Source organism: Lentzea sp. NPDC055074 (assembly GCF_053608005.1).
Genome location: NZ_JBSGUQ010000019.1, coordinates 124,476 through 180,015 on the forward strand (window position 1 = coordinate 124,476; position 55,540 = coordinate 180,015).

Annotated in this window: 55 protein-coding genes, 1 tRNA gene and 2 riboswitches (1 of these 58 running past the window's edge); of the genes, 34 read left to right on the forward strand and 22 right to left on the reverse strand. The window is 69.1% G+C overall.

Annotated elements, in window-relative coordinates; all coding sequences use genetic code 11:
- Positions 1–265: 265 nt before the first annotated feature.
- Complete coding sequence (locus ACWF7A_RS34230) at positions 266–667, forward strand: hypothetical protein (RefSeq protein WP_452254646.1); 402 nt, start codon at positions 266–268, stop codon at positions 665–667.
- Between the two features lie 123 nt (positions 668–790).
- Here the strand turns inward: ACWF7A_RS34230 and ACWF7A_RS34235 are convergent, their stop codons facing one another.
- Positions 791–1,141, reverse strand: coding sequence for a hypothetical protein (locus ACWF7A_RS34235; protein ID WP_382439938.1), 351 nt, complete (start codon positions 1,139–1,141; stop codon positions 791–793).
- Between the two features lie 62 nt (positions 1,142–1,203).
- On the opposite strand from ACWF7A_RS34235, the gene ACWF7A_RS34240 reads away from it, so the two are divergent.
- Both ACWF7A_RS34240 and ACWF7A_RS34245 read left to right on the forward strand, forming a co-directional pair.
- Positions 1,204–1,752: a DM13 domain-containing protein gene (locus ACWF7A_RS34240; protein ID WP_452254647.1), complete on the forward strand. Its 549-nt coding sequence runs from the start codon at positions 1,204–1,206 to the stop codon at positions 1,750–1,752.
- 214 nt (positions 1,753–1,966) lie between these two features.
- Positions 1,967–2,917: an AraC family transcriptional regulator gene (locus ACWF7A_RS34245; protein WP_452254648.1), complete on the forward strand. Its 951-nt coding sequence runs from the start codon at positions 1,967–1,969 to the stop codon at positions 2,915–2,917.
- Here the strand turns inward: ACWF7A_RS34245 and ACWF7A_RS34250 are convergent.
- Genes ACWF7A_RS34250 through ACWF7A_RS34260 form a run of 3 tightly spaced genes read right to left on the reverse strand, consistent with a single transcriptional unit; the run spans position 2,914 to position 6,637 of the window.
- Positions 2,914–4,941, reverse strand: coding sequence for a 3-hydroxyacyl-CoA dehydrogenase NAD-binding domain-containing protein (locus tag ACWF7A_RS34250; protein ID WP_452254649.1), 2,028 nt, complete (start codon positions 4,939–4,941; stop codon positions 2,914–2,916). The genes ACWF7A_RS34245 and ACWF7A_RS34250 overlap by 4 nt on opposite strands.
- Before the next feature lie 3 nt (positions 4,942–4,944).
- Positions 4,945–6,147 (reverse strand): acetyl-CoA C-acetyltransferase, encoded by a 1,203-nt coding sequence (locus ACWF7A_RS34255; RefSeq protein ID WP_452254650.1) that lies wholly within the window; start codon positions 6,145–6,147, stop codon positions 4,945–4,947.
- A 55-nt stretch (positions 6,148–6,202) separates the two neighbouring features.
- Positions 6,203–6,637, reverse strand: a complete 435-nt coding sequence (locus tag ACWF7A_RS34260) for a GNAT family N-acetyltransferase (RefSeq protein ID WP_452254651.1) — start codon at positions 6,635–6,637, stop codon at positions 6,203–6,205.
- Positions 6,638–6,743: 106 nt separating this feature from the next.
- Between ACWF7A_RS34260 and ACWF7A_RS34265 the strand changes: the two genes are divergently transcribed.
- From ACWF7A_RS34265 to glyA, 8 genes are all read left to right on the forward strand, one after another.
- Positions 6,744–7,880: an acyl-CoA dehydrogenase family protein gene (locus ACWF7A_RS34265; protein ID WP_452254652.1), complete on the forward strand. Its 1,137-nt coding sequence runs from the start codon at positions 6,744–6,746 to the stop codon at positions 7,878–7,880.
- Complete coding sequence (locus ACWF7A_RS34270; RefSeq protein WP_452254653.1) at positions 7,877–9,001, forward strand: CaiB/BaiF CoA transferase family protein; 1,125 nt, start codon at positions 7,877–7,879, stop codon at positions 8,999–9,001. Before ACWF7A_RS34265 ends, ACWF7A_RS34270 begins: the two co-directional genes overlap by 4 nt.
- Positions 9,002–9,338: 337 nt before the next feature.
- Positions 9,339–9,518, forward strand: coding sequence for a hypothetical protein (locus ACWF7A_RS34275; RefSeq protein WP_030476968.1), 180 nt, complete (start codon positions 9,339–9,341; stop codon positions 9,516–9,518).
- 164 nt (positions 9,519–9,682) lie between these two features.
- The gene (locus tag ACWF7A_RS34280; RefSeq protein WP_090012227.1) at positions 9,683–10,174 is read left to right on the forward strand and encodes a transcriptional regulator; all 492 of its coding nucleotides are present in this window, start codon (positions 9,683–9,685) and stop codon (positions 10,172–10,174) included.
- 167 nt (positions 10,175–10,341) lie between these two features.
- Positions 10,342–10,710, forward strand: coding sequence for a hypothetical protein (locus tag ACWF7A_RS34285; RefSeq protein WP_452254654.1), 369 nt, complete (start codon positions 10,342–10,344; stop codon positions 10,708–10,710).
- Between the two features lie 14 nt (positions 10,711–10,724).
- Positions 10,725–11,027: a DUF3817 domain-containing protein gene (locus tag ACWF7A_RS34290; RefSeq protein ID WP_266041676.1), complete on the forward strand. Its 303-nt coding sequence runs from the start codon at positions 10,725–10,727 to the stop codon at positions 11,025–11,027.
- Between the two features lie 45 nt (positions 11,028–11,072).
- A riboswitch (glycine riboswitch) is annotated at positions 11,073–11,163 on the forward strand.
- 1 nt (position 11,164) lies between these two features.
- A riboswitch (glycine riboswitch) is annotated at positions 11,165–11,255 on the forward strand.
- Positions 11,256–11,354: 99 nt separating this feature from the next.
- Entirely contained in the window at positions 11,355–12,449 is a 1,095-nt protein-coding gene (gene gcvT / locus ACWF7A_RS34295) for a glycine cleavage system aminomethyltransferase GcvT (RefSeq protein WP_452254655.1), read from the forward strand.
- A gap of 13 nt (positions 12,450–12,462) precedes the next feature.
- On the forward strand, positions 12,463–13,728 hold the full coding sequence (gene glyA / locus ACWF7A_RS34300; RefSeq protein WP_452254656.1) for a serine hydroxymethyltransferase: 1,266 nt from the start codon (positions 12,463–12,465) through the stop codon (positions 13,726–13,728).
- Between the two features lie 165 nt (positions 13,729–13,893).
- Here the strand turns inward: glyA and ACWF7A_RS34305 are convergent, their stop codons facing one another.
- Positions 13,894–14,565 carry a COG4315 family predicted lipoprotein gene (locus ACWF7A_RS34305; protein WP_452254657.1) on the reverse strand — a complete coding sequence of 224 codons (672 nt, stop codon included), beginning with the start codon at positions 14,563–14,565 and terminating at the stop codon, positions 13,894–13,896.
- Between the two features lie 160 nt (positions 14,566–14,725).
- Between ACWF7A_RS34305 and ACWF7A_RS34310 the strand changes: the two genes are divergently transcribed.
- The 3 genes from ACWF7A_RS34310 to ACWF7A_RS34320 all read left to right on the forward strand — a co-directional run bounded on the left by ACWF7A_RS34310 (position 14,726) and on the right by ACWF7A_RS34320 (position 18,920).
- Positions 14,726–15,952 carry a class I SAM-dependent methyltransferase gene (locus tag ACWF7A_RS34310; RefSeq protein WP_452254720.1) on the forward strand — a complete coding sequence of 409 codons (1,227 nt, stop codon included), beginning with the start codon at positions 14,726–14,728 and terminating at the stop codon, positions 15,950–15,952.
- Positions 15,949–16,719: a DUF1295 domain-containing protein gene (locus ACWF7A_RS34315; RefSeq protein ID WP_452254658.1), complete on the forward strand. Its 771-nt coding sequence runs from the start codon at positions 15,949–15,951 to the stop codon at positions 16,717–16,719. Before ACWF7A_RS34310 ends, ACWF7A_RS34315 begins: the two co-directional genes overlap by 4 nt.
- Before the next feature lie 152 nt (positions 16,720–16,871).
- Entirely contained in the window at positions 16,872–18,920 is a 2,049-nt protein-coding gene (locus ACWF7A_RS34320) for a prolyl oligopeptidase family serine peptidase (protein WP_452254659.1), read from the forward strand.
- A gap of 52 nt (positions 18,921–18,972) precedes the next feature.
- Here ACWF7A_RS34320 and ACWF7A_RS34325 read toward each other — a convergent pair whose 3' ends face one another.
- From ACWF7A_RS34325 to ACWF7A_RS34340, 4 genes are all read right to left on the reverse strand, one after another.
- A complete protein-coding gene (locus ACWF7A_RS34325) occupies positions 18,973–19,788 on the reverse strand; it encodes a spermidine synthase (protein WP_452254721.1) in 816 nt (271 codons plus the stop codon).
- Between the two features lie 29 nt (positions 19,789–19,817).
- Positions 19,818–20,213 carry an adenosylmethionine decarboxylase gene (speD, locus tag ACWF7A_RS34330; protein WP_452254660.1) on the reverse strand — a complete coding sequence of 132 codons (396 nt, stop codon included), beginning with the start codon at positions 20,211–20,213 and terminating at the stop codon, positions 19,818–19,820.
- Positions 20,214–20,247: 34 nt separating this feature from the next.
- On the reverse strand, positions 20,248–21,414 hold the full coding sequence (locus ACWF7A_RS34335) for a type III PLP-dependent enzyme (protein ID WP_452254661.1): 1,167 nt from the start codon (positions 21,412–21,414) through the stop codon (positions 20,248–20,250).
- Between the two features lie 108 nt (positions 21,415–21,522).
- A complete protein-coding gene (locus ACWF7A_RS34340; protein WP_452254662.1) occupies positions 21,523–22,707 on the reverse strand; it encodes a metallophosphoesterase in 1,185 nt (394 codons plus the stop codon).
- An 88-nt stretch (positions 22,708–22,795) separates the two neighbouring features.
- Here ACWF7A_RS34340 and ACWF7A_RS34345 point away from each other — a divergent pair, with 88 nt between their 5' ends.
- The 3 genes from ACWF7A_RS34345 (at position 22,796) to pabB (ending at position 26,221) form a co-directional block, all read left to right on the forward strand.
- Positions 22,796–23,293 carry a SigE family RNA polymerase sigma factor gene (locus tag ACWF7A_RS34345; protein ID WP_452254663.1) on the forward strand — a complete coding sequence of 166 codons (498 nt, stop codon included), beginning with the start codon at positions 22,796–22,798 and terminating at the stop codon, positions 23,291–23,293.
- Positions 23,290–24,141, forward strand: coding sequence for a hypothetical protein (locus ACWF7A_RS34350; RefSeq protein WP_452254664.1), 852 nt, complete (start codon positions 23,290–23,292; stop codon positions 24,139–24,141). Before ACWF7A_RS34345 ends, ACWF7A_RS34350 begins: the two co-directional genes overlap by 4 nt.
- 94 nt (positions 24,142–24,235) lie before the next feature.
- Positions 24,236–26,221: an aminodeoxychorismate synthase component I gene (pabB, locus tag ACWF7A_RS34355; RefSeq protein ID WP_452254665.1), complete on the forward strand. Its 1,986-nt coding sequence runs from the start codon at positions 24,236–24,238 to the stop codon at positions 26,219–26,221.
- Positions 26,222–26,320: 99 nt separating this feature from the next.
- Here pabB and ACWF7A_RS34360 read toward each other — a convergent pair whose 3' ends face one another.
- Positions 26,321–26,662, reverse strand: a complete 342-nt coding sequence (locus tag ACWF7A_RS34360) for a histone-like nucleoid-structuring protein Lsr2 (protein WP_030476951.1) — start codon at positions 26,660–26,662, stop codon at positions 26,321–26,323.
- A 324-nt stretch (positions 26,663–26,986) separates the two neighbouring features.
- Here ACWF7A_RS34360 and ACWF7A_RS34365 point away from each other — a divergent pair, with 324 nt between their 5' ends.
- From ACWF7A_RS34365 to ACWF7A_RS34400, 8 genes are all read left to right on the forward strand, one after another.
- Positions 26,987–27,268, forward strand: coding sequence for a metal-sensitive transcriptional regulator (locus tag ACWF7A_RS34365; protein WP_045314461.1), 282 nt, complete (start codon positions 26,987–26,989; stop codon positions 27,266–27,268).
- 48 nt (positions 27,269–27,316) lie between these two features.
- Positions 27,317–27,390: transfer RNA gene (locus tag ACWF7A_RS34370), tRNA-Leu, on the forward strand.
- Positions 27,391–27,941: 551 nt separating this feature from the next.
- Positions 27,942–28,823, forward strand: a complete 882-nt coding sequence (locus tag ACWF7A_RS34375) for a cellulose binding domain-containing protein (protein ID WP_452254666.1) — start codon at positions 27,942–27,944, stop codon at positions 28,821–28,823.
- 75 nt (positions 28,824–28,898) lie between these two features.
- Positions 28,899–29,666, forward strand: a complete 768-nt coding sequence (locus ACWF7A_RS34380; RefSeq protein ID WP_452254667.1) for a hypothetical protein — start codon at positions 28,899–28,901, stop codon at positions 29,664–29,666.
- Entirely contained in the window at positions 29,663–29,905 is a 243-nt protein-coding gene (locus ACWF7A_RS34385) for a hypothetical protein (protein ID WP_452254668.1), read from the forward strand. Before ACWF7A_RS34380 ends, ACWF7A_RS34385 begins: the two co-directional genes overlap by 4 nt.
- Positions 29,902–30,732: an SMP-30/gluconolactonase/LRE family protein gene (locus ACWF7A_RS34390; protein WP_452254669.1), complete on the forward strand. Its 831-nt coding sequence runs from the start codon at positions 29,902–29,904 to the stop codon at positions 30,730–30,732. The genes ACWF7A_RS34385 and ACWF7A_RS34390 overlap by 4 nt, the downstream gene beginning before the upstream one ends.
- A 57-nt stretch (positions 30,733–30,789) precedes the next feature.
- On the forward strand, positions 30,790–31,404 hold the full coding sequence (locus tag ACWF7A_RS34395) for a ClpP family protease (protein ID WP_452254670.1): 615 nt from the start codon (positions 30,790–30,792) through the stop codon (positions 31,402–31,404).
- Entirely contained in the window at positions 31,401–31,991 is a 591-nt protein-coding gene (locus ACWF7A_RS34400) for a ClpP family protease (protein ID WP_452254671.1), read from the forward strand. Before ACWF7A_RS34395 ends, ACWF7A_RS34400 begins: the two co-directional genes overlap by 4 nt.
- 160 nt (positions 31,992–32,151) lie before the next feature.
- Here ACWF7A_RS34400 and ACWF7A_RS34405 read toward each other — a convergent pair whose 3' ends face one another.
- Positions 32,152–32,499: a helix-turn-helix domain-containing protein gene (locus tag ACWF7A_RS34405; protein WP_452254672.1), complete on the reverse strand. Its 348-nt coding sequence runs from the start codon at positions 32,497–32,499 to the stop codon at positions 32,152–32,154.
- A gap of 186 nt (positions 32,500–32,685) precedes the next feature.
- Between ACWF7A_RS34405 and ACWF7A_RS34410 the strand changes: the two genes are divergently transcribed.
- Both ACWF7A_RS34410 and ACWF7A_RS34415 read left to right on the forward strand, forming a co-directional pair.
- Positions 32,686–33,477, forward strand: coding sequence for an SDR family NAD(P)-dependent oxidoreductase (locus ACWF7A_RS34410; protein ID WP_452254673.1), 792 nt, complete (start codon positions 32,686–32,688; stop codon positions 33,475–33,477).
- A gap of 10 nt (positions 33,478–33,487) precedes the next feature.
- The gene (locus tag ACWF7A_RS34415; RefSeq protein WP_452254674.1) at positions 33,488–34,078 is read left to right on the forward strand and encodes a TetR/AcrR family transcriptional regulator; all 591 of its coding nucleotides are present in this window, start codon (positions 33,488–33,490) and stop codon (positions 34,076–34,078) included.
- Here the strand turns inward: ACWF7A_RS34415 and ACWF7A_RS34420 are convergent.
- The 3 genes from ACWF7A_RS34420 to ACWF7A_RS34430 are packed head-to-tail and all read right to left on the reverse strand — an operon-like array spanning position 34,075 to position 37,026.
- Entirely contained in the window at positions 34,075–35,571 is a 1,497-nt protein-coding gene (locus ACWF7A_RS34420; RefSeq protein WP_452254675.1) for a tripartite tricarboxylate transporter permease, read from the reverse strand. The genes ACWF7A_RS34415 and ACWF7A_RS34420 overlap by 4 nt on opposite strands.
- Positions 35,564–36,055, reverse strand: coding sequence for a tripartite tricarboxylate transporter TctB family protein (locus ACWF7A_RS34425; protein WP_452254676.1), 492 nt, complete (start codon positions 36,053–36,055; stop codon positions 35,564–35,566). The genes ACWF7A_RS34420 and ACWF7A_RS34425 overlap by 8 nt, the downstream gene beginning before the upstream one ends.
- Positions 36,052–37,026: a Bug family tripartite tricarboxylate transporter substrate binding protein gene (locus ACWF7A_RS34430; RefSeq protein WP_452254677.1), complete on the reverse strand. Its 975-nt coding sequence runs from the start codon at positions 37,024–37,026 to the stop codon at positions 36,052–36,054. The genes ACWF7A_RS34425 and ACWF7A_RS34430 overlap by 4 nt, the downstream gene beginning before the upstream one ends.
- Positions 37,027–37,216: 190 nt before the next feature.
- On the opposite strand from ACWF7A_RS34430, the gene ACWF7A_RS34435 reads away from it, so the two are divergent.
- Positions 37,217–38,740: an ATP-binding protein gene (locus ACWF7A_RS34435; RefSeq protein WP_452254722.1), complete on the forward strand. Its 1,524-nt coding sequence runs from the start codon at positions 37,217–37,219 to the stop codon at positions 38,738–38,740.
- Positions 38,737–39,408 carry a response regulator gene (locus ACWF7A_RS34440; RefSeq protein ID WP_452254678.1) on the forward strand — a complete coding sequence of 224 codons (672 nt, stop codon included), beginning with the start codon at positions 38,737–38,739 and terminating at the stop codon, positions 39,406–39,408. Before ACWF7A_RS34435 ends, ACWF7A_RS34440 begins: the two co-directional genes overlap by 4 nt.
- On the opposite strand, the gene ACWF7A_RS34445 is transcribed toward ACWF7A_RS34440, so the two are convergent.
- Complete coding sequence (locus tag ACWF7A_RS34445) at positions 39,393–40,520, reverse strand: FAD-dependent oxidoreductase (protein WP_452254679.1); 1,128 nt, start codon at positions 40,518–40,520, stop codon at positions 39,393–39,395. The genes ACWF7A_RS34440 and ACWF7A_RS34445 overlap by 16 nt on opposite strands.
- On the reverse strand, positions 40,517–41,107 hold the full coding sequence (locus tag ACWF7A_RS34450; protein WP_452254680.1) for a PadR family transcriptional regulator: 591 nt from the start codon (positions 41,105–41,107) through the stop codon (positions 40,517–40,519). Before ACWF7A_RS34450 ends, ACWF7A_RS34445 begins: the two co-directional genes overlap by 4 nt.
- A gap of 132 nt (positions 41,108–41,239) precedes the next feature.
- Between ACWF7A_RS34450 and ACWF7A_RS34455 the strand changes: the two genes are divergently transcribed.
- The 3 genes from ACWF7A_RS34455 (at position 41,240) to ACWF7A_RS34465 (ending at position 43,039) form a co-directional block, all read left to right on the forward strand.
- A complete protein-coding gene (locus ACWF7A_RS34455; protein ID WP_452254681.1) occupies positions 41,240–41,740 on the forward strand; it encodes a DUF4232 domain-containing protein in 501 nt (166 codons plus the stop codon).
- A 62-nt stretch (positions 41,741–41,802) separates the two neighbouring features.
- Positions 41,803–42,411 (forward strand): LysE family translocator, encoded by a 609-nt coding sequence (locus ACWF7A_RS34460; RefSeq protein WP_452254682.1) that lies wholly within the window; start codon positions 41,803–41,805, stop codon positions 42,409–42,411.
- A gap of 13 nt (positions 42,412–42,424) precedes the next feature.
- Entirely contained in the window at positions 42,425–43,039 is a 615-nt protein-coding gene (locus ACWF7A_RS34465; protein ID WP_452254683.1) for a LysE family translocator, read from the forward strand.
- On the opposite strand, the gene ACWF7A_RS34470 is transcribed toward ACWF7A_RS34465, so the two are convergent.
- The 4 genes from ACWF7A_RS34470 to ACWF7A_RS34485 all read right to left on the reverse strand — a co-directional run bounded on the left by ACWF7A_RS34470 (position 43,036) and on the right by ACWF7A_RS34485 (position 50,026).
- Positions 43,036–45,186: an ATP-binding protein gene (locus ACWF7A_RS34470; RefSeq protein WP_452254684.1), complete on the reverse strand. Its 2,151-nt coding sequence runs from the start codon at positions 45,184–45,186 to the stop codon at positions 43,036–43,038. The two genes, ACWF7A_RS34465 and ACWF7A_RS34470, sit on opposite strands and share 4 nt — an antisense overlap.
- A 64-nt stretch (positions 45,187–45,250) precedes the next feature.
- Complete coding sequence (locus ACWF7A_RS34475) at positions 45,251–47,701, reverse strand: rhomboid family intramembrane serine protease (protein WP_452254685.1); 2,451 nt, start codon at positions 47,699–47,701, stop codon at positions 45,251–45,253.
- Positions 47,698–48,996 (reverse strand): alpha/beta hydrolase, encoded by a 1,299-nt coding sequence (locus ACWF7A_RS34480; protein ID WP_452254686.1) that lies wholly within the window; start codon positions 48,994–48,996, stop codon positions 47,698–47,700. The genes ACWF7A_RS34475 and ACWF7A_RS34480 overlap by 4 nt, the downstream gene beginning before the upstream one ends.
- Before the next feature lie 91 nt (positions 48,997–49,087).
- Positions 49,088–50,026, reverse strand: a complete 939-nt coding sequence (locus ACWF7A_RS34485; protein WP_452254687.1) for a maleylacetate reductase — start codon at positions 50,024–50,026, stop codon at positions 49,088–49,090.
- A 100-nt stretch (positions 50,027–50,126) separates the two neighbouring features.
- On the opposite strand from ACWF7A_RS34485, the gene ACWF7A_RS34490 reads away from it, so the two are divergent.
- Both ACWF7A_RS34490 and recQ read left to right on the forward strand, forming a co-directional pair.
- Positions 50,127–51,977 (forward strand): Xaa-Pro dipeptidyl-peptidase, encoded by a 1,851-nt coding sequence (locus tag ACWF7A_RS34490; protein WP_452254688.1) that lies wholly within the window; start codon positions 50,127–50,129, stop codon positions 51,975–51,977.
- 39 nt (positions 51,978–52,016) lie between these two features.
- Positions 52,017–53,996: a DNA helicase RecQ gene (recQ, locus tag ACWF7A_RS34495; RefSeq protein ID WP_452254689.1), complete on the forward strand. Its 1,980-nt coding sequence runs from the start codon at positions 52,017–52,019 to the stop codon at positions 53,994–53,996.
- A gap of 11 nt (positions 53,997–54,007) precedes the next feature.
- On the opposite strand, the gene ACWF7A_RS34500 is transcribed toward recQ, so the two are convergent.
- Together ACWF7A_RS34500 and ACWF7A_RS34505 are read right to left on the reverse strand one after the other, a co-directional pair.
- Positions 54,008–54,718 carry a hypothetical protein gene (locus ACWF7A_RS34500; protein WP_452254690.1) on the reverse strand — a complete coding sequence of 237 codons (711 nt, stop codon included), beginning with the start codon at positions 54,716–54,718 and terminating at the stop codon, positions 54,008–54,010.
- 52 nt (positions 54,719–54,770) lie between these two features.
- Positions 54,771–55,540, reverse strand: the 3' portion of a protein-coding gene (locus tag ACWF7A_RS34505; protein WP_452254691.1) for an NACHT domain-containing protein. The gene runs 1,267 nt beyond the window's last position; 770 of the gene's 2,037 nt are visible here — the last part of the coding sequence; the start codon falls outside the window, past its right edge; it ends in the stop codon at positions 54,771–54,773.

Genomic DNA, 55,540 nt, shown 5'->3' on the forward strand with positions numbered 1-55,540 from the left:
GGGCCTGGTTTTTGTTTAAAAGCCCCCGGCCCCCTGGCTGGGTGGGGTTAAAACCCGACGAAAAGCGTGTCGAGTTGACACCCCCACCTGCATGCAGCAAGAGCTGTGGCGCGACTCGTGATGGGACCCCACCGCCCAGCTCTTATGGAAAGACGGCTCGCCTTCGGCATCGCTTGAAGCTGCTCGCCTTCGGCATCGCTTGAGTGCGGCTCGCCTTCGGTATCGCGTGCGATCCGGTGTCCCGTTTGGCCTGCCCTGGCGCTAGTTGCCCAGGTTCTTGCAGGTTGGCGGGGGCAGTGGGTTCAGCGGGCTGCACGGCCAGCCTGAGGACGATGGCGGTGGCGTCGTCGTTTCCGCCGGTGGGGGTGGCGGCTGGGCCGGGTTCGTCGCCGCCGGGGGTGGGGTCGTGGTCTTTTGTGGCTGCTGCGTGCTCGGGGGCGAGCTGCTGGAGCTCGGCGGCGCGCTGCTGTTCGCGGTCGAGCTCTCCGTTGAGCTCGACCGGGTGCTGGGGGTGGAGCTGATCCAGGTGGATGCGGGTGTTCTGCTCAACGGGTCTTCGCCCGCCGCTCCGTGGATCGCCATGCCTACCAGCACACCGAGCAACGCTGACCCGAGCACGGCGGAACCACCTGCGGCCCACAGTGCACGCACAGCAGTCCTCCTCTGAATGCTCACGGTGTGAAGTCGGGCGATCACGCTCTTCGGCAGATTACCGGCTGGGCCGGTCGCAGGAGAACGCTCACCTGGATGCCTTATCGGCTCCTTGATGGCCCCGGTTGAGTGATCGCTGTCACTGAACTGTGATGCGGGCGAGTACCAAACTGGCCCCTGAAAGGCCTGCCACCAGCACGGTTCCGGTCAGATGCCACGTCGGAGCGTCACCCGAGCAGGTGAACACCTCGGTGAAGCGTTCCGTGGAGCACGTGACGAACGGGACCGAGGAGAGGGCTATGGAAGCCGCTGCTACGCCGCCCAGTAGAGCTGAGCCGAACGTGCGCATGAGGGGGAACGCGGCGTTGACCGTGCCTACTGCTGCGATGGCGAACAGGAGTGGGACCGGTCTGGGGAAGAGGCCCGTCAGCGCGCAGCCGACCATCAGGACGCCGAGCACGGCCTGGCCGATCCTCGCCTGTGTCGCCACGGCTGAGCACCCTAACAACTCCGTAAGCTCTTTTCGGTCCGGTTTGGGCCAGTATTTTCGGTATGCGCCTTCGTCGATTCCTGATTCCCGTCTCAGTTTTCCTGGTCGTCGCGCTCGGGGTCGGGTTGTACCTGTTCCAGCCGTGGAGGCTGCTCACGGTTCGCGAAACTCATGAGGCGTTGCTTGTGCCGACCACGTCCGTGACGGCTCCTGTCTCGACCTCTGCCTCGACCTCTGCTTCGACCTCTGTCGAGGCGCCCGTCGAAACGGCGAAGGAGGTCGCGATGGGGCAGTGGCGCTCCCTTGAGCACGCGACGACGGGTAAGGCGAGCCTTGTTCGGTTGCCGGGTGGCGCGCATTCGGTCCAATTCGCCGGCTTGGACACCAGCGATGGCCCTGACCTGTACGTTTACCTGTCCCCGCACGCGTCCAGCTCGTCCGAGAAGACCTTTGGGCAGGGATTCACGAGTTTGGGCAAGCTGAAGGGAAACCGTGGCGATCAGGTGTACGACATTCCCGCCGGGGTCGATGTGTCCGCCATTCGGAGTGTCGTCATCTGGTGCCAGAGGTTCAGTGCGGGCTTCGCCGTAGCGCCACTGGAACAAGCATGAAACATCAAGAACCGGCAGTTTTCTTTCGCTGTTGACTTTCCTGGTCTAGACCACATAGCGTTAACGTCAACGCACACGACATCGTCCCTTGCCGGCGGGCGTGCGGAAGCCCCGTTGGCGAGGAGTACGGCTCACTGGTGGGCCCACTGCGGCGGTGACGCGGCTCCAACTCTCCCCGGAGCCGCGTCACCGCCGGTGGCGTTTACTGTGGGCTGTGCACACCAGGACCGTGGCGATCCATTACGTGCGTGCGGCGCTCCGCGCGTGCCCGGAGCCGTCTGTCGTCCTGCTCGGTGCGGGCATTCCCCCGAGTCTTCTCGCGGACGACCGTGCGCGCGTCACGCCCGCTCAGTACACGAAGTTCATCCAGACGCTCTGGGAAGTCCTCGACGACGAGTTCATGGGCTTCGGGCCGAAACCGTCCAAGCGCGGCACGTTCGCGATGATGTGCCTTCTCGCCGTGCACTGCCCAGATCTTGAAGCGGCGCTCAAGAGAGGGCTGGCGTTCTACGCGCTCTTCGATGAGCCGCTGGAGCTCTCTCTCGACGGTGGCCGCTTCACGCTCCACATTCCCGGCGACCCGGACCACTTCCTGACCGAGTCACTGCTCGTGCTGTGGCACCGCTTGTCGTCGTGGCTCATCGGCCGCCGCATCCCCTTGCAGCAAGCCGAGTTCGGGTATCCGGAACCCCCGCACGCCGCCGAGTACCACCTGATCTTCGGCTGCCCGCTGCGGTTCGGGGCGAGCGCCACCACGATCGCGTTCGACCCGAAGTTCCTGCGGATGCCGGTGGTGCAGGACGAGGCGGCGCTGAAGCGGTTCCTGCGGCACTCGCCGGCGGAGCTGTTGTCGCGCCGGGACCACGGCGCGGACACGGCGGGGCACGTGCGGCGGCTGCTCGGGCGCGGGGTCACCGGGCTGGAGGCCGTGGCGGCCCAGCTCGGGGTGTCGGCGCCGACGTTGCGGCGCAGGCTCGCGGGGGAGGGCACGTCGTTCCGCGAGGTGCGCGAGCAGCTGCTGCGCGACCAGGCGGTGGCCTCACTCGTGCGGGGCGGGGAGTCGGTGGAGGAGTTGGCGCTGCGCCTCGGGTTCTCCGAGGCGAGCGCCTTCCACCGGGCCTTCAAGCGGTGGACCGGGTCCTCACCCGGCTCCTACCGCGCCTAGAACTTGTCGCGCTCCCGCAGCGAGGCCGGGGGACGGAACCGCTCCCCGTACGTGTCGGCGAGGTAGTCCGCGCGCTCCACGAACGCCTGCACGCCGTAGGAGTTGATGAACTGCAGAGTGCCGCCGCTCCACGGCGCGAACCCGAACCCGAAGATCGAGCCGATGTTCGCGTCCGCCACCGACGTCAGCACGCCCTCGTCCAGGCACCGCACCGTTTCCAGCGACTGCACGAACAGCAGCCGGTCCCGCACGTCCTGCTCGGACACGCCCGCGTCGGCCTTCGCGTACCGGGTCGTGAGCTCGGGCCACAGGAACTTCCTGCCGCCGTCGGGGTACTCGTAGAAGCCCGCGCCGGTCGACTTCCCGCTGCGCCCCAGCGAGACCAGCTCGCGGATGAGGTCGTAGGCCGGGCTCTCCGACACGAGCGACGGGTCGTCGGCGAGCGTCTGGTCGTGGATCTTCAGCTGCAACGACAGCGTCACCTCGTCCGACACCGCCAGCGGGCCGACCGCCATGCCGGACTTCTTCGCGACGTTCTCGATCAACGCCGGCGCCACGCCCTCGGCCAGCATCGTGATCGCCTCGATCACGTACGTGCCGAACGTCCGCGAGGTGTAGAAGCCGCGCGAGTCGTTGACGACGATCGGCGTCTTCCCGATCTGCCGCACGTAGTCCAGCGCGCGTTGCAACGTCTCCTCGGACGTCTTCTCGCCGCGGATGATCTCCACGAGCCGCATCTTCGGCACGGGCGAGAAGAAGTGCAGGCCGATGAACCGCTCCGGCGCCGTCACCGCCGACGCGAGGCCGGTGATCGGCAGCGTCGAGGTGTTGGACGCGATCACCGCGTCCGGCAACGCCTTCGCCTCCGCCGCGGGCAGGACCTTGTTCTTCAGCTCGCGGTTCTCGAACACGGCCTCGATGATCAGGTCGCAGCCCGCGAGGTCGTCGTCCGAGTCGGTCGGCGTGATGCCTTCCAGGCCCTGAGCGCCCTTCTGGGCGCCTTCGAGGCTGACGTCCTTCAGGACCACCTCGATGCCCGCCTTCGCGGACACCTCGGCGATTCCGGCGCCCATCATGCCCGCGCCCAGCACGCCGAGCTTCGCCACGCGCTTGCCCGTGGCGGACGCGCGGCCGTTGACCTCGTTGAGGTTGAACCAGAACGCGGTGATCATGTTCTTGGAGACCTGGCCGGAGGCCAGCTCCACGAAGTAGCGGCCCTCGATCCGCAGTGCGGTGTCGAAGTCGACGTAGGCGCCCTCGACGGCCGTCGCCATGATCTTCTCCGGCGCCGGGTAGACGCCGTGCGACTTCTTGCTCAGCACGGCCGGAGCCGCCGCCAGGAGCCCGTAGCTGTTGGGGTCGCCGAACTTCAGGTCCGGCACGCCGGCACCCTGCACGTCCCAGGGCTGCGACGGCGCCGGGTTCGCCGCGATCCACGCGCGGGCCTCGGAGATCAGCTCCTCGCGCGTCTCCACGACCTGGTGCACGATCCCGGCCTGCAGCGCGCGTTCCGGACGCAGCTGCTTGCCCTCCATGAGCAACGGCAACGCCTTCTGCACGCCGAGCAACCGCACCATGCGCGTGACGCCACCGCCGCCGGGCAGCAGGCCCAGCGTCGCCTCGGGCAGGCCGACGCGGATGCCGTTGTCGTTCAGGACGATCCGGCGGTGCGAGGCCAGCGCGATCTCGAACCCGCCACCGAGCGCGGTGCCGTTGATCGCCGCCACGACCGGCTTGCCGAGCTTCTCCAGGCGCCGCAGCTGGGACTTGAGCTCCTCGACGCCTTCCAGCGCCTGCGAGGCGTTCTCCGGCGTGATCGCGATCAGCACGTTGAGGTCGCCACCGGCGAAGAACGTCTTCTTGGCGGACGTGATGATCACGCCCGTGATGTCGTCGGCCTCGAGCTTGGAGACCGCGTCGCCCATCAGCTCGCGGTACTCGTCGTTCATGACGTTGGCGGAGCCGGACATGTCCATCGTCAGGGTGACGACGCCGTCCGCGTCCTTGTCGTAGTGGAACGGCATGCCTCAGACCCTCTCGATGATCGTCGCGATACCCATGCCGCCGCCCACGCACAACGTGGCGAGGCCCCGGCGCAGGTCCCGGCGCTCCAGCTCGTCGAGCAGCGTGCCGAGGATCATGCAGCCCGTGGCGCCCAGCGGGTGGCCCAGCGCGATCGCGCCGCCGTTGACGTTGACCTTGTCCTCGGGGATGTCCATGTCCCGCAGGAACTTCAGCACGACCGACGAGAACGCCTCGTTGACCTCGAACAGGTCGATGTCCTCGACCGAGAGCCCGGCCTTGTCCAGGGCCTTGCGCGCGGACGGCGCGGGCCCGGTGAGCATGATCGTCGGCTCGGTGCCCACGACGGCGACGGAGACGATCCGGGCGCGGGGCGTGAGGCTGAGGGACTGGCCGGCGGCGGCGGAGCCGATCAGCATCGCCGCGGCGCCGTCGACGATCTGCGACGAGTTGCCCGGCGTGTGCACGTGGGAGATGCGCTCGACGGTCGGGTAGCGGTCGATGGCGACGGTGTCGTAGCCGAGGTCGCCGTGGAACTGGAAGCTCGGCTTGAGCCTTCCGAGGGACTCCACGGTGGACTCGGGACGGATCGTCTCGTCCTCCTTGAGCACCACCGTGCCGTTCTGGTCGACGACCGGCACGACGGACCGCTCGAACCAGCCGTTCTTCTGCGCCTCGAACGCGCGGGCGTGCGACCGGGCGGCCCACGCGTCGACGTCCGTGCGGGAGAAGCCCTCCAGCGTCGCGATCAGGTCGGCCGACACGCCCTGCGGCACGAACGAGAGGTCGAAGTTCGTCTGCGGGTCGATCGCCCACGCGCCGCCGTCCGAGCCCATCGGCACGCGCGACATCGACTCGACGCCCCCCGCGACCACCAGGTCCTCGAACCCGGACGCGACCTTGGCCGCGGCGAGGTTCACCGACTCGAGGCCTGACGCGCAGAACCGGTTGAGCTGCACCCCGGCGGGACGCTGGTCCCACCCGGCGGCCAGCACCGCGGTCCGGGCGATGTCGCCGCCCTGCTCGCCGATCGGGGACACGACGCCGAGCACGACGTCGTCCACCGCGGAGGTGTCGAGGGAGTTGCGTTCGGACAGCGCGCGCAGCACACCGGCGGCCAGCTCGACGGGCTTGACGCTGTGCAGCGACCCCCGCTTCCCCTTGCCGCGCGGCGTGCGCACCGCGTCGAAGATCAAGGCTTCGCTCATGGCACCACGCTAGGCCCGCGTGCGGGAGCTGGCCATGACCGTGAAGGGTGACCGATTAGCTCACGTGGAACTCCATGTGCTCCGGCTCGTCGGAGTCAACGAACCCAAGACGCTTGTAGAGCCGCCGGGCCGGTTCGTTGTCGTCGTACACGCGCAGCCGCACGACCTTCCAGCCTCCCTCGGCGGCCTTCGTCAGCACGGCGCCGACCAGCGCCTCCCCGACGCCGCGCCCGCGGTGCGAGGACCGCACCCACATCGAGTACAGCTCCAGGCCACTCGGCTTGGAGGCCGCCCCGACCAGCCCGGCGGGTTCCGGGACGAGCGCCACGAACTTCAGCCCGTGCTCGACGGACTCCCGCCAGTCGTCCTCGGTGAACGCCTGCTCGCGGACCAGCGTCGAGCCGAACCCGTCGGGGTCGCTGGCCAGCGCTTCCAGGCGGACGTCGCGCCACAGCGCCCAGTCGTCCGGCATAACCTGGTGGATCTGCATACCGAGCAGTCTGGCCGAACGGGGTGGGAATTTCGCTCAGTTTTCTCCGGGTCTGCAGGCGCGGCGGTCATGGCGTGGACCACCGCCCGGTGGTTTCGTGGACCGCATGGCTGAGCGTCGATCGCGGTGGATGGACAGCGACCTGGACCAGTTGCGCCAGCTCGCGCGCACGTTCTTCGAGAAGGAGGTCACGCCGAACGTCGAACGCTTCGCCGAGCAGAAGCAGGTCGACCGGGAGCTGTGGACCAAGGCCGGCGAGCTCGGGCTGCTGTGCCTGAGCATCCCGGAGGAGTACGGCGGCGGGGGCGGCACGTTCGCGCACGAGGCCGTGTTGCTGGAGGAGCAGGCGCGAGCCGGCGACAGCGCGTGGGGCAACAGCGTCCACAGCGGCATCGTGGCCCACTACATCAACTCCTACGGCTCCGAGGAGCAGAAGCGGCGCTGGCTGCCGAAGCTCGCGTCCGGCGAGCTCGTCGGCGCGATCGCGATGACCGAACCCGGCGCGGGCTCCGACCTGCAGGGCATCCGGACGAAGGCGATCAGGGACGGCGACGAGTACGTCATCAACGGCTCGAAGACGTTCATCACGAACGGCGTGCACGCCGAGCTGGTGATCGTCGTGGCCAAGACCGACCCGGCGCAGGGCGCCACCGGCATCTCGCTGCTGGTCGTGGAGAACGACATCCGGCGCGGTCGCGTGCTCGACAAGGTCGGCATGAAGGGCCAGGACACCGCCGAGCTGTTCTTCGACGACGTCCGCGTGCCCGCCGCGAACCTCCTCGGCGGGCAGGAGGGCCTCGGGTTCGTCCAGCTCATGCAGCAGCTGCCGCAGGAACGCCTGATCATCGGCGTCTGCTGCATCGCGGGCATCGAGGCGGCCACCGAGCTGACGCTGAAGTACGTGAAGGAGCGCACGGCGTTCGGCAAGGAGCTGATCAAGTTCCAGAACACCCGCTTCAAGCTCGCCGAGTGCGCCACCGAGGCAGCCGTGACCAGGGCGTTCATCGACGAGTGCATCGAGAAGCACCTGCGCGGCGAGCTGGACGTCCCGACCGCGGCGATGGCGAAGTGGTGGGCCAGCGACCGGCTGAGCAAAGTCGTCGACGAGTGCGTGCAGCTCTTCGGCGGCTACGGCTACATGAACGAGTACCCGATCGCGCGCGCCTGGTCCGACGCCCGCGTGCAGCGGATCTACGGCGGGACGAACGAGATCATGAAGGAAATCATCGCGAGGTCCCTGTGACGGGGCCGCTGGCAGGACTCCGCGTCGTCGAGCTCGCCGGGCTCGCGCCCGCGCCGTTCGGCTGCATGGTGCTCGCCGACCTGGGCGCCGACGTGGTCCAGGTGCACAAGCCGGGGAGCCGCTCGACCGTCCCCGGCGACTTCCTGGGCCGCAACCGGCGCTCGATCGCCATCGACACCCGCAAGCCCGAGGGCGCCGAGTTGGTGCTGCAACTCGTCGAACGCTCGGACGTGCTGATCGAGGGCTTCCGGCCGGGCGTCACCGAACGGCTGGGCATCGGCCCGGCGCAGTGCCTCGCCCGCAACCCGCGCCTCGTGTACGGACGCATGACCGGCTGGGGCCAGGACGGGCCCCTGTCCGACCGCGCGGGCCACGACATCAACTACATCGCCGTCGCGGGGGCGCTGGAGCCCCTCGGACGCGCCGGCGGGCCGCCGTCGTTCCCGATCAACCTGCTCGGCGACTTCGGCGGGGGAGGGCTGCTGCTGGCCCTCGGCGTGCTCGCCGCGCTGTATGAAAGGGAACGCTCCGGACGGGGCCAGGTCGTCGACGCGGCCATGGTCGACGGGGCTGCGTTGCTGACGACGTTCCTGCACGGGATGCGGTCCGCGGGCATGTGGTCCGGTGGCCGGGGCGAGAACATGCTCGACGGCGGAGTGCCGTTCTACGACGTCTACGAGGCCGCGGACGGCAGGTACGTGGCCATCGGCGCGCTGGAGGAGAAGTTCTACGCCGACCTGGTCCGCGTGCTGGGGCTGGAGGACGCTCCGTCGCGCAACGACCCGGCGAACTGGCCTGAGCTGCGGGAACGCATCGCGGCGGCGGTGAAGACCCGGCCGCGCGACGAGTGGGCGGACCTCGCGGAGGGCACGGACGCGTGCCTGGCGCCGGTGCTGACCCCGGCCGAGGCGGCGGTTCACCCGTACAACGCGGCGCGCAACTCGTTCGTGGACGTGTCCGGTTCGCCGCATCCGGCTCCGGCGCCCCGCTTCGACCGCACCCCGGCGGGTGTTCCCACGGCTCCGGTTTCGACCGGGACGAACACCGGGGAAGTGCTTGCCGACATGGGTGTGGCGGAGGCTCGAATTATGGAACTGCGTCGGTCTGGAGTAATTGGATGAATGTTCGGGTGCGCATTAATAGCGCCACGAAGGCGTGACGGTGCGTGATGGGGGACGTTCGGCATCCGGGTGAGGCCCGGTGCAACAGTCTCTCTTCCAAGCTGTGGGATGCGAGGGAGTCCGTGTTCACCTCGTGCCCAGGACATCGGCGCTGTTGACGCCCCTCTTTAGCCGCCATTCGGGTGACGTTGGGCGCCGTGCAGGCGTGTGCCGCTGGCGGAACCCCGGGACGGTTTGGCGTGGTCGTTGTTCATCGGCCGGGTGAATGAGGGACCATGTCGGGTGACACGGGCGGCCGGCCGCCCGACCGGTGAACCACACGGACGGAGAGGTACCTGTGAACCTCAAGAAGGTGCTAGTGCTGGCGGGCGTCGCGCTGGTGCTGTTCCTCCTGATCACCCAGCCCGAGCAGTCCGCTTCGGCGGTCCAGCAGGTTCTCGGCTGGCTGCGTCAGGGGGCGGAGTCGATCATCACCTTCATCAGGAGCCTCTTCGGGACGGCCACCCCGCTCAGCTAGTGACGGACGGTGATCCTCGGCCATCTGCGTTGAGCCGGATGGGTGGAAAGCGGCCAATCACGCACTGGTAACGGGTGTTCTGGCGATTCAGGGTCTGGCGATTGTCAGACCTACCGAATACCTTCCGCTGCAATGGCCGATCCCCGACCGACGAGGAGGCACATATGGTCGAGGACTCCGGGGTCCACGAGCTGTTGCAGCAGTGGGCGGCTGAACGGTCTGATGACGCAGAGATGCAGGAGGTGAACCGGATCAAGAACGCGTGGCTCGCGGAGGCTCCCCCCTCGGCGCCTGGCATCCCCGTCCAGCGGGGCGGCAGGAGCGGGTCGCGTGGCTTGGTCAAGGTCGACTCGGCGGATCCGGCCTACGTGGCCGCGATGCGCAAGCGGGCGCCGGAGGCACCCGAGGCACTGCTCGCCGCCGCGGCGAGCTACTGGCAGCTGGTGGGCGACGTCGCCGAGGCCGAGCAGTGGTGGGACGCGGGCATCAGCCCGTTGGACCAGCGCGCGCTCGACTACCGCGCGGCCGGCCTGTCCCCTGCCGACCTCGGGAGGCGCCTGGGACCGATGACGGTTCTCCAGCACCTTCGTCGTGGCTCCGCCGCGGCCTGGTGTGTTGCTCGTCTGCAGAGGCAGCGCCGGGACGGCGTGGCGTAGTGGACCGGGGCTCCGCGATTGGGGCCCCCATGTTCGCGGACTGCGCTCACCCCGATCGTTCCGCGTGTTCTGTGGGGGCCGAGCCCCCACGCCCCAGCCGGGGGCAAGCCCCCGGACCCCCACGGGGTGGCCTCCGTCAGGAGGCCTCACCCAAGTAGTCTGAGGTCGTGCGCGGCCTCCTTACTCCCCAACGTGTGCTGATCGCGTTCGCCTGTCTGGCGGCGTTGATCGTCTGTTGCGGGCTCGCCTGGTGGCAGTGGCAGCGCTTCGAGTCCGCCAGCGGCACGTTCCAGAACCTCGGGTACGTGCTCCAGTGGCCGCTCTTCGGCCTCTTCCCCCTTTTCATGGTGTGGCGGTTCCGCCGGCTGGCACGTCAGCGGCGTGACGAGGATCCGGTTGCACCTGCTCCCAGGCCGGAAAGTACGGTTGTCGCCGTCAAACCCGCGCCTGTCGAGCACCTCGACGATGACGAAGACGCGGAGCTCGCGGCCTACAACCGCATGCTCGCGGACCTCAACGCGCGGGACGGTCGTTGAGCGAAGGCGGGCAGATGAAGGGTGCGTTGACCCGGTTCAGGGTCATGGCTTACGTGGTCGGAGTCTTCCTGCTGCTCCTGGTCGTGGCGATGGTGCTCAAGTACGCCGCGGACATGGGTGGCGCGATGAAGGTCGTCGGCCCGATCCACGGCTTCCTCTACGCCATCTACCTGGTGATTTCCGTCGACCTGGCGCTCAAGCTGCGCTGGTCGATCAAGGGCACCCTGCTGGTCCTGATCGCCGGCACGATCCCGTTCCTGTCCTTCTGGGCGGAGCGCAAGGTGGTCGAGAAGACCGCGCAGGGCGTGCCGTTGTGACGTTTGGCCTGCTAGCGTCTGGGGCTACCAACTGAACACGGCCGTCGATGTCGCGCGGGAGAGTCCCCTTCAGCGGGGACACCGTAGGAGCAACTCCTCCCCGGAATCTCTCAGGTACAGGTACCGCACGACGAAGGCAACTCTGGAAAGCAGGCTGCTCGGCAGCCTCGCCCACGGTGCAAGTCACGCTCTGCGTGGCGAAGCTCTCAGGCTCATGACAGAGGGGGAGGCTCGCTCTAGTGAGGAGTCTCCGATGGACCGTGTCATTCTTCTGATGCCTCAGCCGGCCGCGTCCGGTCCTTTGGCGCACCCTGGAGGAGCGTTCTGATGTCCCGCCTCACGCCTCTGAACGCCGAGCACGAGCAGCTCGGCGCGATGTTCACCGACTTCGCGGGCTGGCGGATGCCGCTGCGCTACTCGTCCGAGCTCGCGGAGCACCACGCGGTGCGCCAGACCGCGGGCCTCTTCGACCTCACGCACATGGGTGAGATCGTCCTGACCGGCCCGCAGGCGGGGGAGGCCCTCGACTTCGCGCTCGTCGGCCACATCTCGGCGCTGGCCGTCGGCAAGGCGCGCTACACGATGATCACGCAGGCCGACGGCGGCGTGATCGACGACCTGATCGTGTACCGCCTGGGCGACCAGGAGTTCATGGTCGTCGCGAACGCCTCCAACGCTTCAGTGGTGGCTGAAGCACTGGTCGAGCGCGCCGCCGGCTTCGACACCGTCGTCGCGGACAAGTCGACGGACTACGCCCTGATCGCGATCCAGGGCCCCAAGTCCGTCGAGATCCTGTCCGGCCTGACCGAGACGGACCTGGCGTCGGTCAAGTACTACGCCTCGTACCCGTCCACGGTGGCCGGTGTCGACGCCCTGCTGGCACGCACCGGCTACACCGGCGAGGAGGGCTTCGAGCTGTTCGTCGCGCCCGCCGACGCGCCGGCCGTCTGGGCGGCGCTGCTGACCGCGGGCGAGACGCACGAGCTCAAGCCGTGCGGTCTCGGCTGCCGCGACACGCTGCGCCTCGAAGCCGGGATGCCCTTGTACGGCAACGAGCTCACCACGTCGCTGACGCCGTACAACGCGAACCTGGGCCGCGTCGTGAAGCTCGACAAGCCGGGCGACTTCGTGGGCCGTGACGCGCTGACCAAGGTCGCCGAGTCCGGTGTGGACTCGGTCCTGGTCGGGCTGAAGACCCCCGAGCGCCGTGCCCCGCGCCACGGGTACGCGGTGCTGAACGGCGACGAGGTCGTGGGCGAGGTGACGTCGGGCGCGCTGTCCCCGACCCTCGGCTACTCCGTCGCCATGGCCTACGTGACGAAGGCCAGTGCCGAGCCGGGCACCCAGTTGCTGGTGGACGTCCGCGGCAAGAAGCAGCCGGTCGAGGTCGTCGCACTTCCGTTCTACAAGCGCGCCAAGTAGGGAGATCTTCCAGATGTCCGACCAGTTCAACGCTTCCCTCGCGGAGTACGACCCCGAGGTGGCCGAGGCCGTTGCGGCCGAGCTGGCTCGCCAGCAGGGCACGCTCGAGATGATCGCCTCGGAGAACTTCACGCCCGTCTCGGTGCTGCAGGCGCAGGGCTCGGTGCTGACGAACAAGTACGCCGAGGGCTACCCCGGCCGCCGCTACTACGGCGGGTGCGAGCACGTGGACGTCGTCGAGCGCCTCGCCATCGAGCGCATCAAGTCGCTCTTCGGCGCCGGCTTCGCGAACGTCCAGCCGCACTCGGGCGCGCAGGCCAACGCGGCCGCGATGTTCGCGCTGCTCCAGCCCGGCGACACGATCCTCGGCCTGGACCTCGCGCACGGCGGCCACCTGACGCACGGCATGCGGATCAACTTCTCCGGCAAGCTCTACAACGTCGTGCCGTACCACGTCGCGGACTCCGACGGCCGCGTCGACATGGCCGAGGTCGAGCGCCTGGCGACCGAGCACCGCCCGAAGCTGATCGTCGCGGGCTGGTCCGCCTACCCGCGTCAGCTGGACTTCGCCGAGTTCCGCCGCATCGCGGACTCGGTCGAGGCCTACCTGATGGTCGACATGGCGCACTTCGCCGGCCTCGTCGCCGCCGACCTGCACCCGTCGCCCGTGCCGCACGCGCACGTCACGACGACCACGACCCACAAGACCCTCGGCGGTCCCCGTGGCGGCGTGATCCTGTCGAACGACGCCGACATCGCCAAGAAGATCAACTCGGCGGTGTTCCCCGGCCAGCAGGGCGGCCCGCTGGAGCACGTCATCGCGGCCAAGGCCGTGGCGTTCAAGCACGCCGCCTCGCCGGAGTTCGCGGACCGCCAGCGCCGCACCCTCGAAGGCTCGCGGATCCTCGCCGAGCGCCTGTCGCAGGCGGACGTCGCGGCCGCGGGCGTGAAGGTGCTGACCGGCGGCACGGACGTGCACCTGGTCCTCGTCGACCTGGTGAGCTCCGAGCTCGACGGCAAGCAGGCCGAGGACGTGCTGCACCAGATCGGCATCACGGTCAACCGCAACGCCGTCCCCAACGACCCGCGTCCGCCGATGGTGACGTCCGGTCTGCGGATCGGCACGCCGGCGCTCGCGACCCGCGGGTTCGGCGAGGTCGACTTCACCGAGGTCGCCGACGTGATCGCGGAGGCCCTCAAGCCGAACGCGGCGATCGACGAGCTGCGCGCGCGTGTCGAGGTGCTGGCGGCGAAGCACCCGCTGTACTCGACTCTCTGAGCCGAACCGCGAAGGGGCGCCACCGGAGAACGGTGGCGCCCCTTCGCGTTCTGCGAACCCTGGAGCGAAACGACGGGAACCCCGGCCCCTTCCCCAGGGCCGGGGTTTCACCGTGTCAGGGTGATGTGTGTCTCAGATGGACCGTCCTAACGGGACGCTGTGGGGTTACGCAGCCGGAGCCGTCACACCAGGCGGGAGGCACTCGACGTTGCGCTTGCCGTTGGGCTGGATCACGAACCACGTGTTGCCGATGCCCTGGCCGGCCCACTTGCCCGGCGCCGGGTCCTTCGAATAGGTGTAGAGAGGCCAGCCGTCGATGGCGACCTGCTTCTTGCCGTCAGCGCGGGTGATCAGCGAGACCAGCTTCGAGTCGACGCCTTCCAGCTGCGGAACCGTGTCCGAGAACAGCGGCGGCCACGTCACCGCGCACTGGTCGTTGCAGTTGGACTTGCCTTCCGGCTTCGGAACGTCCTTGTCGAAGCGGTACAGGGTGCGGCCATCGCCGTCCTGGACGACCTGGCCCATCTTGTCCACGCTCTTGCCGACCAGCCTCAAGGTGCTGACCGGTGCTGCTGCGGGGGGCTGCGCCGCCGGGGGCTGCGCGACCGGGGTCTCCGGGGCCTGCTGCTGCACGGGGGCTTCGGGGGCCTGCGCGGGTTCCTGGAGTACCGGGGGCTGACCCACGTCGCCGTAGTCACCGAGGACGCCCAGGTCGGTTTCGGTTTGTGCCACCGGCTTGGAGTTCGTGCCACTGCCCGTGGCGCTCCAGACACCCAGACCCAGCACAACTGCGAGTCCCGCGGCGAGCCCGATGGCAATGCGGTTACGTCGGATCACACTCATGTCCTCCTTGTCCATCCGTTCGCTCTATCGAGGCCATACGGCCGGGGTTGCGTCTCGGTTCAGAAACGAACCGAACCTCTTGCTGTCTCGAACGTCTGGCGGAGCCGGGTAACGCAGGAGGTGCAGGGTGGTCGTCGCTGGTCAGCTGGCGGGAATGGCCGAACGGGTGCTGGGTGCGCCCTTGCCGATCGGATTTCGGGCTTGGGACGGAAGCGTCGCCGGGCCGCAGGACGGCACGGTGCTCGTGATCCGGTCGCGCGACGCGTTGCGGCGGCTCGTGTGGAGTCCGAACGAGCTGGGGCTCGCGCGCGCGTACGTGAGCGGGGAGCTCGACGTGGAGGGTGACCTCGCGACCGGTCTCTCCCAGATCTGGGGTCTCGTGCGGCGTGGTGTCACGCGGCGGCCCAAGCTCACGGAGGTCGCGAAACTCGCAGTGCAACTGAAAGTGCTGGGACCCAATCCGGACGCGCCGAAGGAGGAAGCACGGCTGCGGGGCGCGCTGCACACCAAGAGCCGCGACCGGGACGCCATTTCGCACCACTACGACCTGAGCAACGACTTCTACCGGCTCGTGCTCGACCCGAGCATGGCCTACTCGTGCGCGTACTTCACGTCCGAGGACGAACCGCTCGCGCAGGCGCAGCACAACAAGCTCGACCTCGTCTGCCGCAAGCTCGGCCTCCAGCCCGGCATGCGCCTGCTCGACGTCGGCTGCGGGTGGGGCTCGATGATCATCCACGCCGCGAAGCACTACGGCGTGCACGCGACGGGCGTGACGATCTCCGCCCAGCAGCGCGCGCACATCCTCACCCGCATCGAGGCCGAGGGCCTGACGGGTCGCGTCGAGGTGCGCCTGCAGGACTACCGCGAGGTGCGCGACGAGCCGTTCGACGCGATCTCGACCATCGAGATGGGTGAGCACGTCGGCGAGAGCAACTACCCGGAGTACGCCGCGACGCTGCACCGGCTGCTCAAGCCCGAGGGACGCCTGCTGCTGCAGCAGATGTCGCGCGGCCGCAACGCACCGGGCGGTGGCGCGTTCATCGAGTCGTACGTGGCGCCGGACATGCACATGCGCCCGGTCAGCGCCACGACGGGCTTCCTCGAAGGAGCCGGCCTGGAGATCCGTGACGTGCACGCGCTGCGCGAGCACTACGTTTGGACCGTGCGCGCCTGGGCCGAGACCCTGGAGGAGCGCTGGGACGACGTCGTCGCGTTGGTCGGCGAGGGCCAGGCACGGGTCTGGCGCCTCTACCTCGCGGGCGGCGCGCTGACGTTCGAGGAGGGCCGGATGGGCGTGGACCAGATCTTGGCGGTGCGGCGCAGCGAGAACGGTCGCAGCGGCATGCCGCGCGTGCGCCGTGAGCTGGTGGCCCGATGAGCTTCCTGATCAGCCTGGTGGTCGTGCTGGCGCTGCTGAGCCTGCTGTTCCTGTACGCGGACTCCCGCAAGCGCTACGACCTGATCGACTCCGTGTGGGGCCCGGGCTTCGCCGTGATCGCCGTCGTCACGCTGCTGTTCGCGGACGGCGAACCAACTCGCCAGTGGGTGGTCACGGCTCTGACCGTGGTGTGGGGCGTACGCCTGGGCGTGCACATCCACTCGCGCAACCGGGGCAAGGACGAGGACCCGCGGTACCAGGACATCCTGAGGCGTGCCAAGGGAAACCCGCGCCTGCGCATGTACCGCGTCTACCTCCTGCAGGCCGTTCTGATGTGGATCGTCTCGCTGCCCGTCCAGGCCGCGCAGCATCTTTCGGCCCCGTTCGGAGTGGTAGATTGGCTGGGCACTGGCGTGTGGTTGGTCGGCTTCACCTTCGAGGCCGTGGGTGACTGGCAGCTCTCCCGGTTCCGTGCGGACCCGGCGAACAAGGGCGCCGTGATGGACCGCGGGTTGTGGCGCTACACGAGGCACCCGAACTACTTCGGCGACTCCGTCGTGTGGTGGGGCCTGTACCTGTTCGCGCTGCACACGTGGCTGGGCGCGCTCACGATCGTCGGCCCGGTGGTCATGACGTGGCTGCTCGCCAAGGGCAGCGGCAAACCGTTGCTGGAGAAGGACATCGTGTCGCGCCGTCCCGGGTACGCCGAGTACGTGCGGCGGACCAGCGGGTTCTTCCCGCTGCCGCCGAAGAGCCGGGTGGGGTAGCGGCGAGGGTTCGGGCGGTGCGCGAACGCTTGCGCCCCGCCCGCGCGCTCGCGGTGAGACCCACTCGCGCGGTGGTCCGTTCGGACTGAATCGTGCGAGGAAGCGCACGTCACAGCGCCCGTGCCGCACGCGTGCGCGGGTTAGTGTTGGGCGTGGGCAACGACATCTCCTTCCCGCGCCAACAGGCGCGCACCCAGCGGTTCACCGTCGGCGCACCGAGGACCTTCGCGGTGTCGTCGGACGGCGCACGCGTCTTCTTCCTCCGCCCGGCCACGGCCACGAGCCGTGCGAACGGGCTCTGGGAGCTGAACACCTCCACCGGCGCCGAACGGCTGCTCGCCGACCCGGCGACGCTGCTGTCCGATCCGGAGGACCTGCCGGCCGAGGAGAAGGCGCGCCGCGAGCGCACCCGCGAGTCCGGTGCGGGCATCGTCGGGTACGCGCTGTCCCGCGACGCGTCGGTGGCCTCGTTCGCGCTGTCCGGCCGGCTGTTCGTGGCCGACCTGACGTCGGGTGACGTCCGTGAGCTGCCCACCCGTGGCGGTGTCATCGACCCGCGGGTCGACCCGACGGGGCGTCGCGTGGCCTACGTCACGCGCGGGGCGTTGCGGGTGGTCGAGCTGTCGTCCGGTGAGGACTACGAGGTCGCCGCCCCGGACGGCGAGGACGTGACGTTCGGGCTGGCCGAGTTCATCGCGGCCGAGGAGATGTCGCGCTACCGCGGCTACTGGTGGGAGCCGGACGGCACCCGCCTCATCGCCGCGCGCGTGAACAACGCGCCGGTGCAGCGCTGGTACATCGCCGACCCGGCGAACCCCGGCACGGCCGCCACCGAGATCGCCTACCCGGCGGCCGGCACGGCCAACGCCGGCGTGTCGCTGCACGTGGTGTCGCTGGACGGCACCTTCGTCCCGGTGCTGCTCGAGTTCGACTACCTCAACGACGTGCACTGGTCGTCCGGCGGTGCCCCGCTGATCACGACGCAGACCCGCGACCAGCGCACCCGTCGCGTCTACACGCTGTCCCCGGACACCGGCGCCGTCACCGAGCTCGCGGTCGAGACCGACCCGGCGTGGCTCGAGGTCAGCGACGGCGCTCCGGCGTGGACTCCCGACGGCCGGCTCGTGCGGATCGTCGGCCAGGGGGACGAGTACGCGCTCCAGGTGGGCGACGACGTCCTCACCCGCGGCCTGCAGGTGCGCCGGGTGCTCGACATCGCCGACGACTCGATCCTGGTGGCCGCCTCCGCCGACGACCCGACGCAGACGCACGTCTACTCGGTCGGCGCGAGCGTCGAACGGTTGTCCTCTGAGGACGGTGTGCACTCCGCTGTTCGGGGAGGTGACACGGTTGTACTCGTATCGGCCACTTTGGACTGGTTCGGCGCGAAGGTACGGGTCGGTGAGCACGTCATCGAGTCGTGGGCGGACACGCCGGTCCTGACCGCGTCGCCGCGCATGCTGACGCTCGGCGAGCGCTCCATCCGCGCCGCCCTCCTGCTGCCCACCGGGCACGTCCCCGGCACGAAGCTCCCGGTGCTGATGGACCCGTACGGCGGCCCGCACGCCCAGCGCGTCGTGTCGGCCCAGAACGCGTTCCTGGCCTCGCAGTGGCTGGCGGACCAGGGTTTCGCGGTCCTCGTCGCCGACGGCCGCGGTACCCCGGGGCGGGGCCTCGCCTGGGAACGCGCCATCGCGTACGACTTCGCCGGCGCCACGCTCGAGGACCAGGTGGACGTCCTGGAGGCGGCCGCGGCGATCGAGCCCGACCTGGACCTCACCCGCGTCGCGATCCGCGGCTGGTCCTACGGCGGCTACCTCTCCGCGCTGGCGGTCCTGCGCCGTCCCGACGTCTTCCACGCGGGCATCGCGGGCGCCCCGGTGACCGACTGGCGCCTCTACGACACCCACTACACCGAGCGCTACCTCGGCCACCCGGACGACAGGCCCGAGGTCTACGAGTCGAACTCGCTCATCGCCGACGCGGACAAGCTCTCCCGCCCGTTGATGATCATTCACGGCCTGGCCGACGACAACGTGGTGGCCGCGCACACGTTGCGCCTGTCCAACGCGCTGCTCGCCGCGGGCCGTCCGCACACCGTGCTGCCGCTCTCGGGCGTCACGCACATGACCCCGCAGGAACAGGTCGCGGAGAACCTGCTGCTCCTGCAGGTCGACTTCCTCAAGCAGTCGCTGAGCTGACGAGAAAGGGGCGCTTCCCGAAGCTTCGGGAAGCGCCCCTTTCACAGTCGAACTAGGCCAGCGACTGCCGTACCCGGTACGGCGGGATGCTGTTGCCCACCAGCGCCAGGTCGTCGATCGACTCCGGCTCGTACCCGGCCGTCTTGAGCCGCTCGACCATCAGCGCGGTCGGGTCCTCGACGACGTCCGCGCGGCCGAACAGGTACGCCCACTCGTGCTCGTCCGAGCCGTAGTACGCGACGGTGTCGAACACCTCGTTGAACCGCTGCCAGGAGCGGATCAGCGTGGTGTTGCGCCACATCGTCTGGCAACCGGACTGGTTGACGACGACGCCGCCGGGACGCAGCAGGGCCTTGCACATGCGCAGGAAGTCCGCGCCGTACAGGCGGTTGTGCTGCGCCTCCTCCTCGCGCTCGTCGGGCAGGTCCACCAGCACGATGTCGTACTTCTCCGACGTCGTGCGGATGTACTCGAACCCGTCGATGTACTGCACGCGGATCGGGCCGTCGCCCTTCTCCGCGGCGGCCAGCTCCTCCACCGAGTACCCGTAGGGCAGGTGCTCGGCGCACAGCTTCACGGCCTGCTCGTCGATGTCGATGTGGTCGACGACGGTCGCACCGTGCTCGACGGCCATCTGGCACACGACACCCTCGGAGGAGCCGATGACCAGCACGCGCTCGACGGTGTCGGCCAGCAGCAGCGCCGGCACCATCAGGGCCTCGTGGTAGGTCAGCTGGCTGAACTCCGTCGACTGGCGGTCGTTGTCGCAGAACAGCGACACGCCCTGGGCCGTACGGGCGATCACCAGGTGCTGGAAGTCGGTCTTGGTGTCGACCAGCACCTCGTCCACCTGCCAGTGGCGGGTCATGCCCTCGGCGAGCGGCTCGTTGATCGTGTTCACGCGACATGCTCCTTGACGCCACGAGTGACGAGATCCGTGCTCACGTGAGCAGCGCCCAGGGCGTCAGCGAGTAGCTGGACGGCCAACGCGGGTTTCGCACGTGTACCGCAGGTGAAGACGTCGACGAACACCGAACCCACTTCGGGATAGGTATGGATCGACGCATGGGATTCCGACAGCAGAGCCAGCACGGTGACTCCTTGGGGATCGAACTTCTTGGAGATCACCTCCAGCACGGTTGCGTCGGCCTGCGTGAGAACCTCACCAAGGGCGTGCTTCAGGAACTGCTCGTCATCGAGCAGATCGGCACTCACACCCGAGAGCTCTGCAAGTACGTGCTGTCCCGCGAACAAACCGACGGTGTCCTCGGTCTGACAGGGCGCTTCGGACATCAATCACTCCAAACTATGTGATGTGCAAACGGTCTTAGATGCAGTACGTGGCCAACGGCGGGAAGCCGTTGAAGCACACGGACGAATAGGAGGAGGTGTAGGCGCCGGCGTGGAGGATGTCCACGTGGTCGCCCGCCTGCAGGTCGAGCGGCAGGTCGTAGCGGGTGTGCTGGTAGATCACGTCGTCCGCGTCGCAGGTCGGGCCCGCCAGCACGATCGGGCCCACCGGGCCGCCGTCGCGCGAGGTCCTCAGCGCGTACGCGATCGCCTCGCCCTCGGTCTCGGCGAGGCCCTGGTAGCGGCCGATGTCGACGTACACCCAGCGGCGTTCGTCCGAATAGGACTTCCGCGACACCAGCACGACGGAGGAGCGGATCATCCCGGCCTCGGCGGAGACCGCCCGGCCCGGTTCGATCATGACCCTCGGGCGCGCCGCGCCGAAGTGCCGTGCGAGGGAGGCCTCGATGGCGGCGCCGAAGGCCTCCAGTGACGGCGTGGACTCCTGGTACACGGCCGGAAGCCCGCCGCCCAGGTTCACCGTCGTCGTCTCGACGCCCTCGGCGCGCAGCTTCGCGGCGATCAGGGCCGCGTCGGAGATACCGGAGTCCCAGCCCTCGACGGAGAGTTGCTGCGAGCCCGCGTGGAACGCGACACCGAGAGGAACGAGCCCCAGTTCGCGTGCCAGCCGCAAGAGATCCGTCGCCATCTCCGGATCGCAACCGAACTTGTTGCCGAACGGGTACGTGGAACCCTTGCTGTGGACAAGAATCCGCAGCAGCACGGACGAGCCGGGCGCGTGGGAAGCGACGAACCGGACGTCCTGCTCGCTGTCGGACACGAACATCCGCACGCCACGCGAGTACGCGTAGGCGATGTCGGCGGCCTTCTTGATGGGGTTGCTGTAGGAGATCGACGACGGCTCGGCGCCGCGCGCCAGGCACAGGTCGATCTCCGCGGGGGACGCCACGTCGAAGTGCGCACCCTCCGCGACCAGCGCGCCGACCACGTCGGGCTCCGGGTTCGACTTCACCGCGTAGAAGATGTCGATGGACGGCAGTGCCGCGCGAATCGCCTGGTAGCGCGCGCGAATCGTCTCGAGGTCGATCACCAGACATGGTGTCGACGGGTTCTCCTGGTCCAGGAAACGCCGAATACGAGCCTCTGCCTCGTTGCGCCGATCAACGGCGAAGCTCTCGGTCATTTCCCCAGGGGTCCCCCTTCATCCGCCTCGCGTTCCGTACGCGGGCACGGCCGTCCACTCTACGGCCTGGACACCGCAAGTGCGCAAGCCAGTCCAGGCGAGTGTGATTTACCCAGCAGAACGCAGCTCGATCATCGTGATGTCCGGGGGCGCGCCGACGCGCACCGGCGGACCCCAGAAACCCGCGCCACGACTGGTGTAGAGCCAGGTGTCGTCCACCTTCGACAACCCGGCCGTGCTGGGTTGCTGCAGCGGTACAAGGAAGTTGAACGGTGCCATCTGTCCACCGTGTGTATGACCGGACAACTGCAGATCGACGCCGCGTGAAGACGCGTCGCCCACCTGCACGGGCTGGTGTGACAGCAGGACTACGGGGTTGTTGCGGTCACGTCCCGAGAGCGCGCGGTCGAAGTCCGGTCCGTCGCCGTACGACTTGCCGGTGACGTCGTTCACGCCCACGACCTCGATGCCGCCGGCGACCGTCAAACCCTCGTTGCGCAACGGGTTCACGCCGAGCCGGTCGAGCTCCGCGATCCACTGCTCGTGACCGGAGAAGTACTCGTGGTTGCCCGTCACGAAGAAGCTGCCCTGCTTGGACACCAGGTCCTTCAGCGGCGCCGCTGCCTCACCCAGTTCGGCGACAGTGCCGTCGACCAGGTCACCGACGATCGCGACGAGGTCGGCCTCCTGCTCGTTGATCATCCGCACGATCCGCTCGGTGTGCGAACGCCCGAGCAGGGGGCCGAGGTGGATGTCGCTCACGACCGCGATCCGGAAGCCCGACAACGACGGCCGCAGCTTGTCGAGCGTCACCGGTACGCGCAGCAGCTGCGGGTCGCCCAGCGCCTGCGTCATGCCGTACCCGACGACACCACCGGCGGCGATACCGGAACCGATCGCCACCGACCGCGAGATGAACAGCCGCCGCGACGGGTCCGGCACGATCTCCACGGGCTCGGCGGGCGCGGGGCCGGCGGCGACGGGCACCGGCGCGAGCGAGGCACGCCTGAGCAGGATCCGGCGCGGCACCTCGGCGACGCCGAGGGCGATCGCCAGGTAGAAGAGCACGGCGAGCCAGATGAACCCCGGCCAGGCGAAGAACTTCCCGTACTCCGGCGGCACCCTGCGCGTGACGACCAGCGCGCTCATCAGCATCACGAACAGGCCGACGACCGCCACGGTGCCGATGCGGCGCCCGAGCGTGCGGGGGAGCGTCGTGTCCACGACCAATCGCCGCCACAGGTACAAATGGCCCAGCGCGACGGGGACGCCGAGGAGCAAAAGGAAAATCACGACATCAGTATGCGTTTCGAGACCGCGTGCAACCCGCCAGGCCCCAGGTGGCGTGACTAACCCGGCACCGCAGATTGGGGGGAACCTGATGAGTGATCGGGACGCCGCGTTCCAGGAGTACTTCGCGGCCCGTTCCGACGTCATGCGCGGCACGGCGTACCTGCTGTGCGGCGACTGGCATCGCGCGGAGGACCTCGTGCAGCAGGCCTTCACCAAGCTCTACCTGGCTTGGAGACGGATCGAGCGGCACGAGGCGCTGGACGCCTACACCAGGCAGATCCTGGTGCGGACGTTCCTGTCCGAGCGACGGCGCGGGTGGTTCCGGTTCGAGTCGGCGACCGACGACGTGGCGGACTCGGCCGCTCCGCCCGGCGTCCACCCCGAGGAACGGATGGTGCTGCTGGAGGCGCTGGCGAAGGTGCCTCCGAAGCAACGTGCGTGCCTCGTCCTGCGGTACTGGGAGGACATGTCCGTCGAGCAGACGGCCGTCGTCCTCAAGTGTTCGGAAGGAACCGTGAAGAGCCAGGCCGCGCGGGGGCTGCAGACGCTGCGCGGCCTGCTCTCGGAGCAGGAGAGGGTTCGATGAACGAAGAGGACCTCAAGCGGGCTTTCCAGGACGTGGTGGTGGCGAGCAGCCCGCCGCCCGCGATGGACCCCGGGATCGCGCTCGACAGGGCGCACAGGGCGCAGTCCAAGCGGCGGGCGTCCATCACGGGTGCCGTGGTGGCGGTGCTGGTGGTCGGTGTCGGCCTCGGGTCGGCGTTCGCGCTGAACCCGCAGGGCACGAAGGACTACATCATGGGCGCGGGGCCGAGCAGCAGCTCGAACGCCGGCGTGCCCGGCAGCCAGTGGGGCGAGCAGTGGCCGGTCGGGCAGACCGACCGGACGGCCACCAGCGGTCCGCAGGCCGATCGCGGAACGCAGCTGCTGGAGCTGGCCAGGGCGTCCGTGCCGGCCGGGTACGACGCGCCCGACCTGAAGTACACGGATCCGACCATGTACGGCGGCATGCTCCGCGCCCAGGCCCAGATCTCGTCCGACAAGGGCGACACACCCGAGATCTGGGAGTACACGGCGTACGTGCCGGTGAGGAAGGGTGACAAGGTCGGCAAGCTGACGGTGCACGTGTCGACGCCGAACCCGCGGGACGCGGCCGACCCGTGTGCGCTGGCCAGGCAGTTCCAGGGCATGCGGGACGCCAGCTGCAAGACCTTCGACGTCGCCGGGAAGCAGATCGGGGTCGCCTCTCCCGCGAGCCCCGATCGCGGTACCGGCACCTGGGCGTCGTACCGGGCGGCCAACGGCTGGACGGTCACGGTCATGCAGGAGGGCGAGTACCCGTACAGCGGCTACCCGGCGCTGGACGCGCAGCCGTTCCTGTCGCCGCAGCTGGCGGAGCTCGCGTCCGACCCGAAGTTCCTGCTCGGCAGCTGAGTCAGCGGGTGGGTCACCGAGGGCGGTCACGATTCGTGACCGCCCTCTCTCGCTGCTCTTTTCGGGTGTTTTGCCAGGTAGAGTGCCGTCCGCAATGCGGACTCTGCTCATCGACAACTACGACTCGTTCACGTTCAACCTCTTCCAGCACCTCGCCGAGGTGAACGGTTCCGAGCCCGTGGTCGTCCACAACGACGACCCGCGCTTCCGGCTGTCCTCGCTGCGGTCGTTCGACCACGTCGTGATCTCGCCCGGACCCGGCCGGCCCGGCAACCCGGCGGACTTCGGCATCTGCCGCGCGGTGATCGACCACGCCGAGATCCCGTTGCTCGGTGTGTGCCTGGGGCATCAGGGGTTGTGCCAGTCGTACGGGGCGGTGGTGGGTCCCGCACCCGTGCCGCGCCACGGGATCGTCTCCCCGGTCACGCACACGGGCGTGGACGTGTTCGCGGGGCTGCCCTCGCCGTTCGACGTCGTGCGCTATCACTCGTTGGCCGTCACGGAGCTGCCTTCTTCTTTGGAGGCGATCGCGTGGAGTGATGACGGCGTGTTGATGGGTGTGCGCGCTCTCGACAGACCCGCGTGGGGTGTGCAGTTCCACCCCGAGTCGATCTGCACCGAGTTCGGCCGCGAGATGCTCGCGAACTTCGCCGCGCTGACCCCGACGAGGACGGCCGCGGTACCCGAACCCGTGGTGGTTCGCCCCATGGCTCAGAAGCGTCCTGTGCACGTCCGGAAGCTCGCCGTGGAGGTGCACGCGGAAGAAGCGTTCGCGGCGCTCCACGGGTCCTCTGAGGCCGCGTTCTGGCTGGACAGCGGGACCGGCGGGCGGTTCTCGTTCATGGGGGACGCCTCGGGGCCGCTCGCGCGCGTCGCCCAGTACTCCGTGCAGGACCAGGTGCTCACCCTCGACGGAGTACCGCGGCACTGTCCTTCTTTCTTCTCCTGGCTGGACGACGATCTCGCGTCGTGGGCCGTCGAGCAGCCCGACGTGCCGTTCGAATTCGCCCTCGGATGGATCGGATACCTCGGTTACGAGCTGAAGGCGGAGTGCGGTGGCGACTTCGCACACCGCGCGGAACAGCCGGACGCGTCGTTCGTCTTCGCGGACCGTGCCGTGGTCATCGATCACGCCGATGATTGCGTCTATTTGCTGTCGCTGTCCGATGACGGCTGGTTCGACGAGGTTTCCGGGGTTCTGGCCGGGGTGACGCCATTGGCCGAACCCGCCCGCCCGATCGTGTCCGCCGTGACGTTGCGACATCCGCGCGCGCACTACCTGAAGCTGATCAGCGCGTGCCAGGAAGCGATCACCGCGGGGGAGACGTACGAGGCGTGCCTGACGAACATGATGTCGTGGCGCGCCTCGCTCGACCCGTGGGACACATATCGGCTGCTTCGTGCCGCAAATCCCGTTCCGTTCGGCGCGTTGCTGCGATTCGGTGACCTGTCCGTGCTCAGTACGTCACCCGAACGATTTATGAAGGTGGATCGAGATGGCGTCGTCGAGTCATCGCCGATCAAGGGGACGCGGCCGAGGGGCGTTGATGCGGCGCACGACGAGATGTTGCGCACAACGTTGGCGCGATCGGTCAAGGACCGCGCGGAGAACCTGATGATCGTGGACCTCGTCCGCAACGATCTCGGCACGTGCGCGGAAGTGGGTTCGGTCGAGGTGACGCGGTTGTTCGACGTCGAGACCTACGCGACCGTACACCAATTGGTGAGCACCGTGCGGGCACGACTTCGACCGGACAGTTCTGCTGTCCGATGTGTTCGAGCCGCGTTTCCCGGAGGATCGATGACCGGTGCGCCGAAGATCCGGACCATGCAGATCCTTGATGGGCTGGAAGCCGGTCCACGTGGGGTGTACTCGGGAGCGCTGGGTTACTTCTCGCTCAACGGAGCAGCCGACTTCAGCATCGTCATCCGAACGCTGGTCCGCAACGGCGACCAGGTGAGTTTCGGTGTCGGCGGAGCGGTGATCTCGCTGTCCGACCCGGACGAGGAATTCGAGGAGACAGCGGTCAAGGCCACTGCGGTGTCACGCCTGTTCGGAGCACAGTTTCCGGGCCGTTGATCCCGCGTTCCGGGGATAGTGTGAACGAACCGGGATGAGGGGTTAACACGTCGGCCGGCGAACCGGCCGACGTGTGGAAACCTCGGGTGTCCGCGCAGGTCAGGAGGCGTGGGCTTCCTGGAACTGCACGACCAGGTTCTGCGGAATACGACCGCGGTCCGAGATCTGGTGCCCCTGCGCGCGAGCCCAGTCACGAATGCGCTGCGCCTCAGCCTTGTCGGTGGCCTTGACCGTGGACTTGCCGGTGCCCTTGCGCTGCTTGCGGCCACCCGCACGACGAGCCTTGCCGACGAAGTCCGCCAGCGACTCGCGAAGCCGCTCCGCATTTCCCTTCGACAGGTCGATGGCGTACTCGACACCGTCAAGTGCGAAGGTCACGGTCTCGTCGGCTTCTCCGCCGTCGAGGTCGTCGATGAGTTGGACGACGGTCTGCTGTGCCACTGTTCCTCCGTTGGGTACTCACATAGCACGCGGATCCTCGACGTAACCACGTGCTTCGACAACACCGTAGTACACACGAGGAAAAACGGCGAACCTTTCGCCGCTAAAATGTGACCGCAACCGCCCGGTCGGGGCATTTACCCGGTAAACCACACGGGTGTTATGGGTCCAAAATGTGCAGCTAGTCGTCTCACTTCGACCCGTTGCTGGGCTTGCCGGACGCTTCCCCATTCCCGCCGACGGAGCAGCGTCGCACATAACGCACCCCCATCCGGTGCAGGTATCCTCGACATACCCGCCAGGGGTAGGGAAGGTCAGGAGCCGATGCACGGGTACACCGCGGACAAGGACGCATACCTCAAGCGACTGCGCCGCATCGAGGGACAGATCCGCGGCCTCCAGCGCATGGTCGAGAACGACGAATACTGCATCGACGTCCTCACCCAGATCTCCGCCGCCACGAAGGCGCTGCAGGCCGTGTCCCTGGGGTTGCTCGACGAGCACCTCAAGCATTGTGTCGCCCAGGCGGCCGCGGAAGGCGGACCGGTGGCCGAGGCCAAGCTGGCAGAGGCGTCCGCGGCCATCGGCAGGCTGGTCAAGTCGTAGGGGCCCGAGAAACCCGTTGGGCTGATCCGCTACAGTTCACCCTGCTACGCCCCCGTAGCCCAATCGGCAGAGGCAGCGGACTCAAAATCCGTCCAGTGTGCGTTCGAGTCGCACCGGGGGCACGGACTTCGGGCGAGGTATGTCTGCGGAAAGCGCGGACCGTACCTCGCCCGTGGTGTTTTCTGGGGGCCGAGCCCCCAGACCCCCAGCCGGTGGCTGCGCCCCCGGACCCCCGCTTCGGGTCATCGCTTCGCTCGACCCATTCCAAAGTGGAATCGGGCTAATGCTGTTGTGCGGGTGAGTGGTGAGGTGTAGGGCTGCCTCCGTATTGATGTTCGTGTGTTGCCGGGTGTATTTGGGATCTTGGTGCGGTTCCGGTCGCCTGCTGTTGTGTCTTGTCGGTGCGCTGGACGCGCCGGGTCGAGGCGGTCGCGCGCGTTGTCGGCTGGAACTCGGACGGTGTGTTGTCCGCCGGGCAGTCCTTTGTCGGTGGTGTTGACGAGTTGAGGACGTTTCAGGGGGTCCGGCGGTAAGAGCCGAAGCGCCGTTCTCCTCCGCGGTTGATCAAGGCCGAACGGCGGATGTGAGCGGCGCTCGGGGCCGTTACGGTCGTGCAGGTTGCATGATCGTGTGCGGGAGTCCCCTGGTGTTGCGGAAGTCCTTCGTTTTTCTCGTGGTTCTTCTGGCGTGCGCGTGCACGGTCGAGGGCCCCTCGCGTCCCGTCTCCGCTCCGGCGCAGGTGCGTCAGCCGACGTTGGTCAACGACTCGCGCGGGGACGTGCCGGCCGTTGTTCGTTCGGTGATCGACGGGCGCACTGTCGAGCTCGACACCGGTGAGCGCGTCCAGGTCTCGTTGCTGGCTCAGCCCGCGGACTGCTGGGCCGCCGGCGCGCGCACGTTCGCCGAGAAACGGTTGCTGGCCAAGAGTGTCCGGGTCAGTGCGCTCACGCCCGGCGAGGTGAACCTCCTGCTGGAGGACGGCACCGACTACGCGTTGCTGGCCGTGCGCGAGGGTGTGCTGAGGGCCCAGGCGGCGGCCGGGTCGCTCGCCGAGGCCGAACTCGGTGCGGCGAAGGAGGATCGTGGGCTGTGGGGTGCGCCGTGCAACGGCATGGACGCTCCGCCGGTGACCACCACCACGACCATCGCGACCACCACCACCGTGCAACGGGCCGAGGTGCCGACGAGCACCGCTCCGCCTGTCGTCACGACCACGACCACGACGCCGCCGGCACCGACCTGTGCGGTCGGGTACCGGCTCGACGGGCAGTGGCAGGGCGGGTTCCAGGCGAAGATCACCATTCGCAACACCGGTACCGCCGCGGTCAACGGGTGGGCGCTGCGGTGGTCGTTCGCCGACGGGCAGTCCGTGCGGCAGGTGTGGAACGCCTCCGTGTCGCAGCGCGGCTCGGCTGTCACCGTGACCAGCGCCGAGCACACCCGGTCGATCGCGCCGCGCGCTGAGGTGGAGATCGGGTTCCTCGGGACGTTCCGCGACCGGAACACCGCGCCGTCCTCGTTCACCCTCAACGGGACGGCCTGCACGACGAGCTGACTGTTGGTCCTGACGGCGACCCGTGGCAAGATAAATTAGTAATTAACTACTGATTGATCATGTCGGGGATGAGCCGTGCAGGTCACGAGGGTTGTGCCGCTGTGCGCCGAGGTCGACCGCGACCTCGGCGGTCGCTGGACGTCGTTGCGCACGGCTGACCGCGAGTGGCTGTGGCACCGGGCCGATCCGGCGCGTGCCGGGGTGACGCCGGGCTCGCCGTTCGTCGACGCGGGCGGTCTGGAGGAGTGCGTCCCGACCGTTCGTGGACTGCCCGACCACGGCGACGCCTGGAGCAGGCCGTGGCACCGGACCGGTGTGGACTGTCCTGACTTCGCGCTGACCCGCGTGCTGGGGTCGCGCGGTGGCGCGGTCGTCGCCGACTACGAGCTCGTCGCCGAGCCCGGCTACCGCTTCGTGTGGGCCGCGCACGCCCTGCTCGACGTCGGCCAGCCCGCCCGGCTGGACGCTCCTGCCGGCACTCCCGTGCTGGTCACCGATCCGGTCCCGGTGCTGCGCGAGTGGCCCGCCGGCCTCGACTCGCTCGGGCCCGACGACGGCACGGCGACCGGTGCGGTGCTCGAACGAGGCCAGATCCGCGTGATCGACGGAGACCACCAGCTCGACCTGCGCGTCGAGTGCGCGGGCCAGCCCGTCTCGATCGCCTTGTGGCGCAACCTGAACGGCTGGCCGGACGGCGAGCCGTATCGCAGCATCGGCGTCGAGCCCATGATCGGCCGCACCTTCGACCGTCACGACGGCACCCGTCCGGTCGGGGTCGTGCCCGCGTCGGGATCTGTGCGCTGGCGCCTGACGATCACCGCTCACGTGGAGGCAACGGAATGACCGACGCACTCACCCCGGACGCGACGACGGGCCTGATCCTCCTCAAGTCGCGCACCACCGACATCACGCGTGTTCTCCACTACCGCAGCGGATCTGCGGGATCGTGTCTGTCTGCAGAGGACGTACGTCGCTCCTTCGGCGCCACCGTGAGAACGCCGGACGGGACCTGGTCCGCCGAGGCCCGGCTCCTGCGCGGCAACGACCTGCTGGACCTGCACCCAGGGAGCACCGTCCGATGACGCTGACGCAGTGGAACTTCGAGCAGCTCGAGCTCGGCGAAGGCGCTCGCTGGTTCGGCGGCAGGCTGGTCGTCGTCGACCTCCTGGCGGGCCGGGTGCTGGAGACCCCCGGCGACGTTCCCGCGCCGTTCAAGGAGATCGCCGCCCTGCCGGTGCCGGTGGGCGCGGTGGCTCCCGTGCGAGGCAGCGACCGGCTCGTGGCCGCGTCCGGCACCGGCGCGGGCCTGCTGGACGACCCGCAGCAGCAGACGTTCGCGGGTGAGGGCATGCGCGTCAACGACGCGGTGGCGGATCCCGCCGGCCGATTCTGGGTCACGACGACGGCCTACGACACCGAACCCGGCGCCGGTGCCCTGCACCGCCTCGGATCCGCGGCTCCCGTCCTCAAAGGACTGACGATCCCGAACGGTCCGGCGTTCTCCCAGGACGGTTCGCTCCTGTACCTCGCGGACAGCGCGCGAGGCGTCGTCCACCGGTTCGACGTGGACCCGGACGGGGAACTGGGCAGCCGCCGCGTCTTCCTGCACACCCCGCACCACACGCCGGACGGCATGACCACCGACGTCGCGGGCAACGTCTGGATCGCGTTCTGGGGAGCGTCGGTCGTGCGCCGCTACCGCCCGGACGGCCGCCTCGACCGCGAGGTCACGCTGCCCGCCCGTCAGCCCACGAGCGTCTGTCTCGGCGGCCCGGACCTGGGCCGGTTGTTCGTCACCACCGCGAAGTACGGCCTGCGCCGTCCCTTGCTGCACGACGGCGCGTTGTTCGCGATCGACGTCGACGTGCCGGGCTTCCCCGCGAACGAGTTCGTGCCTGCTGTGAGCTGATCTGCCCAGAGCAGAGAAAGCAGCGGACCTCCTGCGCCCCAAGGCATCGTCGGTGCCATGACGAACAGCGAGAAGCTCTTCAGCCCAGGGCTGCGAGAACGGTTCTTCGGTCAGCGGGTGCTGATTCTCGACGGCCCGCTCGACGACGACAACGGTACGGTGCTGGCGACGCAGCTGTTGTCGCTCGCCAGTGAGGACCCGCGGCAGGACATCGCCCTGTGGATCAACTCGCCGGGCGGCTCGGTGCCCTCGATGCTGGCCATCCGCGACGTGATGCGGCTCGTTCCTTGTGACGTGGCGACGCTCGCGCTCGGACTCGCCTGCAGCGCCGGACAGTTCCTGCTGTCGGCGGGGACACCGGGCAAGCGGTTCGCGTTGCCGCACGCGCGGATCCTGATGCACCAGGGGAGTGCGGGCATCGGCGGCAGCGCCGTCGAGGTCGAGGTGCAGGCGGACGACCTGCGTCACACCCGGGACACGGTGCTCGGGCTGATCGCGCAGGACACCGGGCAGCCGTTCGACCGGATCTTCACCGACTCGCTGCACGACAGGTGGTTCACCACCGAGCAGGCCCGCGAGTACGGGTTCATCGACCACGTCGTCAGCGACCTCGCGCAGGTCGTCCCCGTCCGCACGCACAAGCTCGGACTGCACTCGGGAGCCGTCGCATGAGCAGCTACACCATTCCCAACGTCATCACGCGGGACGCGCGCGGCGAGCGGATCATGGACGTCTACTCGCACCTGCTGTCCGAGCGGATCGTCTACCTGGGCACGGGGATCGACTCCGGCGTCGCCAACGCGTTGATCGCGCAGCTCTTCCACCTCGAGGCCGACAACCCGGACCTGGAGATCAACCTCTACATCAACTGCGAGGGCGGCGACCCGTCCGCGATGCTCGCGCTCTACGACACCATGCGCTACATCAGGGCACCCGTCGCCACGACGTGTGTCGGGCAGGCGGTGGCGGCGGGCGCGGTGCTGCTGGCCGCGGGCGCGGAGGGACGCCGGTCCGTGCTCCCGCACTCCCGCGTCGTGCTGCACCAGCCCGCGGCGCAGGGGCGGGGCACGATCCCGGACCTCATCCTCGCGGCGGACGAGGTGGTGCGGGTGCGCACGCAGCTGGAGGCGATCCTGGCCCGCCACACCGGCCGGACCGTGGCCGAACTGCGCCACGACACCGACCGGGACCGCGTGTTCGACGCGACGGGCGCCGTCGAGTACGGACTCGTCGACCAGGTGCTGGACCAGCGCGCCTAGGCGCTGTCCTGCAAGTTCGTTCGGTGAAAGGCGCGGGCGAGAGACCCGGAGGCGGTGCCGCCGCGATGACCTCGTACCGGACGTATTCGGGCGTTGCGGCGGTGCCGCCTCCGGGTCCCTCGGCCGCTACTGTCGCCCAACGAGACTTGCAGGACAGCGCCTAAGCGGCGAAGGCCATGGCCACGGGACCGGAGGGCCGCCCGGTCGGGCGTGAGGTGTGGAAGTGGCTGACCTGCTGGACGCGGAGGTGGCGGACCTGGCCCGCGACCCCGATCAGCAGGTCGGCCAGGTCGATGCCCAGCGCACCGGCGACCGCCGCGATCATCTCGCTCGACGGCTCCTTGCGGCCGCGTTCGATCTCGGACAGGTACTGCACCGAGATGCCCGCCCGGTCGGCCACGTCGACCAGCCGGTCGCCGCGCTCCTCCCGCGTCTCGCGCAGCTTGCGACCCAGGGCTTCCCGCCACAGGGGCTCCGGGTTCCGTGTGAAGTCCAGGATCTCCGCCATGTGGTCATGGTGACAGCACCGCGACCACCTCAAAGGGCCGTTCTGCTAGGAGCAGAAAGGCGGCCCCGAATGTGACCGAAAGGCCGCTGAGCAGGTCGTTCCCCGCAAGGAGACCAACAAGGGGATGTCGCCAAGGCAGATGAAGACAGGTTGGCAGTCGCTGCCAGACTGGCGTACGGTGTCGTCATGGGAGTCGACTTCGGAAAGCAGACGGTGCTGGTCACCGGGGCGAGCTCGGGCATCGGCGCGGAGTTCGCGCGCCGGCTGGCGGCACGCGGATCGAGCCTCGTGCTGGTCGCGCGCCGCAAGGACAGGCTGGAGGAGCTGGCCGCGGAGCTGCGGTCCGCGCACGGCGTGACGGTCCACGTCGTGGCCGCCGACCTGGCGCAGCCGGGCATCGGCGAGAGACTGGCGGCCGAGGTCGCGGGGTTCGGTGTCACCAGCCTCGTGAACAACGCCGGGTTCGGGAACTTCAGGGCGTTCCACGAGGAGGACCCCGAACGCTTGCGGCAGGAGGTCGCGGTCGACGTCAACGCCGTGGTCGAGATCAGCCGGGCGTTCATCGAGTCGTTGCGCGCCAACGGTCACGGCTTCCTCGTGAACGTGGCGAGCATGGCCGCGTACCAGGCGACGCCGTGGTCGTCGGTCTACGGCGCGACGAAGGCGTTCGTGGTGAGCTTCACCGAGGGGCTGTGGGTCGAGTCGCGCGGCACGGGCCTGCGCGTCATGGTGCTGTCACCGGGCGCGACGCGCACCGAGTTCTTCGAGGTCTCCGGCAGTGAGGAGATGACGGGAGGGCTGCGGATGCAGACCGCGGGTGAGGTCGTCGCGAACGCGATGCGCGCGCTGGACAGGAAGGTCACGCCCGTCGGGGTCATCTCGGGCCGGATGAACCGGGTGCTGGCGTTCGCCGGACGGCACCTGGCCTCCCGCGCGATGGGCGCGAGGATGATCGGCCGGATGGTGCGACAGAGCTAGAGTGGGGTTCATGGAGAAGCCGTCGACGCTGTGGGACCGGTCGCGTCAGGCCGTGGTCGCGGAGATCGTCGAGACGGCGCTGACGTTGTTCGCGGAGCAGGGTTACGAGGCGACCACGATGGCCCAGGTCGCCGCACGGGCCGGGGTGTCGCAGCGCTCGCTGTTCCGCTACTTCGGCACCAAGGAGGACCTGGTCTGCGGCGAGCAGGAGGCGCTGGGCGACCTGCTCGTCGCCACGGTCGAGGCGCAGGCTCCCGAGATGTCCACTTGGGACGCTCTGCGGGCCGGGTTCACCACGATCCTCACGGCCTCGGACCACACGCCGCAGCGGGTGCTGGAGATCTCCACGCTGATCTTCACGAACCCGTCGCTGCGCTCCCGGTACTTCGAGAAGCGGCTGAGGTGGCAGCGGGCGCTCGTGCCCGCGATCGAGAAGCGGATGGGCATCGAGCCCGGTGAGATCCCGGACGCCCGTGCGATGGGCGTCATCGCCACGGTGTTCGCGTGCGTCGACACCGCGTCGGAGCTGTGGGTCCGTCACGGCGGCAAGGCCGATGCGTTCGAACTGTACGAACAGGCGCTTGCCGCCGTGCGGGCCTAGACCGTCACTTCGGACTTCTTGCGGCGCAACCGAAGCGTCAGCGCCACCACCAGGATCACGACCAGGATCGTGTAGGCGGCGGCCGCGAACGGGCTCGTCACCAACGCGCTGAGGTCACCCTCGCTGATCTGCAGCGTCCGCCGGACCTGTTCCTCCGCCATCGGCCCGAGGATCAGGCCGACGACCAGCGGCGCGACCGGATAACCGTGGCGCCGCATGAAGAACCCGATGACGCCGATGATCAGCAACACGATCAGGTCGTCCACGACGAAGTTCACCGCGTAGGTGCCCAGCGCCGCGAACAGCAGGATGCCCGCGTAGAGGTACGGCCGCGGGATCTGCAGGACCTTCACCCAGATCTTCACCAGCGGCAGGTTCAGCACGAGCAGCATCACGTTGCCGATGTAGAGCGACGCGATCAGCGCCCACACCATCGGGCCGTTGTTGGTGAACAGCAACGGGCCTGGCTGGATGCCGTAGCTCTGGAACGCCGCCACGATCACCGCCGCGGTCGCCGTGGTGGGCAGGCCGAGGGTCAGCAACGGCACCAGAACGCCCGCCGCGGCGGCGTTGTTGGCCGCCTCCGGTCCCGCCACGCCCTCGATGGCGCCCTTGCCGAACTCCTCGGGACGCTTCGAGAGCTTCTTCTCCGCCGCGTACGACAGGAACGTCGACACGTCCGCGCCACCGGCCGGCACAGTGCCGATCGGGAAGCCGATGAACGTGCCGCGCAGCCACGGCTTCCACGAGCGCTTCCAGAACTCGCCCGTCATCCACTTGCCGCCCACGGGAATGACCTCGATCGGCCCGTGCCGCAGCCGCGACGCCACGTACAGCGCCTCACCTACCGCGAACACGCCGACCGCCACCACGACCACGTCGATGCCGTCGGCCATGGTCGTGATGCCGAGCGTGAAGCGCTGCTGACCGGTCAGCGTGTCGGTGCCGACGAGCCCGATGAACAGGCCGAGCCCCAACGACGCCAGCCCGCGCACGGGGGAGGACCCGAGCAACGCGGCCACCGTGGTGAACGCCACCACCATCAACGCCACGTAGTCGGCGGGACCGAGCTTGACCGCGACGTCCGCGATGGCCGGCGCCAGCAGCGTGAGCAGCACGGTGGCGATCGTGCCCGCCACGAACGAGCCGATGGCGGCGGTCGCGAGCGCGGCGGCACCGCGTCCGGCCTTCGCCATCTTGTTGCCCTCTAGGGCAGTGACGATGGACGCTGACTCACCCGGTGTGTTCAACAGGATCGACGTCGTCGAACCGCCGTACATGCCGCCGTAGTAGATGCCCGCGAAGATGATCAGCGCCGCGGTCGGTTCCAGCGTGTACGTCAGCGGCAGCAGCAACGCCACCGTCATCGCCGGCCCGATGCCCGGCAGCACGCCGACGGCCGTGCCGAGCGTGACGCCCAGCAGCGCGTACAGCAGGAACTCGGGCTGCGCGGCGGTCGCGAAACCCTCCAGCAGCATGGTGATGCTATCCATCGAGGAACGGCACCCCTTCGAAGATCCCGGCGGGCAGCGACAGGCCCAGGCCGTACGCGAACACCACCTGCACGACCAGCGCCAGCACCACCGCGATCGGCAGTGCCTTCCACCAGGTCGCGCCCAACGTCCAGGCCGCGCCGAAGAACAGCAGCGCCGCCGCCACCGGCCAGCCGATCACGTCGATCAGCACCAGGTGCGCGACCAGGACGGCCACCAGCTTGGCCACGGTGAGCCAGTCGGTGCGGACGCTCTCGTCGACGTCCTCGGCCTCCTCGGCCTGGCCGAGCTTTCCCCGGGCGGTCGCGATGATGGCCGCGATGCCCGTCACGACGAGCAGAATCCCCACGGCGTAAGGGAACGCGCGTGGTCCTACGACGTTGTCGTCGCGCGCGGCGATCGTGGTCGCGTCGACCAGGGTGAAGACCCCGACCGCCGCGACCAGACCGCCGAACACGTACTCCTCGGCTTTTGCAGCAATCACTTGACGAGCCCGATGTCCTGCAGTGCGGGCTTCACGCGACCGATCTCCTTGGCCATGAACGTGGAGAACTCGGCGCCGGTGAGGAACGTGTCCGTCCAGCCCTTCTTGGACAGCTCGTCCTTCCACTGCTGGCTCGCGTGCATGTCGGTGACGAGCTTGGTCAGCCTGGTCTTGGCCTCGGCCGAGATCGACGCGGGCGCCACGACACCACGCCAGTTGATCAGCTCGACGCCCAGCTCCTTGAACGTCGGCACGTTCAGGTCGGGCACCGGGTTCGGGCCGGACGTGCCCAGCGCGCGCAGCTTGCCCGCCTTGATCTGCTCCTTGTACTCGCCGACGCCGGAGATGCCCGCGTCGACCTTCTTGCCGAGCAGTGCGGCCAGCGACTCACCGCCACCGGAGTACGGCACGTAGTTCAGCTTGGCCGGCTCGATGTTCTTCGACTTGAGCAGCATCCCGGCGAGGATGTGGTCGGTGCCGCCGGCCGAACCGCCGGTGATCGACACGCCCTTGCCCTTCTCGGTGACCGCGGCGAGCAGGTCGTCGATCGTCTTGTGCGGCGAGTCGGCCGGCACGACGACGACCTCGTCCTCGGCGGTCAGCCGCGCGATCGGCGTGGTCTCCTCCAGGCGGGCCGACGACGCGTTGGTCTCCACCGCGCCCACCATGACCAGGCCGGTGATCATCAGGAACGACTCGGAGCGCTCGTTGAGGAGCTTCTGCAGGCCGACCGTGCCACCGGCGCCGCCGACGTTGCTGACCTGCACCGAGTTCGCGAGCTTCGCACCGCTCACCGCCGCCTGCATCGACCGCGCCGTCTGGTCCCAGCCGCCACCGGGGTCGGCGGGCGCCATGATCTCCAGCTTCGCGATGGAGTCACCGCCGCTCGCACTCTTCGCCCCCTGACCGCATCCGGCGAGCACCAGTCCAGCAGCGGCGACCGCCACTGCTCGTCTCCAGGCCGTACCCATCGAGGACTCCTCGCTTCGTCGCGAACGTTGGGCGGGGACGCTAGGTAACGGCTGTGTGCACACGTAAGGGTTAGGTCGTAAGTTCCGTATTGGTCGTTTAGTTCGTGACCTGTTTCACAGCCGATGCGTCAGAATTCCAACCATGTTCCGTCGATCTGTTTCGTTTGGAGCTTTGCTTCTGGCGTTGCAGGTGGTCATCGTGCTCATGACCACCTGTGCGGCCGGGCTGCTCGCGGCCAAACTGCAGAGCGACCGGATCCGCGACTCCTACGTGGACCGGATGTTGTCCGTCGCGGAGAGCGTGGCGCGGCTACCGACGGTGATCGAGGCGTTCGACTCCGTTGACCCGCCCGAGACGATCCAGCCGCTGGCCGAGCTGATCCGCAAGGCGTCCGGCGTGACGTACGTGGTGGTCACCGACCACAACGGAGTCCGCTACGCCCACCCCGACCCGAAGCGCATCGGCGAGCGCGTGTCGACGGACCCGACGTCGGCGTTGTCCGGCGAGGTCTTCGTCGGCACGGAGACGGGCACGCTCGGCACGTCGCTCCGCGCCAAGGTGCCGGTGCGGGCGGCGGACGGGCGGATCATCGGCATGGCGTCGGTCGGCATCCTGGAGAGCCAGCTCTCGGCCGACCTCGCCGAGGACCTGCCGGAGCTGATCGGCTGGCTCGCGGCCGCCGCGCTGGTCGGTGTGCTCGGGGCCGCGCTGATCACGCAGCACGTGCGCCGGCGGACGTTCCGGCTCGAACCCGCGGAGATCGCGCAGCTGCTCGAGACCAGGGACGCGATGCTGCACGGCATCCGCGAGGGCGTGGTCGCCGTGGACGACCAGGAGAAGCTCGCGCTGGTCAACGACGAGGCGCTGCGGTTGCTGGGCCTCGCCGAGAACCCGAGTGGACGGCCGGCGGCGGAGGTTCTCGACGACGGCCTGCTGGATCTGGCGCGCGACGACGACGACGTCGCGGACCGGCTCGTGCTCGCCGGGGAACGGGTGCTGGTCGCGAACCGGATGACGGCCAAGACGGACGGACGCGCGGTCGGCGTCGTGCTGACGTTGCGCGACCGGACGGAGCTGCACGACGCGTTGCGCCAGCTCGACGGCCAGCGCACCGTCACCGAGGTGCTGCGCGCGCAGGCCCACGAGTTCTCGAACCACCTGCACGTCATCGGCGGTCTGCTGGAGCTGGACCGCAGCACGGACGCTGTCGCCTACATCGAACGGGTCGGCGGTGCCGGCTCGCTCACGGCTGACATCATCGACGGAGCGAACGCGGATCCTGCGCTCGCGGCCTTGTTGCTGGCAAAATCCTCCACCGCGCACGAACGAGGTGTGGAGCTCCGGCTCGATCCCGAGAGCTCCGTCGACATTCGTGCGGGCGACGACGCGTTGACCGTGCTGGGAAACCTGGTCGACAACGCCGTTGACGCCGTGGAGACCGGTGGAACCGTGCGGGTGCTGGTGCGCTCGTCGGTCAGCGGAGTGCGGGTGGTCGTGGACGACGACGGACCGGGAGTGGCGGAGTCGCAACGCGGCCGCATCTTCGACCTGGGCGTGAGTTCGAAGGACGTCCAGGGCGCGCACGGCAGAGGAATAGGTCTTGCTTTGGTGTCGAGGGTGGTGACCCGGCGCAGTGGCCGGGTGGCGATCACCGACTCGGAACTCGGTGGCGCGTCGTTCGACGTGTGGCTGCCGGAAACGGGGAACCGATGAGCGTGCGGACGCTCGTGGTCGACGACGACTTCGCCGTGGCGGCGATCCACCGCGGGTTCCTGGAGGCGATGCCCGAGTTCGAGGTCGTCGGTGAGGCGCACCGCGGCGGCGAGGCGTTGCGGGCCGTGGAGGCGTTGCGGCCCGACCTGGTGCTGCTCGACATCCACCTGCCCGACATGTCCGGGCTGGACGTCCTGTCGCGACTGCGCGCCCGAGGCGGACCGCCGGTGGACGTGATCGCGGTGACGGCGGCCCGCGAACGCGAGACCGTGCGGCAGGCCATGTCCCGCGGCGTCGACAACTACCTGGTGAAGCCGTTCACGCGGACCGCCTTCCTGGACCGGATGCGCGAGTACCTGGCCCAGCGGATCGAGGTGCAGCGGCTGGGGCAGGTGCTCGACCAGGACGAGGTCGACTCGCTGATGCACCACCGCCCGCGCACCCTGGCCATGCCCAAGGGTCTGTCGGCGGTGACGTTGCGGCTGGTCACCGATGCGTTGCGGGACAGCCAGAACGACCTGTCGGCCCAGGAGGTCGGAGACCGGGCGGGGCTGTCCCGCGTGAGTGCCCGCCGCTACCTGGAGCACCTGGTGACGATCGGCAAGGCGGAGGTGCAGCCGCGGTACGGCATGGCGAACCGGCCGGCGCACGGCTACCGGCTGACCTGAGCGTCCCAGTCGATGCGGTAGTCCTGGTCCTTCGTGAACGCCCTGGCGCCGAAGGTCTTCATCACGAGCGGCATGAGCAGCCGGGTGACGGGGCCGATGCCGCGCTTGTTGCTGTTGGTCCTGGCCGCGCGTGCCGCGATCCGTTCGACCCGCGGCCGCCGCAACCGTTCGTAGGTCGCGAAGGCCCGCGTCAGGTCGGGGACGTCGCGCAGGCAGCGGGCGAGTTGCACCGCGGACTCGGCCGCCAGCGACGCGCCCTGGCCGGAGCTGGCGCTCGGCGCGTGGGCGGAGTCGCCGACCAGGACCATGCGGTCGCGGTACCAGTGCGGCACGGCGGGCATGATCTCCAACGGCCCGGCGGCGACCACCTCGTGGCTGTGGGCCAGGAGCTGCTTCGCGGGCATGTCGTCGCCGTAGGCCTCGCGCAGGCGTTCCAGCCACGTCTCCGCCGCGACCGGGGCCGAGGGTTCGGGGACCGCGAGGTTGTTGAACCACGCGACTTTGCCGTCCGGCTGTTCCCAGTAGCCGAGGAACGAGCCGCCGAACACGAAGTACATCGTCTCGGGGTCGCCGTGCACGCCGCTGTTCTCCGCGTACGAGCCGAACCCCATCAGGCCCACGTACTCGGGGTCCGGCGCACCCGGATCGATGATCTTCCGCACCGCCGAGCGGATGCCGTCGGCGCCGATCAGCACGTCACCCGACTCGCTCGTGCCGTCCGAGAACACCGCCGTGACACCGTCCTCGCGGCACTCGACGTCCACGAGCCGCTTGCCGTGCTCCATCTTGATCCGCTGCTCCAGCGTCCGCTCACGCAGCCGCTGGTACAGCTCGGCCCGCGTCACGACCCGGCTGGTGCCGCCCGTGATGCGGCCGAGCGTGCGGCCCTGCGCGTCCGCCATCACCATGTGGCGCAGGGGATCGCCGAAGCCGGAGCCCAGCCCGGCGATGCTCAGCGCCGCCAACCCGTTGGGGGCGACCGTCAGCATGCCGCCCACGCCGTCCGCGGTGGTGTCGTACGCCTCGAACACCGCCGACTCGATGCCCGCTCTTCGCAGGGCCAGCGCGGTGACAGGCCCCGCGATGCCGCCCCCGATGACCAACGCCTTCATCGTTCCCTCCCGAAGATCTCCCGCCAGGACTGCTGGTACTCGGCTTTCGCCAGTTCGTTCGTGAGCTTCTCGACCAGCCGCAGTTCGGCCTCCGCCAACGACATCCGGTACTCCTCCTCGACGAGGAAGATCCACTGGACGCCGTCGCCCGTCGCCCTGCCGACCATCGCGCGCGTCTCGTCGAGGTCCTTCGTCAGTGCCTCGGTCCGGGCGCGGAGCAGGTCGACGGCCTCCGCCGGGTCGAGCACGGCGATGAGCGACAGCGCCACGCCGAACCGCGGGTACTCGTGCGCCGGGTCGCGGACGAGCTCGCGCATCCAGTCGTACAGCTCCCCGCGCCCCGTTTCGGTGAGCGCGTAGATGGTGCGTTCGGGCCGTTGGGTGTCCTTGACGGTCTCCTGCTCGGCGATGAACCCGGCCTTCAGCAACTGCTCGACGACCATGTAGAGCGAACCGCGGTTGAACTTGATGTTGCGGTCCTTGCCCGTGTCCTTGAGCTGTTTGCCCAGCTCGTAGGGGTGCATGGGTCCCATCACGAGATGTGCCAGCACCGCCAGCGCCAGCGGGTTCGACACCTTGCGCCGCATGCGTTCCTCCTTGGTTGATGTCGACTATCCGGTATTGACTAGTTAGTGTCAACTATACGAGGGAAGGTTCCGCGCAAGATCACGAGCTGTGGCACGATCGATCACATGGGATCTGGGGGCAGAACTCTCGTCGTGGTCGTCGCGCTCGCCGGCTTGGCCGCGTGCACGACGGTGTCGCAGGCATCGGAAGAACCGTTGTGCGACAACGGTCTGCGGTTCACCACCAACGACACCAGCGCGGCGACGGGCCTGCGCGTGATGTCGGTCGAGGTGAGCAACTGCGGCACAGAAGCGGTGCAGCTCAACGGCTATCCGCAGGTGAAGGTTCTCGACGAGCAGCGCGAGCGGTTGGACATCGCTGTGCTTGAGGGCTCCGGTGGCATCGCGGCGCTCGAAGGCTTCGACGACGCACCGCAGCCGGTCACGGTGCTGCCGGGGGAGACCGCGAAGAGTGCGTTCGTCTGGCGGAACACCCACGCGTCGGAGGACCTGCCGCTGGTCGGGGAGCATGTCGACATCGCGGCAGTGCCGGGCGGCGCGTGGCAGCCGCTGGAGGCGACATCGCCGCAGGGCAGGATTCTCGTCGACCTCGGCAGCACCGGGCGCATCGGCATCCGGGCCTGGTACCGCTAGGCGAGCGTGTCCGGTGTGTTAATTCTTCTGGTGGCGCCGGGCTTCCGTGTTCTCATGGCGACATGTCGACCACCGCGCTCCTGAGCTTCACGTTCGTCGCGCTGCTCACGGTCATCACGCCGGGCTTGGAGACGTTGCTGGTGCTGCGGACGGCGTTGCTCGTCGGCCGCCGCACCGCCATGGGCGTGGTGGTGGGCAGCACCCTGGGCTGCCTGGTGTGGGCGGTCGCGGGGCTGGTCGGTCTGACGGCGCTGTTGCAGGCGTCCGAGCTGGCCTACGACATCGTCCGCTGGCTCGGCGCGGGTTACCTGATCTACCTGGGCGTCACCGCGTTGTGGAAGTCGAGGCGGCCCGTCGAGATCGACGAACCCGCGCCGGTGCCGTCGGTGCGGGCCGCGGTCCGGGTCGGACTGCTGACGAACCTGCTCAACCCGAAACCGGGCGTCTTCTACATCTCGTTGCTGCCGCAGTTCCTGCCGGTCGGCCAGCCCGCGTGGGGCGCGGTGCTCGTGGCGATCCACCTCGGCATCGGGCTGGTGTGGTTCCCGATCCTGATCACGGCGGCCGGTCGCGCCCGTGCTTTCCTGCTGCGGCAACGGCTTCTGCTGGACCGGCTGTCCGCTTCAGCGCTGATCGCGTTCGGCTTGAAAACGGCGGCGGACGCTCGCTGACGTGTGATGTGATGTGGCCACGCCGACCGCCGCACTCCTGAGCTTCTCGCTCGTCGCGCTGCTCACCGTCCTCACACCCGGCCTGGACACGGTGATGGTGCTGCGCACCGCGTTGCTGAGCGGCAAGCGCGCGGCGATGGGGGTGGTCCTCGGCATCACGCTCGGGTGCCTGGTGTGGGCGGTGGCGAGCCTGGCGGGCCTCACCGCGCTGTTGCAGGCGTCCGCACTGGCCTACGACGTGGTCCGCTGGCTCGGCGCCGCCTACCTGATCTACCTGGGCGTCAAGGCGTTGTGGTTGTCGCGCAAGGCCGTGTCGCTCGAGGACTCGCGTCCGGTGCCGGGCGCCGGGGCGTCGTTGCGAGTGGGGCTCCTGACGAACCTGCTGAACCCGAAGGTCGGCGTGTTCTACCTGTCGCTGCTGCCGCAGTTCATGCCCGCCGGCGAGCCCGCGTGGGGTGCGGTGCTCGTGGCGATCCACCTCGGACTGGGCCTGGTGTGGCTGCCGTTCCTGATCGCGGTGGCGGGCCGCGCGCGGGCGTTCCTGTTGCGCCAGCGGGCTTTGCTGGACAGGCTGACGGCGTCGGTGTTCGTCGCGCTGGGCCTGAAGCTGGCGTTCGAGGCGCGTTAACGCTCGCCGGAGGCCGTGCGGTGCCAGGCCGCGAGCGCGCCCCGGCTGGGCAGGCCGAGCTTGACTCTGATGTTGACCACGTGACGGTCCGCGGTGCGCGGCGAGATGTACAGCCGCGCTCCGATCTGCTTCGACGTGAACCCCTCCGCGACCAGGCCGGCGATGGTGAACTCCTGCCGGGTCAGGCCGCCGGGTAGCAGCGGTTTCGCGGGCCGGCGTTCGGAGTCCGGCACCGGTTCGAGCGCGAACGCCATCGCCTGCTCGGGCCGCAGATCGGCGCCGAGCGTCGTGATCACCTGGTAGTCGTCGCCGAGCGAGCGGCGGACGGTCCGGTCGGCGCGGTCCAGCACCCGGTGGAACGGGCTCATGCCGCCGAACGAGATCCGCGAGATCCGCTCCTGCGACCGCAACGCGCCGAGCAGCCGTGCCGCACGGTCCAGCGCTCCTAGTTCGGCGCAGGTGCAGGCGAGCAGCCACAGGCTGAACGGTGCGCTCCACGTGTCGCCGAGCGTCAGCTGGATCCGCAGCGCCTCGATCACCAGCGGATGCACCTGCGCCGGGTCGCCGTGCAGCAGTTCGTTGAGGCCGCGAAGCCACAGTCCCCACGCGTGCGACCAGCTGACGCCGTTGCTCTCGGCCTGCCTGGCCAGCGCTGTCGTGGCCTTGTCCGCGGCCTCGGCGTCGAGCAGGAAGCACGAGGCCATCGCGTGCATCAGCTCGGTGATGTAGGTGTCGCCCGGCGACGCGTACTGACGGCACTGCTCGACCATGTGCGCGTACAACGGCACGCAGTCCGGTGAGCCCTCCACGAAGAAGAGATGTGTGGCCTCGGCGAGAACGAGGTGCACGTCGGTGACGGGTAATCGTGGCAACGATCGTGCCTCGGACATCAGCGGGAACGCCACCGCCGCGTCCCCACGCACTTGCGCCATGTACGCGCTGTGCGCCAGCAACGACGTCCGCAGCGGCGCTTCGGTGATCACCTCCCGAGCTGCCGCGAGCAAGTCCGACGCTTGCCCGAGCATCCCCGCGAACGACGTGAAGCGCGACCGCTGCACGCTCATCGCCATGGCGGCGCCCGTCGTGGCCAGGTCAGGAGTCCGCAGCGCGTGCCCGGCAGCGGCGCGGACGTTCGGCCACTCCTCCCAGAGCCTGCCCATCCACTGGGCTTCGTCCGGCGAGAACCACGAGCGGGCGGCCTCGTCCACGAACTCGCTGTAGTGCACGGCGTAGCGCCGCAACGGCTCGTCCGCGTCCGTCAGCAGACGCGCGCCGAACTGCGACACGGTGTCCAGCAGCCGATAGCGCGTCTTCCCTGTGACCGGGCTCGTCGCCGTCGCCACGATCGACCTGAGAGCCAACGCGGACAACGGCTTCAGCACGTCCGCGTCCGCCACCGCCTCGGCGGCGGCGAGGTCGAAGTCCGCCGGGAACACCGACAGTCGCGCCCACAGCCGCCGTTCCTCGTCCGTGCACTGCTGAGCCGCCCACTCGAGCACCTGCTCCAGCGTGGCGGGCTCGGGCTGCAGCAGCACCACGTCCGAAGGCAGCGCGGCCAGGACCTCGATCGCGAGCGGCAGCCGTTCGACGGCCCGGCACAGCGTCGCGGCGTCCGTCGAGCCGGACGCCTCTGTCCGGTCCAGGAACAGCTCGACGGCCTCGTCCGCGCTCAGCTGCCCCACCGGGGACTGCTGCTCGCCGTAGACGCCGAGGGACTCCCGCGAGGTCGCGAGGATCGTCAGCCCCTCGCAGTCGCGCAGCAGGTGGTGCACGAGGTGCCGGACCGCCTCCAGCAGGTGCTCGCAGCCGTCCAGGACGAGCAGCAAGTGCTTGTCGTGCAACGACTCCACGAGCCTGCCGATCCCGGGCCCAGGCGCGTTGTCGACGATCCGCAGCTCGGTGGCGACCGTGCGGGTCAGCGCCGCCGGGTCCTTCAGGTCCGCGAGCCGCACCCGCCACGCCCCGTGCTGGAACGCCCCGGCCAGCGCGCGCCCGAGCTCCACGGCGATCCGGGTCTTGCCCGCACCGCCCGCACCCGTGAGCGTGACCAGGCGGGAGCGTCGCAGGAGTGCCTCGGTGTCGGCGAGCACCCCGGCGCGGCCGATGAACGTCGTGGTCTGGGCAGGCAGATTGCCCCGCACGGTCATCGGCGCATCTTCGCCTAGTAGCGCGGGGGTGTGACGGCGAGCATCACCTCACCACCCTTTCGGTCTAGCGAGTTCGACCATGCGTGGTCACGCGCTCTCGTGTCCGGATGATCATCTTGCTCGCGAGCCTGAGTCCCTGTCGCGCGTTGAGGTGCGGCAGGTACGCGCGGCTCACCGCGTTCGCGATGCGCGGCAGTGCCGCCGAGTCCGGGTAGACCATGAACATCGGCTGGTAGGTCGGCTGGAACTTCGCCTTGAACGCGAACAGCGAGCGGAACCCGTACACCGGCTCCAGCACCTGCCCGGTGAGGTCCAGGACGCGCTGCAACGCCCGCGGCCGCTCACCCCGGTCCAGCCGGGCGAGCGGTGCCCCGGACAGGCTCAGGAACCGCGCCCCCTCAGCCTGGAGCTGTTGTGCCGCCGAGGCGATCAGGAACTCCATCGAGCCGCGGAACCCGTGCGAACGGCGGCGCATGAAGTCGAGCGTCCACCCGACGACCTCGCCGTCCTCGTACACCGGCAGCCAGCTCGTGATGCCGTGCACCGTCCGGTCCTCGTCCACCGCGAGCAGGCAGCGGACGCCGTCACCGGCCAGTTCCTCCAGGCCTCCCAGCGTGAAACCCATCTCGGGCAGGCCCTTGTCCGCCACCCACTCCGCCGAGATCGACCGGATCTGGTCCGTGATCGCGTACGGCGCGTCGGCGTACGTGCACCACTCGGCGGTGATCCCGGCCTTCGCGGCCTTGTTGAACGCCGTGCGCACGTCCTGCCACTTCTTGCCGGTGAAGCTCAGCTGGTCGAGCTCGATCATCGTGTCCTCGGCGACCTGCACCGCGGACCAGCCGAGCCCCTCCACCGCGGCACGCGTCTCCGCGCCCACGCTGTAGAGACACGGCGTCCAGCCGTTGCGCGCGCAGAACTCCGCGAACCCGCGCACGGCGTCCACCCGCCCCGGGCCGATCGGATCGCCGACCGTGAGCGCGATGGTCGCCACCACGCGGTACGCGATGGCCGTCTCGCCGTCCGGCGTGAACCAGTACTGGTTGCCACGCCACGTCGTCATGTACGACAACGACGAACCGCCGTGGCGCCGCATCAGCTCGCGGGCGTGCGCCGCCGACTCCTCGCACGAGGACGGCCACGTCCGCCACGACGCCATCAGCAGCCCGGCCAGCACGATCAGCCAGAACACCACGCCCGTGTACTCGAACAGCAGCGTGCCGACGAACCCCTCGGCCGAGAACTGCAACGGCACCAGGTCGAGGTAGCCGGGCGGCAGGAACCGCGTCGGCAGGTCCGCGAGCAGCGCACCGAACCCCGGCTCCGGCGTGAACTGGTCGCGGACCAGGTACCCGCCGAAGACGTACAGCGCCGACAGCGACGCGACGCTGACCGCCGTGAACCGCCAGAACTTCACGACGGCGCGCCGAGGCAGACGCACGTCGAAATGCCCGCGCGTCAGCAACAGCACCACGATGATCGCGAGCGGTGCGAGCATCGGCACACCGAACGAGACCGCCAGCTCCAGCACGCTCGCGTCCGGGAACTGCGCGACGTACACGACGTACGAACCGATGAACGCCGCGAACGCCACGTTGAACACGAGCGCCGCCCGCCACGCGAACCGCCGGCCGCGCCGCAGCCCTTCCGCCAGCACCAGCAGCAGCAACGCCGGCAGCAACGACATCACCAGCGCGGGGAACCGCCCGTACGACAGCTGGACCACCATCGTCCGGCACAGCTCGACCGCGTCCGACGAGCAGACCGCGTCCACGTCGTCCTGCACCGGCTGGGCGACCGCCACGACATCGGCGAACCACCACAGCGGCCCGTTCGGGTACGGCGACATCATCGACACCACCGGCCCGAGCGCCGACGCCGCGAGCAGCAACGCCACCAGCACCCGCGTCTCCTGCAGCGAACGCGCCCTGTGCACCGGCCCGCTCTTCAGGAACAACGCCCCGATCAGCAACCCGGCCACGCCACCGGACAGTCGGAGCAGGTCTTCCAGCCAACCTGAATACAGAGTAAGGACCAGCACCGACAAGATCATCATCAGTCGGACGCGGCGCCTCCACAGCGGCGGCATCCGGAACGTCAGCGCGAGCACCAGGCCCACCCCGCCGGTCGACGGCCCCGCCGCCGCCTCGCTCACGAGCGACTCGAGCCAGCCCCAGTGCAGATCACGGCCGATCATCACCAGGCCGAGCCCGAGGAACGAGCCGACCACGTGCGAGGCCAGAAAGATCGATCCGGTCCGCAGCGCGCCGAACTCGCGTTCCGCCAGCGGGCCGACGACGAGCAGCAGCACGGTGGTCGCCGCGTACCCCAGCAGGTCCATCGACCACAGAGCCGAGGTGAGCACCGTCCACCAGGGACTCCCGGTGCCGAACCCGGTGCGCGCCAGCAGGTCGTCGCTCGCGCCGCCGATCGCCCCGGTCAGCGCTCCCGCCGTCCAGAAGACGATCAGGAACGAGCACGTCAGCGGCGCGGTGCGGAACAGCCGGGTGATCATCTGACCAACCCTGTTCGCTGCGCGAGCCACGGCAGTGACCCGAAGAGGCCCTCCCGTGCCATGTTCCAGTCGTGGTTGTTCGGCAGTTCTTTCCACTGAACGTCCATTCCGGCCTTGCGGCACGCCTCGAACACCTCGGCGTCCGCCTTGCGGTACGTGACGTCGTCGCGTCCGGCGACGACCATGCCCGCGGTCTGCGGGAAACGCTGGCGCGCGAGGACGTCCATCGGGTTGACCCGGACGAACGCGGCCTCGTCGCCGCCGAAAGCCGCCTGCACCGTCTCCTGCCGCGTGCCCAGCGTGGGCTCGGGCTGAGGAGCGAGGGCGATGAAGTTGCCGTACACGTCCGGCGCGCGTACTGCGAGCTGCACCGAGCACGTGGCGCCTTGGGAGAAGCCCGCGATGGTCCACGCCTCACGCCGTTCGTCGACGTTCAGCCGTTGCTTGATCCATGCGGGCACGTCGCGCGCGAGGTACGTCTCTGACTGGCCCAGCTTCGAGTCGAGGCACAGCGGGTTCGCGGTGGACGTGCCGAGCTGGTCGACCACCACGACGATCGGCGCGAGGCCGTCGTGCTGCCGTGCGTACGCGTCGAGGTTGTCGAGGATCCGGCCGCCGTCGAACCAGTCGCGCGGACTGCCCGGCTGGCCCGCCATCAGCACGATGACGGGCAGCTTCGGGCGCGGGGTCGTGGTGTACGCGGGAGGCAGGTAGATCCACGCCGGCCGCGCCTTGAACGCGCCGGGGATCTCCGCCTCGGAGACCGTGCCCTTGTCCGGCAGGTCCGCCGGTCGCTTCCAGACGTCGGCGAGCTTCTTGCCGGCCGGCACGTCGACGAAACCGGACGGCGGGGGAGCGGCGGCGTTCAGGTCGACGTGGTCGTTCCTGAAGACGTCCAGCACCGCGCGCGTGGTGGGGTACTGCGCGAAGTGGACGTTCGTGGCGACCGCCGCGCTCGCCGTCACGCCCAGAGCGAGCAGCACGCCGAACACGCGGCCGTACCATCGACCGGAGCGCAGCCTGATGGCCGCGAGCGTGAGCGCGACGACGGCGGCGCCCACCCACACCACCAGCACCGTCGGCAGCGGCTCCGGCCAGGGTTTCCACACTCGGTCGATGAGCAGCGCCAGGCCGGTCACGACGAGTGCGCACGCCAGTACGGCCATCGGCAGCACGCGGACCCACCAGGTCCGGTTCCTCCGAATCGCCAGGTACGTGAGGGCGAGCACGGCGGCGGCCGTGGCGAGCTTCGGGATCGGCCCATTTATCAGGGACAGATCCAACGGGCTGAGCATGCCGTCAATGCTTCAGGAAGTCTTCAGGAAGCACATCGGAGATTCGTCTCGGTTCAGAGCCGTGAACATCAGCCTTAAGAATGACAACCCATCAGCCGGGCGATGCGTCGCGCCAGGCGTTCGTGAGCACCCGCAGGGCGTCCGGGTGCTCGGCGATCTCCGCGGCACGGTACAAATCGGACTCCGCCATCCCCAGTTCCCGCAACGAGGTCACCGCGCCGAACCGCGTGGCCGTGTCGTGGATCCGCTGCGCCAGGTCGGCCGGAGCGGTGTGGGGGAGCAGTGCCGTGTGCGTGGCGGCATGGGGCAAACCGAACGTACCGCCCAGAACGTGCGCGAGCTTGTGGTGCAGTCCCATGGGGACGGACGCAAGGCACGTGCCCGCCAGCCATGCCGACGACAGCAGCTCGGTCCGGTTGTCCACAGTGGAGGGGTTTCCGCTCAAAGCGTGCAAAACGCCCTCGATCGCCTTGGATGCGATGGCGTCGACCAACGGGTTCTCGTTGCCTCGGGCGGCGACGGCGTGCGCGAGAGAGTTGAGCGCGCTCGTCACCGTGACGTCGAGGGGCAGGTCCAGCGTGAGGTCTACGTCGTAGATCACCGTGTCCGGCTGGATCGCCGGGTCGCGCCGCGTCTTCTTCAGCCCCGACGCCGTCTCGCCGAGCACCTGGGTGACCTCGGAACCCGCGTAGGTCGTCGGGACGATGATCTGCGGTACGCCCGCACGCACCGAGAGCGCCTTCGACAGCCCGGTGCTCGACCCGCCGCCGACCGACACGATGCAGTCCGCGCCGTGCTCACGTAACGACCCGAGCGCGCGCTCTGTGACCTCGATCGGCGTGTGCATGGCCGCGCCGGTGAACCGGGTGACGAGCAGCGAGCCGAGCTCCGCCGCCACCCGGTCGCCGCCGTGCCGGGCGATCAGCAGCACCCGCGTCGCACCGAGCCGTTCGGCCTCCGCGCGGACGGTGGAGACGGTGCCGCGGCCGAAGACGACGCGGGTGCGGCCGGGTTCGAAGGTGAAGCTCACGAGAGACGAATATTCGTGAGGGTGCTGGGAGGCGCAACACCAGAGGGTCAAGCCTTTCGGCTCTGACGGGTGACTTCGTCACTCCTTAGCGTGAATCTTCATGAAGCGTGTTCGTGTTGTAGTGGCGTTAGCAGGGGCCCTGACCCTGACGCCAATCCCTGCCACAGCGGCGACACCTGCGTTCAGCCTGTCCGGCGGCGTGACGGCGCCGGTCCACTCGATGGCCGACGCGGTCCGGGAGACGGTGTACGTCGACTCCGGGCTCGACCTCGACGGCGACGGCACCCGTGACCGGGTGGCGGCCGACGTCATCAGGCCGTCCACGACCGGGCGCGTGCCCGTGATCATGGACGCCAGTCCCTACTACCAGAGCGCCGGGCGCGGCAACGAGGGCGAGGTCAAGACCTACGACTCCGCCGGGGTGCCGGTCAAGTTCCCGCTCTTCTACGACAACTACTTCGTCCCGCGCGGCTACGCCGTCGTGCTGGTCGACTTCCTCGGCACGAACCGGTCGCGCGGCTGCGTCGACGTCGGCGGTCAGTCGGAGATCGCCTCCGGCACCGCCGTCATCGACTGGCTCAACGGCCGGCGGACCGGTTACTCGAGCCTCACCGGCTCCACCACGAAGTCGGCCTCCTGGTCGACCGGTGCCGTCGGCATGATCGGCAAGTCGTGGGACGGCTCGATCGCGAACGGCGTCGCGTCGACCGGCATCGACGGGCTGAAGACCATCGTGCCGATCGCGGCCATCAGCTCCTGGTACGACTGGTTCCGCTCGGACGGCGTCGCGTACCCCGGCTACAGCTCGCCGACCGGCCTCGGGTCGCAGTTCGAGAACTCCAACGCGCGCTCGCGGTGCGCTGCGGTCCGTTCCCAGATGACGAACGGTTCTCCCGCCAACGGCGACTACACGTCGATGTGGCAGACGCGTGACTTCGTGCGCAACGCGTCGAAGGTGAAGGCGTCGATCTTCGCGATCCACGGTCTGAACGACCTCAACGTGAAGACGCTGCAGTACGGGCAGTTCTGGGACGCGGTGCCCTCGACGGTGCCGAAGAAGCTCTGGTTCTCGCAGACCGCGCACGTCGACCCGTTCGACTTCCGGCGCAGCGAGTGGGTCCCGACGCTGCACAAGTGGTTCGACCGGTGGCTGCTCAACATCCAGAACGGCATCGAGAACGAACCGCAGGTGTCCTCGGAACGCGCGCCCGACCAGTGGGTGACCGACCAGACGTGGCCGCCTACGGGCACCGTCAGCACCGTGTTGCGTCCTTCTTCTTCGGGACTGGGCACGGCGCCGGGCACGGGCACGTCGGTGTTCACGGACAACGGCAGCGGCACGCCGACGAACTGGCTCTCCGGCTCGAACACCGGCAGGGCGATCTACTCCACGGCACCGCTGACCTCGGACCTGCGCATCGCCGGCACGTCGTCGATCACGGTGGGGGTGTCGTCGTCGACCCCGACCGCGCACCTCACGGCGTACCTCGTCGACTACGGCCCCGCGCGGGTGCGGACCGGTGAAGGAATCCGGACGCTGACCACGGAGTCGTGCTGGGGCGAGAGCCGCACGGGCGATGACGCCTGCTACCGCAACACGGAGACCACGGCGGGCAACGTCGACGCGCAGATCATCGCGCGTGGCTGGGCGGATCTCGCGAACTACCAGTCTCTCTCGACGCCGCGCACGATCTCTCCGGGGACCAAGTACCGGATGACGTTCCGACTGTCCACAACGGACTGGAACGTCCCGGCGGGCCACCGGCTCGGCCTGGTGATCGGCGGCACGGACTCGACCGCGATCGTGCGGCCGAGCCAGCTGCCGAGGCTGACCGTCGACCTGGCGGACACGTCGGTGCGGATCCCGCTGAAGGGCTCGGTGCCGGCCGCGTCGTCCGCTCCGCTGGTCGCCGGCAGCGTTTCCGCTGGTACGAAGAGCGAGCTGGGCTAGCACACCGGACTGTCGGTGCTGCTCGCTAGCATCGGCGCCATGGGTTCAACCGACCACGGAGACGCGCTGCAGGTCCTGCAGCGCGTCTTCGGGTACCCCGAGTTCCGCGGCGACCAGGCCGCCATCGTCGAGCACGTGATCGCGGGTGGCGACGCGCTCGTGCTCATGCCGACCGGCGGCGGCAAGTCCCTGTGCTATCAGGTGCCCGCCCTGGTGCGGTCCGGCACGGGCGTGGTGATCTCGCCGCTGATCGCGCTGATGCAGGACCAGGTGGACGCGCTGCGTGCCCTGGGCGTGCGCGCGGGCTTCCTGAACTCGTCGCTGTCCTGGGACGAACGGCGGATGGTCGAGGCCGAGTTCGTCAACGGCGAGCTCGACCTGCTCTACCTGGCGCCGGAGCGGCTCACGTCGGAGGCGACGGTGCGCCTGCTGGAGCAGGGGGAGATCGCGCTGTTCGCGATCGACGAGGCGCACTGCGTCTCCCAGTGGGGCCACGACTTCCGGCCCGACTACCTCTCGCTCACGCACCTGCACGAGCGCTGGCCGAAGGTGCCGCGCATCGCGCTCACCGCCACGGCCACGGAGGCGACCCGCAAGGAGATCCTCACGCGCCTGGAGCTGGGTGAGGGGCGCCAGTTCGTCTCCAGCTTCGACCGGCCGAACATCCAGTACCGCATCGTCGGCAAGAAGGAGCCGAAGAAGCAGCTGCTGGACCTGCTGCGCGGTGAGCACCAGGGCGACGCGGGCATCGTCTACTGCCTGTCCCGCGCGTCGGTGGAGAAGACGGCGGAGTTCCTGGTGGCGAACGGGATCCCCGCGCTGCCGTACCACGCGGGCCTCGACTCGTCGGTCCGCCAGCGCAACCAGGCCCGGTTCCTGCGCGAGGACGGCCTGGTCATGGTCGCGACCATCGCGTTCGGCATGGGCATCGACAAGCCGGACGTCCGCTTCGTCGCCCACCTCGACCTGCCGAAGTCGGTCGAGGGCTACTACCAGGAGACGGGGCGCGCGGGTCGCGACGGTCTCCCGTCCACCGCCTGGCTCGCCTACGGCCTGCAGGACGTGGTGCAGCAGCGCAAGATGATCGAGTCGTCGGAAGGCGATCTGGCGTTCCGCCGCCGTTCGCAGGCGCACCTCGACGCGATGCTCGCCCTCTGCGAGACGGTGTCGTGCCGCCGCACCAGGCTCCTGGAGTACTTCAACGAGTCCGGTGTGCCGTGCGGCAACTGCGACACCTGCCTGACGCCGCCTGAGGCGTGGGACGGCACGGTGGCCGCGCAGAAGGTCCTCTCCACGATCTACCGGCTGCGCAAGGAGCGGAACCAGAAGTTCGGCGCCGGCCAGGCCATCGACATCCTGCTGGGCCGCAAGACCGCCAAGGTCATCCAGTTCGACCACGACCAGCTCAGCACGTTCGGCATCGGCGAGGACCTGAGCGAGGGCGAGTGGCGCGGCGTGATCCGCCAGCTCCTCGCGCAGGGCCTGCTGGCCGTCGAGGGCGAGTACTCGACGCTGGTGCTGACCGAGGCGAGCGCGGAGGTCCTCGCCCGCAAGCGCGAAGTGAAGATGCGCAAGGACCCGACGCCCACCCGCTCGACGACGCGCACGGCGTCCTCCTCGTCCGGCGCGGCCAAGGTGAAGGTCGACCTCCCGGCCGACGCGGGCCCGCTCTTCGAGGCGCTGCGCGAGTGGCGTGCCGGTCAGGCCCGCGAGCAGAGCGTCCCGGCGTACGTGATCTTCCACGACGCCACGCTGAAGTCCATCGCGGCGTCCCGCCCCGGCTCGCTCTCCGCGCTGGGTGCGGTCAGCGGTGTCGGCCAGGCCAAGCTCACGAAGTACGGCGAGGAGATCCTGGAGGTGGTGGCGGCCGGCGGCTCGGCGGCACCCGCACCCGCCGCCGCGGAGGCTCCCAAGCCGAAACCCAGGACGACGGGCACAGGCGGCGCCGCCTGGGGTTCGGGCGCCGAGGCCGACGAGTGGCCGGAGCCGGAGGAGCCGGACGAGCCGATGGACTGGTGACGGGCGGGCCGTCAGGTCACCTTCTCGACCTGGGCCCGCTTGATCAGGTGCTTGCCCGGCTCCCCGAGGAGCTCGAAGGCGGCGCTGTTCAGCACGACGCAGCCCGTCCCGACGCCGACGACGGGAACGGTCATCTGCTTGCCGTTGTCCAGGTTGGTCACGCGCACCGAGGTCCCGACCGGGAGCTGGGACGAGAACGCGCCGGGCGCCCCGCCGACGGCCGACAGCCCGACGGTCGCGCCGTCGCAGACGACCTGCCCCACGGTGCCGGACGCCCGCACCCGCGCGGTCGAGGTGCGGGTGGTGGGTGTCGGCGCGGGCGCGTTGCCGACGATCTCCACCCGGAGGCGCTTGAGGGCGTTGTCCACTCCGCCTTCACCGGTGTCGGCGGACCAGAGCGAGTCGAGTGCGGCGGTGTTGAGCACCGCGCACCCGGTCGTCTTCCCAGTCGCCTGCCCCGCGACGGACACGGTGATCGCCCGCCCGTTCGCGGGATTGGAGACGCGCAGCAACGTCCCGGCCGGAAACTTGTCCGACAGCACGGCCGCCGGCCCCTTCGCGCTCGTCGTCTTCACCTGCTGGCCGCCGCACACCTCTTTGCCCGCCACCGCCGGCTGCGACGAGGAACCACCGGACCCGGCGAGAGCGAAGGCCGTGCCCCCGATGGCCGCGACCACCGAGAAGACCCCGGCTCCCGCGATCCAGCCCTTCGACCAGCGCATGCACAACACCCGACCTCTCTGTCAGGCCGTACGGCCCGCAGATCGGGAAGGTTCAACGGCGCGTGGCCCGGACCAGCGCCGTCGGGTCGCACGAGGCCAGGTGGTCGCGCAGGGCGACGTGCGCGAAGCGGTACTCGCCGTCGACCCTGGTGAGCAGCAACCGGTCCTGCGCGAGGTGCAGCAAAGCCTTGCGGCGGAACGACAACTCGCCCAGTGACAGTGGCCGCGTGACCCCTTCGGCGGCGACCTCGGCGAGCGCGTCGAACGGCCACACGTAGTCGCGGGCGGCGGTCGGGGTCACCAGCAATCCCAGTGCCACGCCCAGTGCCGTTCCCCAGGAACCGAGCGCGCCGATCCCGCCCAGCAGACCGACCGTGCCAAGAACCGGGACAGCCGGTTGCACCCACCACGGACGCCCCAGCCGCATGCGTTGTTGTTGCACCGGGCGCACCGTGCGCCACACACGTCCCACCGCGGCGGCGAAGATTCCGCCTGCCACGCCTGCGGAGAAGCCGATCCCCATGCCCGCCAGCACCAGGTACGGACCGGTCCAGATCATCGAGACGCCCGGTGCGGCGGCGATCAGCAACGCCCACGGCACAGGTGCGGCGCCCGGTATGAAACCCAACGCCAAGAAGAACGACGCCACCACCACGAACACGTACGCGACGGCGTAAGGCCACGGCGTGCCGATATCGCCCAGCCACAGACCGGCAAGGCCGACCAGCAAACCCGCGACCACACCGGCGGCGAACCCCAGCGCGGCGGTGATGATGCCGTGCGCGCGTCCGGGCGGGTGGAAGACGCGCGGCAGTTTGTTAA

Bases quoted from the DNA above. Each gene is read 5' to 3' on its own strand.
- ACWF7A_RS34390 (WP_452254669.1), top strand. From the start codon at position 29,902: ATGACGCTGACGCAGTGGAACTTCGAGCAGCTCGAGCTCGGCGAAGGC.
- glyA (WP_452254656.1), top strand. From the start codon at position 12,463: ATGTCCGACCAGTTCAACGCTTCCCTCGCGGAGTACGACCCCGAGGTG.
- ACWF7A_RS34255 (WP_452254650.1), bottom strand. From the start codon at position 6,147: ATGAGCGAAGCCTTGATCTTCGACGCGGTGCGCACGCCGCGCGGCAAG.
- ACWF7A_RS34350 (WP_452254664.1), top strand. From the start codon at position 23,290: ATGAACGAAGAGGACCTCAAGCGGGCTTTCCAGGACGTGGTGGTGGCG.
- ACWF7A_RS34385 (WP_452254668.1), top strand. From the start codon at position 29,663: ATGACCGACGCACTCACCCCGGACGCGACGACGGGCCTGATCCTCCTC.
- ACWF7A_RS34260 (WP_452254651.1), bottom strand. From the start codon at position 6,637: ATGCAGATCCACCAGGTTATGCCGGACGACTGGGCGCTGTGGCGCGAC.
- ACWF7A_RS34420 (WP_452254675.1), bottom strand. From the start codon at position 35,571: ATGGATAGCATCACCATGCTGCTGGAGGGTTTCGCGACCGCCGCGCAG.
- ACWF7A_RS34395 (WP_452254670.1), top strand. From the start codon at position 30,790: ATGACGAACAGCGAGAAGCTCTTCAGCCCAGGGCTGCGAGAACGGTTC.
- ACWF7A_RS34475 (WP_452254685.1), bottom strand. From the start codon at position 47,701: ATGATCACCCGGCTGTTCCGCACCGCGCCGCTGACGTGCTCGTTCCTG.
- ACWF7A_RS34365 (WP_045314461.1), top strand. From the start codon at position 26,987: ATGCACGGGTACACCGCGGACAAGGACGCATACCTCAAGCGACTGCGC.
- pabB (WP_452254665.1), top strand. From the start codon at position 24,236: ATGCGGACTCTGCTCATCGACAACTACGACTCGTTCACGTTCAACCTC.
- ACWF7A_RS34500 (WP_452254690.1), bottom strand. From the start codon at position 54,718: ATGCGCTGGTCGAAGGGCTGGATCGCGGGAGCCGGGGTCTTCTCGGTG.
- ACWF7A_RS34345 (WP_452254663.1), top strand. From the start codon at position 22,796: ATGAGTGATCGGGACGCCGCGTTCCAGGAGTACTTCGCGGCCCGTTCC.
- ACWF7A_RS34450 (WP_452254680.1), bottom strand. From the start codon at position 41,107: ATGCGGCGCAAGGTGTCGAACCCGCTGGCGCTGGCGGTGCTGGCACAT.
- ACWF7A_RS34490 (WP_452254688.1), top strand. From the start codon at position 50,127: ATGAAGCGTGTTCGTGTTGTAGTGGCGTTAGCAGGGGCCCTGACCCTG.
- ACWF7A_RS34325 (WP_452254721.1), bottom strand. From the start codon at position 19,788: ATGACCCGCCACTGGCAGGTGGACGAGGTGCTGGTCGACACCAAGACC.
- ACWF7A_RS34405 (WP_452254672.1), bottom strand. From the start codon at position 32,499: ATGGCGGAGATCCTGGACTTCACACGGAACCCGGAGCCCCTGTGGCGG.
- ACWF7A_RS34250 (WP_452254649.1), bottom strand. From the start codon at position 4,941: ATGCCGTTCCACTACGACAAGGACGCGGACGGCGTCGTCACCCTGACG.
- ACWF7A_RS34265 (WP_452254652.1), top strand. From the start codon at position 6,744: ATGGCTGAGCGTCGATCGCGGTGGATGGACAGCGACCTGGACCAGTTG.
- ACWF7A_RS34480 (WP_452254686.1), bottom strand. From the start codon at position 48,996: ATGCTCAGCCCGTTGGATCTGTCCCTGATAAATGGGCCGATCCCGAAG.
- ACWF7A_RS34440 (WP_452254678.1), top strand. From the start codon at position 38,737: ATGAGCGTGCGGACGCTCGTGGTCGACGACGACTTCGCCGTGGCGGCG.
- gcvT (WP_452254655.1), top strand. From the start codon at position 11,355: ATGTCCCGCCTCACGCCTCTGAACGCCGAGCACGAGCAGCTCGGCGCG.
- speD (WP_452254660.1), bottom strand. From the start codon at position 20,213: ATGTCCGAAGCGCCCTGTCAGACCGAGGACACCGTCGGTTTGTTCGCG.
- ACWF7A_RS34310 (WP_452254720.1), top strand. From the start codon at position 14,726: ATGGCCGAACGGGTGCTGGGTGCGCCCTTGCCGATCGGATTTCGGGCT.
- ACWF7A_RS34290 (WP_266041676.1), top strand. From the start codon at position 10,725: ATGAAGGGTGCGTTGACCCGGTTCAGGGTCATGGCTTACGTGGTCGGA.
- ACWF7A_RS34240 (WP_452254647.1), top strand. From the start codon at position 1,204: ATGCGCCTTCGTCGATTCCTGATTCCCGTCTCAGTTTTCCTGGTCGTC.
- ACWF7A_RS34410 (WP_452254673.1), top strand. From the start codon at position 32,686: ATGGGAGTCGACTTCGGAAAGCAGACGGTGCTGGTCACCGGGGCGAGC.
- ACWF7A_RS34430 (WP_452254677.1), bottom strand. From the start codon at position 37,026: ATGGGTACGGCCTGGAGACGAGCAGTGGCGGTCGCCGCTGCTGGACTG.
- ACWF7A_RS34460 (WP_452254682.1), top strand. From the start codon at position 41,803: ATGTCGACCACCGCGCTCCTGAGCTTCACGTTCGTCGCGCTGCTCACG.
- ACWF7A_RS34315 (WP_452254658.1), top strand. From the start codon at position 15,949: ATGAGCTTCCTGATCAGCCTGGTGGTCGTGCTGGCGCTGCTGAGCCTG.
- ACWF7A_RS34470 (WP_452254684.1), bottom strand. From the start codon at position 45,186: ATGACCGTGCGGGGCAATCTGCCTGCCCAGACCACGACGTTCATCGGC.
- ACWF7A_RS34280 (WP_090012227.1), top strand. From the start codon at position 9,683: ATGGTCGAGGACTCCGGGGTCCACGAGCTGTTGCAGCAGTGGGCGGCT.
- recQ (WP_452254689.1), top strand. From the start codon at position 52,017: ATGGGTTCAACCGACCACGGAGACGCGCTGCAGGTCCTGCAGCGCGTC.
- ACWF7A_RS34445 (WP_452254679.1), bottom strand. From the start codon at position 40,520: ATGAAGGCGTTGGTCATCGGGGGCGGCATCGCGGGGCCTGTCACCGCG.
- ACWF7A_RS34400 (WP_452254671.1), top strand. From the start codon at position 31,401: ATGAGCAGCTACACCATTCCCAACGTCATCACGCGGGACGCGCGCGGC.
- ACWF7A_RS34335 (WP_452254661.1), bottom strand. From the start codon at position 21,414: ATGACCGAGAGCTTCGCCGTTGATCGGCGCAACGAGGCAGAGGCTCGT.
- ACWF7A_RS34415 (WP_452254674.1), top strand. From the start codon at position 33,488: ATGGAGAAGCCGTCGACGCTGTGGGACCGGTCGCGTCAGGCCGTGGTC.